The following is a 55,214-nucleotide window of genomic DNA, read 5'->3' as shown; positions in this document are numbered from 1 at the left end:
CCTCGTGGTTCCGCCCCTGCCGATGGCGGCCGCACCGGCCGAGGCGAGCCTGGACGAGCTCCGGGAGCAGGCGGAGGCGGCCTCGCAGGAGCTGGAGGAGGCCACCGAGGCCTACACCGAGCGCGAGGAGGCGCTGGAGGAGGCCCAGGAGGAGCTCGTCGACACCATCCACGAACTCCAGCAGACGGAGCTGGAGCTCAACGAGATGAGCGAGCCCCTCGCCCAGCTGGCCAACACCCTGTACCAGCAGCCCGACGGGGGCCTGCTGTCCCTCGTTCTGGGGTCCTTCGAGGACGATCTGCAGGTGCAGTCCTACGCCGCCAAGATCGCCGAGAACAACCAGGCGCTCATTCAGGACGCCACCGATCTACGCGAGGAGCAGATCGAGCTGGCGAGCCAGGCGCAGGAGCTCCAGACCGACACCCAGCTGGAGGAGGCCGAGCTGGCCGCCGAGGTCGAGCGGCTGCGCGAGCTGTCCGAGGCGAGCATGCAGGAGCTCACCACGGAGCTGGAGAACCGCGGCATCGACCCCGACGCCTACATGGCCGCCGCCAACTGCGACCCGAGCAAGGCCTCCCTCGCCCAGGGCTACCCCAACGGCCTGCTGCCGTCCGAGGCCCTGTGCCTGCTCTACGACGACAAGTTCCTGCGGGCCGACGCCGCCGTCGACTTCCTCGAACTGAACATGAAGTACGTCGAGCGGTTCGGCGAGAACATCTGCATCACCAGCGCCTACCGCGACCTGCCCAACCAGCACCGCGTCTACGGCGAGTCCGCACCGGGCTTCGCGGCCGTGCCCGGCACCAGCAACCACGGTCTGGGACAGGCCATCGACCTCGGCTGCGGTATCCAGAACTACAGGTCCGAGCGGTGGAACTGGATGGAGGCCAACGGTGCCGAACACGGGTGGCACCACCCGGCATGGGCCAAGTCCAGCCCGTTCGAACCCTGGCACTGGGAGTACTCGGGCTGAATGCGCGAAGGGGCGGACCGCACGGTCCGCCCCTTCACGCATTCCCCGGGGCGCCGGTCAGGCGGAGGCCTCGGGGGCGGTCTCGGGGACGACCTCGCCGGTGCAGCAGGGGCAGCGGACGGCCTTCTTGTTGATCTCCGAGAAGCAGTGCGGGCACTCGCGGGTGGTGGCCTCCTCCACCTTGACGAAGCGCTCCATGAGCTTGCTCATGGGCATCACGACCACGAAGTACAGCACCGTGGCGGTGATGAGGAACGAGACCAGGGCGTCGATGAACATGCCGTACATGAACCGGCTGCCGTTGATCTCGAAGTAGAGCTCCCCGAAGGTGGGGATCCCGCCGAAGATGCCGATGAGCGGGGTGATGAAGCCCTCGGTGAACGAGGTGACCAGATTGGCGAAGACCGTGCCGATCACGACCGCTACCGCCAGCTGCACCAGGTTTCCCTGGAGCAGGAACTTCTTGAAGCCTTCCATGGGGGACAGCCCTCGATGACTCGGAGTGTGTACAGGGGGCACCGGCACGAAGGGAGCGCGCGGCTGCTGACGGCGGGTGCCGGTCCAGCTTTTCCCACCTCCGGGTACCGGTCAACCGCGGATGGCGACGGACAGCCGGGAGAAGGCCGCGTGCCCGGCCAGGGCGCGGGCCTCGTCGGGGGTGGCGGCGATGACGACCAGGGCCTCGTCCCCGCTGCCCGAGGTGCCGGGCAGGGCGAGCACGGGCCGGTCGCGCACCACCTCCACGGCCGGTCCGGCCCGGACGGGCGCGAACTCGTCCCCGCCGTGCGCCGCGAGGACGTCGACCCTGCTGCCGGGGGAGAGCAGGGCGACGGTGCCCGGGTCGGCGACCGGTACCGGTACGGCGACCAGGTCCTCCCCGTAGGCCAGGGCGGGCGGATCGGAGAGGCGGGCGTCGGTGATCACCTCGCCCCGGCGCACCGGCGCGTTGAGGAAGCGCCCCGCCGTCGCGGTGTCGGGCGGCAGGGCCCCGTGCGGTACCGCGGAGGAGGGCAGGGAGAGGGGCGCGAGGTCGTGCGCGGTGAGCGGTTCCGAGGCGTCGAGGTCGTGTGCGGCCGTGAGCACGACGGTGACGGGCGCCGGCGGCGGACGCAGGGTCAGGAGGGCCGCGGCGAGCGCGGCGGCGGCCAGCAGGGCCGCGGCCGTGCGGCGGTGCCGGTCCAGGAACCGGGTGAGCGCGCGGCGGTGGCGGTAGGGCAGGGTCGGGCGGGGGGAGGGCATGTTCCGACGGTAGGACGCGAAAGGGGCCCGGGACGGTCTGTCCACAGGCCCTTTTCGGAAAGCTTCTCCCCTGTGCGCGATGCGCTGCCGGGTTCTCGGCGGAGCGGGGGAGCGGTCAACGGCGGGGCGGCTCAGCTGCCGGTCGCCGCGGGGGCGGTCCCGGTCTTGGCGGTGCTGCCCGAGTCCGCGCTCTTGGTGTCGGACGCCTTGGTGTCGGACGCCTTGGTCCCGGAGGCGGCGGTGCCGCTCTCGGGGGAAGAGGTGCCGGCGCTGGGCAGCGAGGAGCTGCTGGAGGTCTTGCCGCTGTCGGTGCGGTAGAAGCCGGAGCCCTTGAAGACGATGCCCACGGCGGAGTAGACCTTGCGCAGGCGCCCGTCGCACTCGGAGCAGACGGTCAACGCGTCGTCGGTGAAGCTCTGCACGACCTCCGACTGGGCGCCGCACTCGGTGCACGCGTACTGATACGTAGGCACTGTTCGGGTCCTCCTTGCTGGCACTCTCACCCGTTGACTGCTAAATAGTACGCGCTCGCCCGCACGGCCGTGACGGTGCCTCGCGCGGACGGCGGGAGCCGGTGGCGCGGCGGTCGGCTCCGGAGGGGCGCGTCCGAGGGCGACAACGTTGTGGAAAGTCCGGTTAATCCCCGGGTGAACTGCGGAAAGGCGGCTGCTCCCCGTCGCCGAGCACGTGCAGTCCGCCGCCCGGGGTGACGACCGCGTCGACCGGGACGTCGTGCGGCTCCGCGGGGAGCGACCCCACGAACTCCTCGTCGTGGACCACGGCCACCGCGGCCGTGTCCGGCCCCCGCAGGGAGAGCGCGCGGTCGTAGCAGCCCGCGCCGCGCCCCAGGCGGACCCCGCGGCGGTCCACCGCCAGCGCCGGGCACACCACGGCCGCGGCGGCGGCCACCGCGCCGGTGCCCAGCCGGGGGCCGACGGGCTCCACCAGGCCGTGCCCGGCCGGGGCCAGGCCTCCGGGGCCCTCGTGGGCGACCCAGTCCAGGTCCCCGCCGGGCAGGAACACCGGCAGCAGGACGCGCGTGCCCCGCGCCCGCAGTGCCTCCACCAGTTCCCGGGTCCCCGGCTCGCCTCCGACGGAGTAGTAGCAGGCCACCGTCCCCGCCCCCGCCAGGTGCTCCAGAAGGATGTCGCGGACCGCCGCGGCCACCCGCTCCCTCTCCTGCCTCCCCCGGGCCCGCCGCGCGGCCAGGATTCGTGCCCGCAGTTCCCGTTTGCCCTCCACGGTGTCCATGGGGCCCAGTGTGGCACCGGGCACGGCCCTTCCGGGAGCGGTGAACGCCCGGTGTCCACTGCCGGGCCTTCCGCGGAAGCCCGTCGGACTTCTCGACGCGCGGGAGGGTGTGGAACCGCTTCTCCTGTACGACTCTGTCCTAGAGTGCCGACATGAACGCCACCGACCAGACGCGTCCGCACCCCGCCGTCACGAAGGCGGTCGTGCCCGCGGCCGGCCTCGGAACCCGCTTCCTCCCCGCGACCAAGGCCACGCCCAAGGAAATGCTGCCGATCGTGGACAAACCCGCGATCCAGTACGTCGTGGAGGAGGCCGTCGCCGCCGACCTGCGTGACGTCCTGCTGATCACGGGCCGCAACAAGCGCTCCATCGAGGACCATTTCGACCGTGCCTACGAGCTTGAGGAGGCCCTGGAGGCCAAGGGTGACGACGACCGCCTGCGGGCGGTGCTCGAGCCCAGCGACCTGGCCCAGGTCCACTACGTGCGCCAGGGAGAGCCCCGCGGCCTCGGCCACGCCGTGCTGTGCGCCGAGGCGCACGTCGGTGACAACCCGTTCGCCGTCATGCTCGGCGACGACCTCATCGAGTCCGCCGACCTCCTGTGCCGCATGATCGAGGTGCGCGAGAGGCACGGCGGCAGTGTCGTCGCGCTCATGGAGGTCGAGCCCGAGCAGGTCTCCCTCTACGGGTGCGCGGCCATCGAGCCCACCGACGAGGAGGACGTCGTCACCGTCACCGACCTGGTCGAGAAGCCCTCCCCGGAACAGGCGCCCAGCCGCTGGGCGGTCATCGGCCGCTACGTCTGCGACCCGGCGATCTTCCCGGTGCTGCACGAGACCCCGCCCGGCCGGGGCGGTGAGATCCAGCTCACCGACGCCCTGCTGGAACTGGCCCGCAAGGGACCCGAGGAGGGCGGCACGGTCCACGGGGTCCTGTTCCGCGGCAACCGCTACGACACCGGCAACAAGGCCGACTACATCCGCACCGTCGTCGACTTCGCCTGCCGCCGCCAGGACCTGGCCGAGGAGCTGCTGCCCTGGCTGAAGGACTTCGTCGCCAGGTACGAGCCCCTCTAGGGAGCGCCGGCCCGGGGCGGTCCTGCCCCGGCGGCACGGGACGGGCCCCTTCGATCGCAGCACCGGGCCTCCGGCAGGCCTGCGGGAGGGGGAGGTCCGGTGCGCCGCCGGGGACGGACGCGGTGAGAATGGGCCTGGACCGCCTCCCGGGGCCGCGCGGGGCGGGTCCGCCCAGCCACGACCGGAGGGACCCCGTGAAGAGCGTCGAACAGCACATCGCCGACATCCTGGCCGTGGTCGGGGATCCCCGGCAGGTCGAGCTCGACCTGCTCCAGGCGCACGGCACCGTGCTCGCGGAACCCGTCGCCTCGCCCGTGTCCCTTCCCGGCTTCGACAACTCGTCCATGGACGGCTACGCCGTGTGCGCCGCCGACCTGGCCGCCGCTTCGGACGACGACCCCGTCGTCCTCCCCGTGGCCGACGACATCCCGGCGGGGTCCACGGCCCCGGCCGGGATCCGGCCCGGGCTGTGCGCCCGCATCATGACCGGCGCCCCCCTGCCGGAGGGGGCGGACGCCGTCGTCCCCGTCGAGTGGACCGACGGGGGCACCGGCAGGGCCGCGTTCCGCCGCCCGGTCGAGAAGGGCAACGCGATCCGCAGGGCGGGCGGCGACGTAGCGGCGGGCACCGTCGTGCTCCGGCCGGGCGTGCGCATCGGAGCGGGGGAGATGGGCGTCCTGGCCGCGGTCGGCCGCCGCACGGTCCCCGTCCACCCCCGCCCCCGCGTGGTGGTGCTCTCCACGGGGGAGGAACTGGTGGAGCCGGGGCGGCCGCTCGGTCCCGGACAGATCTGGGAGTCCAACAGCTACATGGTCGCGGCCGCGGCCCGTGACGCCGGCTGCGAGGTCCACCGGCACGGTTTCGTGGGCGACGACCCCGACCGGCTCCTGGAGGTGCTGGAGGGACTGCTGGAGCGCGCCGACCTGATCGTCACCACCGGCGGTGTGAGCATGGGCGCCCGCGACGTGGTCAAGGAGCTGCTGACCCGCGAGGGCGCGGCCGAGTTCGCGCAGGTGGCCATGCAGCCGGGCAAGCCGCAGGGTGTGGGCAGGATCGGCGGTGTCCCCGTCGTCACCCTTCCGGGCAACCCGGTGAGCGCGTTCGTCTCCTTCCAGGTCCTGGTCCGGCCGGCCCTGAACCGGCTGCGCGGCCTGCCTCCCCACCCGCTGCGGAGCGTCCGCGCCCTCCTCACCGCTCCGGTCTCCTCACCCAGGGGCCGGCGCTCCTACCTGCGCGGAGTCCTCGGGGAGGGGGACGGGGGCGCCGCCGTCACCCCGCTGGGCCGCCAGCAGTCGCACCAGCTGACGGCGCTGGCCGTCGCCGACTGCCTGGTGGTGGTCCCCGAGGACGTCGCGGAACTTCCCGAGGGCAGCCCGGTGGAGGTCCTCCTGCTGCCCGGGAGGGCCTGAGCGGGACCGGGAGCGGGGCGTCCCCGGGGTGCCGTACGGTCGTGGTGGGGTGCGGCCGCACCCGGCAGTGACGAGCGTGAAGGGCAGCGCAGATGAGCGACACCCCCCGGCGGGACGTGCACCCCGCCGGCCTCACCCACCTGGACGGGTCCGGCGCGGCGCGCATGGTCGACGTCTCGGCGAAGGCGGTGAGCACGCGTACCGCCACGGCGACCGGCCGGGTGCTGCTCGGCGCCGAGGCCGTGGCCGCCCTGCGCGGGGGAGAGGTGCCCAAGGGCGACGCCCTGGCCGTCGCCCGCATCGCGGGGATCCAGGGGGCCAAGCGCACCCCCGACCTCGTTCCCCTGTGCCACCCCATCGCGGTGCACGGCGTGGACGTCGAGCTGGAGGTCGTGGACGAGGGCGTGGACATCCGGGCCACCGTGCGCACCGCCGACCGCACCGGCGTCGAGATGGAGGCGCTCACCTGCGTCATGACCGCCGCCCTCGGCCTGGTCGACATGGTCAAGGCGGTCGACCCCGAGGCCGAGATCACCCGCGTCCGGGTCGAGGAGAAGACCGGTGGCAAGAAGGGCCACTGGAGGCGCGGTGAGTGAGGACAGGGTTCCGAGGACCGTGGTCGTGACGGCCTCGGACCGGGCCTCGGAGGGCGTCTACACCGACCGCTCGGGGCCGGTGGTCGCCGAGCGGCTGCGTGCCCTGGGCTGTGCCGTGGTGGGCCCCTGGGTCGTTCCTGACGGGCCTCCTGTGGCCGAGGCCCTCGAACGGGCGCTGGAGGAGCGCGCCGACGCGGTGCTCACCACCGGCGGTACCGGGATCGCCCCGCACGACCGGACCCCGGAGGTGACGCGTCCGCTGCTGGTGTGCGAGGTCCCCGGGATCGCCGAGGCGCTGCGTGCGGCGGGGCGGGACAAGGGTGTGCCCACCGCGATGCTCTCGCGGGGGCTGGCGGGGATCGCCGAGCGGGACGGGCACCGGATGCTCGTGGTCAACCTCCCCGGTTCGCGGGGCGGGGCGAGCGACGGGATGGACGTCCTGGAGCCGGTGCTGCTCCACGCACTGGCCCAGCTCCGTGGCGGAGATCACTCCCGCGCCGAATGAGGGGTCGGCCAATGACCAGAATCACATGACGGACATTCCGATCGGCGTGATTTACCCACCCTTGGTCCTCTTTTCGGTGCAAAAATACCTGCTTTAGGAATGAACCGATTCCTTGTAGGGAGTCCCGACGCCGTGCGCGGGGAGTGGAATACTGGAAGCCGTCACCGGCCCGTCCCGGCGGGCCGGGACCCGCGGTATCGAAGGGACGTTCGTGAATCGCAGACAGGTGTGGCCCGTCACCCTTCAGGAAGGGCCCGTCGTGCTCCGTCCGCTGCGGCTCCGCGACGCCGCCGCGCTGCGTGACACCCGGGCCCGCAACGCCGACTGGCTCCGGCCCTGGGAGCCCACCCACCCTGAGATGCCTCTGCGCGCCAACGGGATCGCTCCCTACGTCACGATGATCCGCTCCATCCGCAGGGAGGCCCGCCAGGGCCTGTCCATGCCGTGGTCGGTCCTCTACGAGGGCCGTTTCGTGGGGCAGCTCACCGTCGGCGCCATCACCTGGGGATCGGCCAGGTCCGCCCAGGTCGGCTACTGGATCGACAGTGCCTACGCGGGCCGCGGGATCACCCCGACCGCGGTCGCCCTCGCCGTCGACCACTCCTTCTCGGCGGCGGGCCTGCACAGGATCGAGGCCAGCGTCCGACCGGAGAACCGGGCCAGCCGGCGCGTGGTCACCAAGCTGGGCTTCCGGGACGAGGGCGTGCGCAGGCGCCAGCTGCACATCGACGGCGACTGGAGGGACCACATCTGCTACGCGATCACCGCGGAGGAGGTGCCCGAGGGCATGCTGCGCAGGTGGCGGGGAGGGCGTTCCCCGGGGATGCCACCGGAGTCCGGTTCCGACCCCGGTTCCGCTTCGGGGCCCCAGGGCTCCCGCGGCGGGGACCCCCGCGATCCGGCGGGCCCGTTCCCCGGCCCGAACCGTCCGTGACACGATCACGGTTGCGGCGAGAACTTAAACCCTCTTTAGTGACATTGCTTCATTACTTTGCGTTGAATTGCTGATGCGCTGCGCAATCAACCATTGACCTGCGCTAACAGTCGCCCGATCGATCCCGTCGAAACTGAAGGTCCACAATCTTGCGACACTCCGGCCAGAATGTGGCGCATTTATGGACACGGGGTCGTACCGTGCGGAACATAGGCGCATTGACGATGCGGGCAGCGTGCGGATATGGCTCCGGGGAATCACCCGGCCCCCGGCAGAGGCCGGGAACCGGCTTCTCCGGGCGGATGCCTTCCTTCGGGAAGGTGCCGCGCGAGGCGGTGTCGACGAAGTGTCGGACAACGTTCAGTGGCCGTCATCGTGAGGAGGGGTGATGAGCAGCTCTCCTCTGTACCTGGCCATCGTGGTGGTGTGGCTCATCGTCCTCGTGCCGATGCTGCTGCGGAGGGACCCCGTGGAGCCGGTCCACGAGGAACCGCGCCGCGAGGCCGAGGAGGCTCCCGAGCAGTCCGCCGGCGAGGCCGAGAGCGCTCCTGAGGAGGGCTCTCCGGAGGAGCACGACGAAGGCGAGGAGGACCGGGGCGCACCGCTCCCCGCCCGGGAGCCGCGCGCCCGCGTGATCGCCCGCAGGCGCCGCCGCACCTCGACGCTGGTCCTGCTCACCGTCGGCACGGTCGCCGCCGTGGCACTCGGTCTGGGGCCCTGGTGGGTGATCGCCCCGCCGGTCCTGCTGCTGTCGGGCCACCTGATCCTCCTGCGCGAGGCGGCCAAGGCCGACGCCGAGCGCCGTGAGGCGGCGCTGCGGGCCCGGCGCCGGGCGGCGCTCAAGGCGCGCAGGGAGGCCGAGGAGCGGCGGCGCGACGCCGAGCGCGAGGCCGAGGTGATCGCGCTCCGGGAACGGCGCAGTCAGGTGTACGACCAGTACGCGGACGCCCGGCTCCGGGCGGCGGGGGACTGACCCGGGCGCGGGCCCGTTCGGAGCACTCCCGGTTTCCTGATAATGTTGTTCTCGTCTTCGGGGCTATGGCGCAGTCCGGTAGCGCACCTCGTTCGCATCGAGGGGGTCTGGGGTTCAAATCCCCATAGCTCCACAGAAGAAGAGAGGGCCCGTGTCCACTGGACACGGGCCCTCCGCCGTGTCCGGGGCGCGGACACGAGGAGTCGGGGCCGCGCCGGAGCGCGGCCCCGGGCCCGTCCGGGAGGTGTCCTATCCCCTGCGGCGGGGTCGTCGTGTCCGGACCGGAGCCTCGAGTGTCACCGGCGAAGCGGCTATTCCCTGTCGCGGGAGGGCCGGCCCGCCTAGGATACTCCTCCCGAGGGGCGGATAAGTTATTCCTTTTCGAGGCTGACCGAAAAGCGTCCCCAGAGGCAGGAAAAGAGCCGGGGAGAACACTTTTCGCGTGCGTTCCGGTGTTGCGGAGAGTGACGGCGCTGCGGGACGTTGCACAAGGGTGCGGTGGTGTGCGAACCATTCGCCTCCGCCTTCCGATCATGTCGTTGCCGGTATCAGGACATGCGTCTTCCTGATTTCCGGCCCGCGCCTTTCCCGGGTCCGCCACCGCTCCGTCGGGGCAATGGCGGGCCGGTCACCCTCCGTCGCGGGAGGGGCTCGGTTTTTGCCGGGAGCTTCGCATGTCTTTGCAGGTCAGCAAGTTCCATGTGTTTCGGTTTGAAAAAAGGGAACTTCTCTGAACTGCGGCAATGCCCTCCCCTGGCATCGCCTGGACAGACCCGTGGACTCCCTTGCCGGTACCGCGGCCCGGAGACTGCCGTTTTCGGGTTCGGGGTCTTGTGGCGGTGTACCCGCTGGGTCATCGTTGTCCGGGAATGGGCCGAAAGCGACATGAAAGGTTGATCTGCCATGACCGAGCACACCTCGCCTGCCCGTGACAACGGGTGGAGCTGGCTGTAGCAGCCTGCTCCGCAGGAGCCCGCCCGGACAGGCCCGGCGTCCGCTTTCCCGGCCGCCGCGGTCCGGGTGGGCCCCTGCGCACGGACCGGTTGCCGCGGGTTGGACCCCGGCGCGCGGGGGGTAGGGAACCTACACCAGTTCTCCGGCCCGTCCGGGCCGGGCCGTGCCGACCGTGAAGGGGCGGGCGTGACCGACACCCCCCAGCACCCCGGCGGATACCAGTACCCCGAGGAACCCGAGCCGGTCGGAGGGTACGAGCCGCCGCCGTCAGACCCCCGACCCCGCTTCGATCCCCCGCCGGAGGGCGGGGCGGAGGCGGCCGAGAAGACTCCGCCGGCGGTGGCGGACCGCTTCCGGCGCACCACGCCGGCCCGCCTGCGCGTCGTCCGGGCCGAACGCGGCCGCGGCGGCCCCTGGCGCCTGGCCTGCGTGGCCGTCCTGCACGTGATGGTGGTCGGCGGTATGGCCGACTACGTCGAACCCTCCGTGAGAGCCCTCGCCCATCTGGTGTTCTGGCTGCTGACCGCGCTCGCGTTCGCGGTCGCCGTGCGGCGGGAAAAGAGCAACGGCTGGAGTCCGGCACCGCGCTGGCCGTGGGCGGCCGCGGCCCTGGGCGGCGCCGCGGCGGCGGAGATCCTCATCCTGTGGGTCGGTTCTCCGGCGATCATCACCGCGGCGGTGGTCCTGCTCGGCCTCGCCCTGTTCGTCCTGGCGCTGGCCGGGTGACCCCGTCCATCGGCAGCGGTGCGGTCAGGTGGCCTCGTCGTCGAAGGGCGGACGCTTGCCGTTCAGCCTGACCGCCGGCCGCTGATCCGGCTCCGGTTCCTCCCAGAAGTGCTTCTGCACGAACCGCTTCGGGTTGAGGTCCTGGACGTCGAAGTCCTTGAACTCGGGGCCGAGTCCCTGCTTGATGTCGTTGGAGGCGGAGTTGGCCATGGTCCGCAGCTGCCGCAGGACACGGCCGATCTGCTGAGCCGCCTTGGGCAGTTGGTCCGGACCGAAGATCAGGAGCGCGAGCAGGAGGAGTACAACGAACTCTCCTCCGCTGATGTTGAACATGCGCGACCTCGTTCTTCGTGGACCGACCGGCTCCCAGCAGGTTAACCGGTATCGGCACGCTTGTGTAACCGTGTCCGGATCACACCCCGGTATCACACGCGGCCAGCCCCCCACCCGGAGGCGGAGGGCTGGGAAACGCACGTGGCGACGGTGTGCGCGATGCCCCGCTGACCGTCCCCGGCGGCTCGGTACCGCACGGGAGGACGGGTCAGGAGGCGATCAGATGGTGCGGACGTCCGCCGCCTGCGGGCCCTTGGGGCCCTGGATGATGTCGAACTCGACGCGCTGGTCCTCTTCCAGGTTCCGGAAGCCGGTGCCCGTGATCGCCGAGTAGTGGACGAACACGTCGGGCTGGCCGCCCTCGACGGCGATGAACCCGAAACCCTTTTCAGAGTTGAACCACTTCACGGTGCCCTGAGCCATGTGCTCTCCCTTGGGGACTACGGCGGGGCCGCACCCTGCTGGCCCCGGGTCGCCGGGCGCCGAGTCGATGAGTCATCCCCCCGTCAAGCGCCCACGTGAAGTTCCGCGAGGCGCCTGGGGCATCCATGGAAACTACAACAGCAACCAGTTGCAGACAGTACCAGGGAGGGCAGTCCCCTGCCGAGGCTTCGGGAAGGGAAATCCTCCGTTTCCGCCTGTCCTGTTTCGGCTACTCGAAACGGTTGATTTCCGGCTGCTGTACCACTAATGGGAAATCGCGGAAAACAGGAGTCACCCCGCGTCCCGGCCGTAGATCCACACGTCGAACCACAGCTGATGCCCCCAGCTCTCCCGGTCCACCGGATACGCGGAGATCACCGGGTACAGATAGGCGAAATGCGCGATGACCAGCAGGAGGACGACCCCGAAGACGACACCGCCCGTGGCCCGGCGGTACGGGGCGAAGCGGGGACCCTCCTCGTTCGAACCCATCACCAGGCCCAGCATCAGCACGATCGCCAGGACCAGGAAGGGCAGGAAGGGCAGCGCGTAGAAGAGGAACATCGGCCGGTCGGGGAAGGCGAACCAGGGGAGCCACCCGGCGGCCACACCCAGCAGCACCGCCCCGGCCCTCCAGTCGCGGAAGGTCGCCCACCAGCCGGTCAGCACGACCAGGGCGAGGATCGACAGCCACCACACCACCGGCGTGCCGATGGACACGATCGAGGTGACGCAGTTGCCGCTCCCGCACCCCACGGCCTGCCCGTCGTAGTGGAACATCACGGGGGTGCGCATGATGATCCACTCCCACGGCTGCGAGATGTAGGTGTGGTCGCTGGTGAGCCCGTCGTGGAAGTCCATCATCTTGCGGTGGTAGTCCCACAGGCCCGCCAGCGCCTCGGCCGGCCCGCTCAGGAACTCCGGCACCCACGCGGGCAGCGCCCCCTCGAACCGGTCGCGGTTGTAGCCGCCGCCGGTGAACAGCCATCCCGACCACGAGGCCAGGTAGACGATCGCGCCGACCACCACCGTCTGCACGAACGCCGGGATCGCGTCGAGGCCCAGCCAGCGCCAGAAGGGGCGGTGCTGACCCGCGCTGGTCCGGGCGCCGTAGTCCCACGCCACGGTGAGAAGGCCGAACGCCGCGACGAAGAAGAGGGCCGACCACTTGGTGCCCGCCGCCAGGCCGAAGCACAGGCCCGCGGCCAGGCGCCACCAGCGCATGCCCAGCCAGCCGACGGAGGCCATGTCCCGGCCGGCCTCGGCCAGCCGCACCAGCCGCTCCCGGTTCCTGTCCCGGTCGACCACCAGGCACGCGAACCCGGCGAGGACCCACAGGGTGAGGAAGATGTCCAGCATCGCGATGCGGCTCAGCGTGAAGTGCAGGCCGTCCAGGGCCAGGATCACACCGGCCGTGCAGCCCAGCAGCACCGAGCGGGTCATCCTCGTGGCCACCCGCACCAGGATGAACACGGAGGCGATCCCGGCCAGGACCGAGGCGAACCGCCACGCCTCCGGGGTCATCGTCGTGCCCAGCGACAGCGCCGACCACAGCCAGTCGCCCAGGGCGATCATCCACTTGCCCACCGGTGGATGGACGACGAAGTCACCCGCCCCGGGGGAGCTGAAGATGTCCTGGCCGCCCTGCTGCAGCAGCTGGTCCGCCTCGACCGGCTCCTCGACGGGCTCGCGCTCGTGGCCGAAGTTCCAGAGGCCGTACGCGTCCTTGGCGTAGTAGGTCTCGTCGAAGTAGATCCGCGCGGGCAGCCCGAGATTGACGAACCGCAGGGCGCCGGCGAACGCGGCGACGAGGGCCGCGCCCAGCCAGCCCAGCCACCGGGGCGGGGGGTCGGAGGGCAGGAAGCGGGACCTGAGCGTGGAGGGTCGGTGCTGGGGCGGGGTCTCGGCCTCCGCCTCGGAGGAAAGTGCGGTGCTGGTCATCTCGACTCGTAGGTTGGGATCGGAGATGGTGTGTCCCTCTGCGGACGGGCCACGAGAACGTCGGGGGTGGTGTGTGACTGGAGCCACCGTAGCGCGAAGGAGCGGGGATCACATTGGTTGCGGGCAACGGCACGGTACAGGGGACGCTGACACTCGCCGGCTTGCCCATCGGCAACGTCGAGGACGCGCCGCCCCGGCTCCTGCGCGCTCTGGAGGAGGCCCGGATCATCGCGGCGGAGGACACCCGCAGGCTACGCCAGTTCGCCACCCGCGCGGGAGTCCGGCTCGGAGGCGCGCAGGGCGCCCGCGTCGTCTCCTACTACGACGCCAACGAGAGCCGCCGCACCGACGAACTGCTGGAGGACCTCCGGGAGGGCCGCGACGTCGTCGTCGTGACCGACGCCGGCATGCCCGGCGTCTCCGACCCCGGCTACCGCCTGGCCGCGGCCTGTGCGGACGAGGGCATCCGGGTGACCGCGATCCCCGGCCCGTCGGCGGTGACGACCGCGCTGGTGGTCTCGGGGCTGCCCACCGACCGGTTCTGCTTCGAGGGCTTCCCCCCGCGCAAGGGCCTGGCGTCCCACCTCGCCGAACTCGCCGGCGAGCGCCGCACGATGGTGTTCTTCGAGAGCCCGCACCGGATCGCCGCCACCCTCGCCGCGATGGCGGAGGCCTTCGGCGCCGACCGCCGGGCCGCGGTGTGCCGCGAGCTCACCAAGACCTACGAGGAGGTGCGCCGGGGCGGGCTCGGCGAGCTGGCCGCCTGGGCGGCCGAGGGCGTCAAGGGAGAGGTCTCCGTCGTGGTCGAGGGGATGCGCCCGGCCGCCGCCGCGGCCTCCGACGAGGACCTGGCCGCCGCCGTCGCGGCCCTGGAGGAGGAGGGTGTGCGGCGCAAGGAGGCCATCGGCCGCGTGGCCCGGGAGGCCGGTGTGCCCAAGCGGCGTGTCTACGACCTGGTGCACGGGATCTCCGGGGCACAGTGACAGCGGGTCCGGGACACGGGACGTCCCGGAGGCGGAACCTCCGCCCCCGCACCGCGTCCAAGAGGACGACCGCACCACCTCCACCGACGGGAAGAACCCCATGCGCAGCGAACTCTTCGAACAGGCACGCGAGAGCAGCCGGCCGGGCATGCACCTGCAGAACTCCAAGATGCTTCGCGTGGGACTCGACGGGGAGTTCTACGCCCGCCAGGGCTCCATGATCGCCTACCAGGGGAACGTGGACTTCTCCTACCAGGGCAGCGGCGGCATCGGCAAGTTCTTCAAGAAGGCCCTGACCGGTGAGGGCCTTCCGCTGATGAAGGTCAGCGGCCGCGGCGACGTGTTCCTGGCCCGCGACGCGTGGGACGTCCACGTCATCGACCTGGAGAACGACCGGATCACCGTCAGCGGGGAGAACGTGCTCGCCTTCGAGTCGGGCCTGTCCTGGGACATCAACCGCGTCGAGGGCGCCGGGATCATGACCGGGGGCCTGTTCAACACCGTGTTCAGCGGGACCGGGCGGATCGCCGTCGCCTGCCACGGAGCCCCCGTCCTGCTCGACATCGACCAGCCGACCTTCGTCGACACCGACTCCGCGGTCGCCTGGTCCAGCTCCCTGAGGACCGGGGTGCGCCGCACCGCGAAGGCGGGCGCACTCATCGGGCGCGGCAGCGGCGAGGCGATCCAGCTCTCCTTCGAGGGACAGGGGTTCGTCCTGGTGCAGGCCTCCGAGGGCGCGCCCCAGCCCGCTCCGAGCACCTGAGACGGGGAAGGGCCCCGGAGAGCGTGAACCGCTCCCCGGAGCCCTTCGCACCGCACGGAAACCGCTGCCGCGGAGACCGCCCGGGTCAGACGACGGCGCCGTCGTCGGCCTCGCGCGCCGCCTTCGCGGCGATCCTCTGCTTGGCCTTGCGCTCCTTGACCACGTGCGGAGGCGGGGTCTTGTCCCACTTCTGCAGGACGATCGCCAGCGGAGCGGCCACGAACACCGTCGACACCATGCCGGTGGTCAGACCGATCAGCATGGCGATGGAGAAGTCCTGGAGCGAGGACCCGCCGAGGAAGGTCAGGAAGCCCAGGATGATCAGTGCGCCGACGGCGGTGTTGACCGTACGCGGCAGCGTGTGGAGGATCGCCTGGTTGGTGATCTCCTGGAACGGGGACTTCTCGTCCCGTGCCCACTCGTCGCGGACGCGGTCGAGCACGACCACCGTGTCGTTGACGCTGAAGCCGATCACACTCAGGATCGCGGCGAGGAACACGCCGTCGATCGGCTTGCCCAGCCAGACGAACAGGCCGATCACCAGCAGGACGTTGAACGCCAGCGAGGCCATGGTGGCGACACCGAACGACCAGCGGAAGCGCCACGCCAGGTAGAGCAGCTGCAGGAGCAGCGCCGCGCCCAGCGCGATGAGTGCGCGGTTGCGCAGCTCGTCGCCCATGCTCGGGCCGATCAGCTCGTCGCTGACCACCTCCGCGCCGCCGGTGGCCTCGCCGAGGGCCTCGGTGACGGCGGCCGCGTCGGCGTCGGAGAGCTCACCGGTGCGGACGGACAGGTCGCCGTCGCCGGACTCCTGCACGACCGCGGTGTCGGAGCCGGGGAAGCCCACCTGCGAGACGATCTCGCGGGCCTCGTCGACCGACAGGCTCTCGTCGCCGGTGATCTCGTACTCCAGCACGCGGCCGCCGGTGAACTCCACGCCCAGGTTGACGTTCTGGACCAGCGGGGCGGCCAGGGCCGCGGCGGCGATCACACCGGCGGCGATCAGGCTCACCTTGCGGAAGCGCATCAGGTCGGGGTTCTTGCGCACCAGCCAGGTGCGGACGGCACCGATCCGGTCCAGGCCGCTGACGGCCGGGTGCTTGCGGATCACCGCGCGCCGGACCGCCCACTCGACGAACACGCGCGCGATCACCAGCGCGGAGAACATCGAGACGAGGGTACCGATGCTCAGCGTCACACCGAAGCCCTGGACGGTGCCCGAGGCCAGGAAGAACAGCAGGGCCGCGGCGATGAGCGTGGTGACGTTGGTGTCGAGCACCGCGCTCCACGCCTTGCTGCCGCCCTCGACGAAGGCCTTCTCCAGGCTCGGCGGGATCGCCCTGCGGCGCCGGCGGGCCAGGGCGCCACCGGTCTTCTCGCCCTCGGCGGCGTCCTTCATGCCCGCCGACTTGTTGGCCTCGTAGACGGTCTTCTGGCGCTGGTACTCCTCGCGGGCGCGCTCGAAGATCAGCACGTTGGCGTCGATGGCCATGCCGATGGCGAGCACGAAGCCGGCCAGACCGGGCAGGGTGAGCGTCGCCCCCAGGGCCACCAGGGCGCCGTAGGAGATCAGCGTGTAGAAGGCCAGCGCGAGGGAGGCCAGGAGGCCGACCAGGCGGTAGACCAGGGTGATGTACAGGGCCGTGAACGCGATGCCCAGCAGGGCGGCGACGGCACTGGCCTGGATGGCCTCGGCACCCAGGGTCGGGCCGACCGTCTGGCGCTGGACCTCGGTGACCGGCAGCGGGAGCGAACCGCCCTCGATCAGGACGGCCAGCTCGTTGGCGCTCTCGTTGGTGAAGGTGGAGCTGGTGATGGTGGTCTGGCCGCCCGCCATGCCGGTCTCACAGGCGACGTCCTGGTTGACCTCGGGAGCGGAGATGATCTGGTTGTCGAGCACGATGGCCACGCGGCGGCGCGGGTCCCCGAGCTCGTAGCAGGCCGCCTGGCCGGTCAGGTCGGCCCACTGGTCGCGGCCCTCGCCGCGGAAGGAGACGTTGACCGTCCACTGGGCGCGGTTGACGCTGTCGAGCACGGCCTCGGCACCCGAGACCTGGTCGCCCTCGATGGCGGTCTCGCCGAGCTGCAGGTAGGTGCCGTCGGCGTCGGGGAGCGTCATGACGACGTCCTCGGGGTTCTCCGCGGTCACGCCCCCGCCCTGGCCCTGGGGCTGGCCGCCGCCCATGTTGTCGAGGAGCGCCTGGAGCTCCTCGTCGCTCATCTCGGCCCCGCCCTCCTCGGCGGCGTCGGCCGGGGCCCGCGCCTCGTCGGCGGGTGTGCCGGAGTAGTCGGCCGGGGCCTGGACGCCCTGGCCGGTGCCCTGGCCCTGGCCGAGGACCGGGTGGAAGGACAGCTGCGCGGTCTGGCCGATGATCTCCGCGATCTCGGCCGGGTCCTGCACGCCGGGCAGCTCGACGATGATGCGGTTCTCGCCCGAGCGCGACATGGTCGCCTCGGACACGCCGAAGCGGTCGATGCGCTGGCGCAGCACCTCGACGACCTTGTCGGTGTTCTCGGCGTCGGCCGGGGTGCCGTCGTCGCCGTCCCGGGTCTCCAGGACGATCTGGGTGCCGCCGCTGAGGTCGAGACCCAGGCGCGGTGGCAAGAACCATGCCGCGCCGAACGCGACGAGGATGACGAGCAGGGATATCAGCGCGCGTGTCCAGCGCGCTCCCGCTCCTGTTTGACTGGACAAGGGGTGGTACCTCTCACTGCGAAGGATGACGGATGGGCCCGGACGTGCCCGTTCCACGGGGCGGGGGGTGTCCGGGGTGCTCTCAGATGCCTGTCCTCGCAGTGGACGGCGGCGCGCGGGTCGGCGGCAGCTCCTCCGCCGCGGCCTGTTCGGGGACCGGTTCGGGAACCGGGTCCGGCAGGGGCCACCACGGCTGGTCCCAGGAGGCCAGGCGCAGGGCGCAGACGGGCACCGCGTCGGGCATGTCCCGCAGGGTCCAGCGCTGGTCGCAGGTGGCGGGCGGCGGGCCGACGGACATCCGGACGGCGCCGGCGGGGCCGGCGCGCTCGCTTCCGTCCCCGGGATCGGCGGAGGCGTCCCGCGGGGCGCTGGCCACACCGTAGGAGGGCAGCACGGGCAGGTCCGGCTCGCTGCGCGTGGTGACCGGGAAGGACAGGACGACCAGCAGGGCCACGCCGGTGACCAGGGCCCTGGTGTGCTTCCGGGCAGGCCGGGTCAGGACACGGAGAACCGTGGTGACCACCGCCTCAGGTCGGAAAGCGAGGATGCCGCTGTCCCGTGCGTCACTGTGCGCACGGCTTGTCCAGCAGAGCATACGGGCACCGGGAACCCCGGGGGAATGTCCCCTTACCGTCCGGAAACGGCCGCGGGCGCGCGGGGCATCGGAAAGCAGGTTCTCCACAGGCGGCGGGACGAGTTCCGGCCCGGGCCTCCGCACCTTTAGGCTTGAGGCATGTCGTCGAATCGTCACATCCTGACCGCGGTCGCCTGGCCCTACGCCAACGGACCGCGCCACATCGGTCACGTGTCCGGCTTCGGAGTGCCCTCCGACGTCTTCTCCCGGTTCCAGCGAATGTCGGGCAACCACGTGCTGATGGTCAGCGGCACCGACGAGCACGGCACCCCGATCCAGGTCCTGGCGGACCAGGAGGGCGTGAGCGCCCGCGAACTGGCCGACCGCTACAACCGGATCATCGCCGAGGACCTCGTCGCCCTCGGCCTGTCCTACGACCTGTTCACCCGCACCACGACGGGCAACCACTACGCCGTGGTGCAGCAGCTGTTCACCGCGCTGTACGAGAACGGCTACGTCTTCACCCGCACCACCAAGGGCGCGGTCTCTCCCTCCACCGGCCGCACGCTGCCCGACCGCTACATCGAGGGCATCTGCCCGATCTGCGCCTACGACGGCGCCCGCGGCGACCAGTGCGACAACTGCGGCAACCAGCTCGACCCGATCGACCTCGTCTCGCCCCGGTCGCGGATCAACGGCGAGACCCCCGAGTTCGTGGACAGCGAGCACTTCATGCTCGACCTGCCCGCGTTCGCCGGGGTCCTCGGCGAGTGGCTCAAGGACAAGGAGGGCGACTGGCGCCCCAACGTCCTCAAGTTCTCGCTCAACCTGCTGGACGACCTCCAGCCGCGCGCGGTCACCCGCGACCTGGACTGGGGCGTGCCCATTCCGCTGGAGGGGTGGAGCGACAACGCCAACAAGCGCCTGTACGTGTGGTTCGACGCGGTCATCGGCTACCTGTCGGCGTCCATCGAGTGGGCCCGCCGCACCGGCGACCCGGAGGCCTGGCGCCGCTGGTGGCAGGGCGAGGGGACGAGCTCGTTCTACTTCATGGGCAAGGACAACATCGTCTTCCACTCGGTGATCTGGCCGGCCATCCTGCTGGGCGCCTCCGGCAGGGGCGAGCGCGGCGGCGACCCGGGCCCGCTCGGCGAGCTGCACGTGCCCAGCGAGGTCGTCTCCAGCGAGTTCCTCACCATGGAGGGGCGCAAGTTCTCCTCCTCGCGGCGCGTGGTGATCTACGTGCGCGACTTCCTGGAGCGCTACTCCGCCGACGCGCTGCGGTACTACATCATGGCCGCCGGCCCCGAGACCCAGGACACCGACTTCACCTGGGCCGAGTTCGTGCGCCGCAACAACGACGAGCTGGTCGCGGCCTGGGGCAACCTGGTCAACCGCTCCATCTCCATGGCGGCCAAGAACATCGGCAGCATCCCCGAGGCGGGGGAGCTCACGGAGGAGGACCGCCGGGTCCTGGAGGGCTCCCGGGCCGCCTTCGGCACGGTGGGCGCCCGCCTGGAGCGGTCCCAGTTCAAGGCCGCCCTCCAGGAGGCGATGCGCACCGTCGCCGAGGCCAACAAGTACATCTCCGACCAGGCACCGTGGGCGCTCAAGAAGACCGACCCCGAGCGGATGGCCACCGTGCTGCACGTGGCGCTCCAGCTGGTCCAGGACGCCAACACCCTGCTCACCCCGTTCCTGCCCGAGTCGGCCAACAAGGTGTACGCGATGCTCGGCGGCACGGGGACCTGGACCGGCATGCCCCGCCTGGAGACCGGCCGCGACACCATCGGCGGCTCCGAGGAGGAGGTCGACTACCCGGTCATCACCGGGGACTACGCCGGCGACGAGGCGCGCTGGGAGTCGGTGCCCGTTGCCGTGGGCACCCCGCTCGGCCGCCCCGAGCCCCTGTTCGCCAAGCTCGACCCGTCCGTGGTCGACGAGGAGCTGGCCCGCCTGGAGGCCGACGCCGGATAAGGCACGGCGGGTACGACCGCGCCGCCGGCCTCCGGGCCGGCGGCGCTTCTCTCGATGGAGGAAGACCCATGGGCAAGCGCAGCGGTGCGGCGGTCAGGGAGCGCAACAAGGAGACCCCTCCTCCGGCTCCCCGGCCGCTGCGCGTCGCGGTGGCCGACAGCCACACCCACATGGACATGCAGACACCGGAGGTGGCCGAGGTCATCGCGGCGGCCGAGGCGGTGGGGGTGACCCCGCTGGTCCAGGTGGGTGTGGACCTGCCGTCGTCGCGGTGGGCGGCCGAGGTCGCCGCCGAGCACCCGGGCAAGGTGTGGGCGGCGGTCGCGCTGCACCCCAACGAGGCACCGCGCATCGTGCACGGCGACGGCGCACAGGGTGTGGAGGTCGACGACACCGACTGGGCGGGCAAGGCCCGCGAGGCGGGCGGGACCGAGGCACTGGCACGGGCACTGGAGGGCATCGACGAGCTGGCCGCCCTGCCACAGGTCGTGGCGGTCGGCGAGACCGGGATGGACACGTTCCGCACCGGGCCCGGGGGCGCGCTCGCGCAGGAGCACTCCTTCCGGGGCCACATCGCCATCGCCAAGCGCCACGGCAAGGCCGTCATGATCCACGACCGGGACGCGCACGAGGACGTGTTCCGGATCCTGGCCGACGAGGGTGCGCCGGAGCGCGTGGTGTTCCACTGCTTCTCCGGCGACGCCGACATGGCCCGCCGGTGCGCGGAACTCGGCTACTACATGAGCTTCGCGGGGAACGTGACGTTCGCCAGCGCCGAGTCGCTGCGCGAGGCGGCCGCGGCGGCTCCTCCGGAGCTGATCCTGGTTGAGACCGACGCGCCCTTCCTCACGCCCAAGCCGTACCGGGGCCGTCCCAACGCGCCCTACCTGATCCCGCACACGCTCCGCCTCCTCGCGGAGGTCAAGGGCATGGACGAGGACGAGCTGGCCGCGATCGTCGCGGCCAACGCGGGCAGGGCCTTCGGCTTCGACCGCTGACGGGCAGCGCGGGTCCGTCCGCGCCACCGGCCGGTCAGCGCCGGCGCGTCCACACGTCGTCGGCGGGGCTCCTGCGGGGCGGCGGGGTGTTCGTGGTGAGCGGGGCGGCCGAGTGCCGGGGCACGTAGTGGTCCTGCTCCTCCTGCGCGGTGTCCGGTGCGACGGGGGCGGCGTGCCCGGGGCGCCGGGCGTAGTCGGGCCGCTTCTCCTCCACCCCCAGCAGGAGGAAGAGGCTGCAGATGAGCAGGAAGACGAACAGCGTGACCATCAGGGGAAGCAGGAGGTCGGTGATCGCCGCGCCCTCGGGCGCGCCCCGGCGCGCGTACTCGGGCGTGACGACGGTGACGCCCGCCATGTCGGTGTAGTGCATGGCGCTCACGGCGAACGCCAGGAGCAGCGAGGCGCACGCGGTGGCGAGATGGCCGTGGCGGTGGGCGGCGATCCAGAGGGCGGCGGTGACGGCCACCAGCGCGACGGCGAACGAGGCGGCGGTGGCCGCCATGTCGTGCTGGAGCTCGCCGTGGACGGCGACGGCGGCCGTACCCGTGTGGTGCGCGGCCGCGATCCCGCCGCCGCCGACCACCCCGCCGAGCAGCAGCCACGGCGCGCTCCTCCGGTGGACCGTGAGGGTGAGCGCGATCCCGAGGGACACCAGTGCGACGGCGCCGACGGCGAAGGTCGTCACCTCGTCGTAGCGGACGGCGACGCCCGTCGGCGACCAGCTCATCATGGCCATGAAGTGCGTCGACCAGACGGAGACGCCGCCGAGGGAGAGGGTGGCCAGGGCCAGCCACTGCCAGCGGAAGAACCCCTTGGGCGCCTTTCTGGCCCGGAAGGCGAAGGAGAGGCCGAGAAAGGCACCCAGGGCGGAGACGGCGAAGGCGATGGCGGGGGTGGGCCACTCCTGGCCGAGGAGATCGAGAAGCACGGGATCCACTTTCCATGGCCTGAGTCACAATGTGCGCGGGTCATGGATATTAGGGAGGAAAAGGGCACAGGGACCAGGGGTTCTCCTGAAAACGATGGCGGTTTGTGGCCGTCCTTCAGGAGTTTTGTGGTCTTTTGCTGCTTTCCGTGCTCCGTGTCGGATCCGGAGTCGCTAGGGGCGCTTCCAGTTGTCGACCGAACCGTGCCTGGCGGTGTACCCGTCGTCGCCGGCGGAGGAGGCGGCCGCGGACGCGCCGGCGGTCCTGCGGTCGGCCCCGCGCCCCGACCCCTTCCGCGCCCGGTCGGCGTTGTCGTCCACGCCCAGCATGAGGAAGAGGCTGGCGACGAGGAGGAAGACGAACAGGCCCACCACGAGCGGCAGCAGCAGGTCGGAGGAGGCCGAACCGGGAGGCATCTGCGCGTGGTTGTGCCCCTCCAGCTCGACACTGACGCCCATCATGCCGACGTAGTGCATGGCGGAGACGGCCACGCCCATGAGCAGGGACGCGGCGAGGATGGCGACGGCGCCGTTCAGCCGCCAGGCGAACCACAGGGCCACGGTGGCCGCCGCCAGCGCGATCGCGATCGCGGCCGCGACGAACAGGGGGTTGTGCTGCATCTCGCCGTGCATGTTCATGGAGGCCATGCCCATGTAGTGCATGGACACGATGCCGATGCCCGCGATGCCGCCGCTGACCAGTAGCCACATGTTGGTCTGGCGCCGGATGGTCAGGTACAGGGCCACGCCCATGACCCCGATGGCGAGCAGCCCGCTGGCGATGGTGAGGCCGGCGTCGTAGCGGATGGGCGTGCCCGAGACGCGGAAACCCATCATGGCGATGAAGTGCATGGACCACACGGCGGTGCCGCCCAGGCAGACGGCGCTGAGGACGAGCCACATCCAGCGCGAGGCGCTCGTGGTCGCCGCACGGGCCCGGGTGGCGGCGGTGAGGCCGATGAAGGAGCCGATGACCGAGACCGCGTACGCGATCACCGGGGTCATGAGGCCGTGGCTGAAGTGGTCGATCATGGTCCCGTCCGCAGGGCTGAAGCTGGTGTGCTGGCAGGGGGATTCTAGAAAGAGCCCTGTGTTCCGAATAGGGGGGTAAAACCTTGGAAAAAGATGCGGACGGGAGGGAAAAAGTGCGGTAAGCCCGATGCCGTAAGCGCTCCTACCCGCTGTGACCAGGGGAAACGTGTCGCTTCTCACGGCATGCGCCATTGGTGGCAAAGGTCCCTGACCGTTGTGTCGGAGGTCGCTCCACCGTGGAGGAAATCCTGTTTCAGCGGGGTTTCGGGCCGGTCCTGATGCCCTCGAACGCGATGAGGGCCAGGGTGTCGGCGACGGCCTCGCCACCGAGCCCGCGGTCGGGCTTGTACCACTCGATGATCGAGTTGACCATGCCGAACAGGAGCCTCGACGCCACCGCCGGATCGACGTCGCCCCGGATGTCGCCGTCCGCGATGCCCTCGCGCACCAGGGCGGCGACCAGGTGGTCGAACTCGCGGCGGCGCGCCAGGGCGCGCTTCTCCACCTCGGTGTTGCCGCGTACGCGCAGCAGCAGGGTCACGTGCGGCAGCTGTTCCACCAGCACTCGCACACTGCCGCGCAGGACGTGCTCCAGCCGGTCGACGGCCGGCCCCGTGGTCGATCCCTCCTCGCGGGTGACCTCGAACAGGGCGTCCATGGCCAGGTCCAGCGAGCGGCTCAGCAGCTCGGTCTTGCTGGAGACGTGGTGGTAGATGGCGGACTTTGTCACGCCCAGGGCGCGGGCGAGGTCCTCCATGCTCGTGCCGTCGTAACCGCGTTCGTTGAACACGCGGGCGGCCACGTGCAGAACGGAGTCGGCGTCGTGCCCGGGGCGGCCGGAGCGGCGCCTGCCCGGGGTCGGGGACGTCGGGGAGGTGGGGGTGGATCGGGGCACGGCGGTCGAATCTACCTCTGGGTCAGGGACGGGGTTGCTCAACGAACGGTCGGTCGGTACCGCATTCTACGTGTTCGGGGAGGGGGTGCCCCGGCCGCGGTGGGGCGGGCCGGGGCAGGGGGCCGGGAAGGTTCGTCGTGTCCGCTGTTCCCCGGGTGGTGCGAGGGGCGGAGACAGAACACCGTTTCGGAAATCCTTTCGAAGGCCAAGGTCCCCTTTCGGGCGCAGGAGTCCTTTCCCCTTGTGCGGCCCCGCTTTTCCTCCCCCTTCTTCTCCGGGCGCCGAGGGGGTGCTTGTGCGCCCGAGTCGTTGACCTGGGGAGGAAGCACCTTCCGAGAGGGGGGCCTTAGGGCCCGAAGATCCCATATGGCAAGGGAAGTGGCCGTACATCCGATTCGAGACGATCGGGGATATTTTTCTTTCTTTCCCTGGAAGTTTTTTCTCTGTGGCCTTTCTCTGCGCCTTGCCGGCCAGGCAATACACAACAAATTTCCGAAAAGCCTGCGAAGCATCACCAGGGGTTCTATTCTCGGTCTGTCCGCATAAGGACGTTGTCCGTCTGATTCGCCGCGGGCCGGTGGAAATCGGCCCTGTCTTCGCAAAGGACCGCCGTGCGCACCATCGACCAGCAGATGCGGGAGATGCTCCAGACGCCCGGGGTGCGCAGTGTCTGCCTCGTCGACTGGCGCGGCGGCCGCACCCTGGCCCACCTGGTCAAGGACGGCGCGTCCGGGGAGGACGACGGCGGTGCGGACGCGACAGCGCTCCTCCGAGCCGTCCACGGAGGACCCCTGGGCGCCGTGCCGGACGAGGACGTGGAGGACGTGGTCGTCACCGGTCCCGACCACCACGTGCTGCTGGCCGTCCTCGCCGGATCCGACCTCTGTATGGGGGTGCGGATGATGCGGGACGAGGGCAACCTCGGCTTCGCCCTGGTCCGCCTGCGCGGACTGGCGCGTACCGCGCAGGTACCGCAGCCCCGGCGCGGGCTCCCCCGGAGCCGGCCCGGGCCCCGGGGGAGAGCGGGGGGCGTGGACCGGAGAGTGCTGGAGCGCGTCCTCACCGCGCTGCACGCCCTGCCCGACCGCCCCGGAACAGCCGGAGCGGTGGTCGCGTGAGCGGCGGAACGCCCCCGCGCCGCCGCGTACGCGAGCTCCGCCGCTGGATGGCCGACCGGGGGATGCTGCGCCGTTCCACCCAATGGAGAGAGAAGGACATGCCGAACATCGAGACCGGCCTCAAGGAAATGATGGAGATCGAGGGTGCCATCGGCGCCGCGGTCGTCGACTACAGCAGCGGGATGGCCCTGGGCACCCTCGCCTCCACCAACAGCCTCGACCTCACCGTCGCGGCGGCGGGGAACACCGAGGTGGTCCGGGCCAAGATGCGCACGATGGACCAGCTCGGGCTCAACGACGCGATCGAGGACATCCTCATCACGCTGTCGGGGCAGTACCACATCATCCGGCCCCTCACCAGCCGCAAGGGCCAGGGACTCTTCCTCTACCTCGCCCTGGACCGCAACCGGGGCAACCTCGCCCTGGCCCGGCACCGCCTCAAGAACATCGAGTCCGGCCTGGAGGTCTGACGTTCGGTGCGGGGAGCGAGAGGCGCCGGGACACCTCGCGGGAGTGGTTCCCAGCGGTGGAGGGATGGGGGACAATGGCGGGTACCCCGCCTCCCCCGAACTCCCCTCGCTCCCCTCAAGGAGAAGCCGGTATGTTCCGGATCGCCATCAGCCGCCTCACGGACGACGGACTGCGCATCACCCCGGAGCACAGGGCCACCGCCATGTCCGTCGACGAGGCCGTGCGCACCGTCCTGGAACGTCTGCCCGCGGCCGACGCGGGGGCCTTCAGCGGCAGACGGGTGCAGAGCTCGGTCAACCGGATCAACGACTTCCGCCACGACGTGCACACCCCCGGCGGCCGCTACCGAGTGGTCATCGCCCCCATGATGTGACCGGCCTCAGTGCCCGCTGTGCCCGCCTCCGGTGCTGTCCGGCTCCTCGCCGCCGGCGGTGCCGACCGCGGCGCCGCCGGGCAGGTGCAGGCCCGGCCGCCCGGCCCCGGTGTCGAGCAGGTCGAGCTGGGTGGCCCCCAGCGACCACGACCGGACCGCCTGGTCGCGCAGGTCCATGGCCAGGTGCAGCGTGTCCATGCGCGCGTCGGGGTCCTCGAGCGCCGCGGCTCCGGCATAGGTCTCCACGCACAGTGCGAGCAGGTCCACCGCCCCGGCGAGCCCCTCGCGGGCGACCGCGTACCCGGCTCCGCCCTCCGGGGCCCGGCCGAGGTGGCCGCCCGCGTCCTGGACGGCCGTCCGCCACCCGTGCACACGCGACGGCTCGGTCATGTCCAGCGGGGGATGCGAGCCGTCCGGGGGCAGGAACTCCTCCATGTCCTCCAGGACGGGGGCGAGCTCCTCGTGGGCGGCCTGCGCATGTTGCGCCAGCGCACCCACCTCTCCGTGGGCGGAGACCTCGGCGGGGGCCGCCCGGACCTGGACGAGGACGATCGCCGCGGCGGTCACCACGACCGACGCGAGGGTGATCCACCAGGTGGCGGGGCCGGCGGTCTCGGGCACGGCGGAGCGGCCCGCGTCCCGGGGGGACGCGGGGGGCCGGTTCTCGGGCATCGTGACGTCTCCTAGCGGTGGGAGTCGTCCCGACCCGTGTCGACGCTTACCCGGCGAGCACGGCACAGAGCGGGTACGGAAGGGTGCTGCGGGTATTGTCGGCGGCTGCCGCCCCGTTGGCCAGAGGGCCTTCCGGAAACAGTGTGTGTTTGTCATGCTTTGTGCTTCACTGTCCCCCATGACGGAAGACCCACTCACCGGCGCGGGGGCACGGCCGTGACCGAGCAGCGCAGCGTTCCCGGTGCGGGCGACCTCCTGCGGATCCTGCGCGACGGACGTCCGCGGACCCGCTCGGAGCTGGCCGCCGTCACCGGGATGTCCCGGACGACCGTCACCCACCGGGTGGACGCCCTGCTGGCCGGCGGCCTCGTCGGGCCGTCGGGCGAGGCCGCCCCCGCCGGAGGCAGGCCGCCCACGGTGTTCTCCTTCCGCCCCGGATCGCGGGTCGCCCTCGGCGCCGCCCTGGGGGCCACCCACGTCCGCCTCGCCCTCACCGACATGTCCGCGCGGATCCTGGCGGAGGAGCGCGCCGACCTCGACATCGCGCTCGGTGCCGAGAAGGTGCTCGACTGGGTGACCGAACGCGGTCTGGAACTGCTGCGCGGCGCCGGCCGCGACCGCGGCGAACTGCTCGGCATGGGCATCGGCCTGCCCGGACCGGTGCAGCACAGCACCGGGCGCGCGGTGAGTCCGGCGATCATGCCCGGCTGGGACGGGTTCGACGTCTCCACCCGCGTCCGCGACCGCCTCGGCGTCCCCGTGCTGGTGGACAACGACGTCAACGTCATGGCGCTCGGCGAGCACCGCACCGCCTGGCCCTCCGCCAGCCACCTGATGTTCGTCAAGGCCGCCACCGGTATCGGCTGCGGCATCGTCAGCGAAGGCCGGGTCTACCGCGGCGCCCAGGGCGCCGCGGGCGACATGGGGCACATCCGCGTCTCCGCGGCCGCGGGCCTCCCGTGCCGGTGCGGGCAGACCGGATGCCTGGAGGCGGTGGCCGGAGGAACGGCGCTGGCCGCGGCGCTCACCGCCCGGGGCGTTCCGGCCTCGGGTGTGCGCGACGTGGCCGACCTGGCCCGGAGCGGCTCGGCCCCCGCGCTGCACGCGCTGCGCCAGGCCGGACGCGACATCGGAGAGGTCCTGGCGGGAGCGGTCAACATGTTCAACCCCTCGGTCCTCGTCCTCGGAGGCGCCCTCGCCCTGGCCGGGGACCACCTCCTCGCGGGCGTGCGCGAGATGGTCTACCAGCGCGCCGTGCCCCTGGCCACCGAGCGCCTGGGCATCGCCCGCTCCTCGGCGGGGGAGAACGCGGGGGCCGTCGGGGCGGCCGTCATGGTCGTGGAGCACCGCCTGAGCCCCGAGCACGCCGACAGCCTGGTCGCGGGTCCGCCATGACGCACGAGGAGGCGGGACCCCGCGGTCCCGCCCCCTCCGCGACCGCCCAAGGACCGCCCCCGGCGCCGCCGCGCCGTCACAGCCCGGGCCGCTCGTCGCGGAACTCGGTCCGGCTCACCTCGGGCAGGATGCCCTCCGAGCGCAGAGCGGGGCGCTCGCCCTCGCGGACGGCCGGTTCGCCGGAGCCGCCGACGGCCGTGGCCGACACGCTGCGCAGAAGCAGTCCGATGGCCGCACCCGCGGCGAGGTTGACGAAGGCCGTGGCGAACTGGCTCGCGACCTCGGCCCCCTGCGTGAACGGGGTCACCACCGCGACCGCGGTGACAAGTCCGATCATCCATCCGAAGAAGGTGCGCGCCCTGGGGGTGGTGAGCAGCAGCAGGTGCATCAGACCCGTGGCCAGCAGCGCCGCCACCGCTGCCATCAGCGCGTACACGACGGTTCCGGCGTCGCCGAGGTAGCCCGCCTCCTCGGGGGCGAGCACCGGGATGCCCAGGGCGCCCCTCATGAGGAGGGTGCCGACCAGGATCACCAGCGCCGCCACCACCGCGGTCGCCAGGCCTCCCGACCACAGACGTACCGCGTTGACAGGACGTTCTCTACCGATCTCGTTCATGCCGATACCTCCAGATATGACTCGAGAACAGTCGCTGTACGTAAACGTACGGATACGTCTGGACTCGGTCGTAGGCCACATACCCGAAGCCCCGGGACGGTAACCAGCACGTGAAACACTGGAGCCATGCCACACTTCGCGCACGCCCGCGTCGACCTGGACGCGATCACCGACAACGCCCGTCTGCTCCGTGAGCACGCGGACGGCACCCCCCTCATGGGGGTGGTCAAGGCCGACGGCTACGGGCACGGCATGGTTCCCGCCGCGCGCGCCCTGGCCGCGGGCGGCGCCTCGTGGCTCGGGACCGCGCTGATCAAAGAGGCCCTCGGACTGCGCGCGGCCGGCATCGACCTGCCGCTCCTGGCCTGGATCGTCCCGCCGGGCGAGCCCGTGGGATCGGCGATCGCCGCCGGGATCGATCTGGGGGTGAGCGACCCCGCGCTGCTGGAGGTGATCGCCGGCGAGGCCCGCCGCCTGGGCCGGACCGCGCGCGTGCACCTCAAGACCGACACCGGCCTCAACCGCGGTGGCGTGGCCTTCTCCGCGTGGCCCGCGCTGGTGGAGGAGGCCGCCCGGCTGCAGGACGCCGGCGTCCTGCGGGTGATCGGGGTCTTCTCGCACTTCGCCTGCGCGGACGAGCCCGGGCACCCCTCCATCGGATCCCAGCTCTCGGTGTTCCACGAAGCACTGGAGCTCGCCGACAAGGCGGGCCTGGACCCCGAGGTGCGCCACATCAGCAATTCCGCGGCGCTCCTCACACTCCCCGAGGCGAGATTCGATCTGGTCCGGGCCGGAATCGCCACTTACGGAATCAACCCGATTCCCGGTTACAGCGTGTCCGGATTGCGGCCCGCGATGACCCTGCGGTCGCGTGTGGCACTCACCAAGCGCGTCCCCGAGGGCAGCGGCGTCTCCTACGGGCACCGGTACCGCACCGACCGGGAGACCACGCTGGCCCTGATCCCGCTCGGATACGCCGACGGCGTCCCCCGGGCCGCCACCAACAAGGGCCCCGTGCTCCTCGGCGGCCGGCGGCGCACCATCGCGGGAACGGTCTGCATGGACCAGTTCGTCGTGGACGTCGGCGACGACGCGGTGGAGGCCGGAGAGTACGCGGTGTTGTTCGGCGACCCGGGCGAGTACCCGGGCGCCGCCACGGCCGAGGACTGGGCCGAGGTCCTGGACACCATCCCGTACGAGATCGTCACCCGCGTGGGCGTACGCGTCCCGCGCGAGTACGTCGGCGGCGCCCCGGCGGGCCGGCCGGAGACGCCGCCGATGTGACGGCGGGACCCGGCCCGCGGCCGCTGCGGACGCCGCCCCCGGCGTTTTCCACAACCGGTCCCGCCGGTCCTCCGGCCGACCTAACCTGGATCGAGAGGCGGGGCACGTACACCGCGAACCGGCACCCGGCACCGCCCGACCCACCCACGACCGACACGAGCAGCGAGTCCGATGACAGACGCGACAGCCACCACCGAAGCTGCGTCCACCGTCCGTGCGGAGACCGACAGGGCCATGCGCTCTCTCGGCCGCGACATCGCGGCCCTCACCAGGGCCGGCGACGTGCTGATCCTCTCCGGCCCCCTCGGAGCGGGCAAGACCACCTTCACCCAGGGGCTCGGCGCGGGACTGGGCGTGCGCGGCTCCATCACCTCCCCGACCTTCGTCATCTCCCGCATCCACCCCTCCCTGGTGGGCGGACCCGCCCTCGTGCACGTGGACGCCTACCGCCTCGGCGGTCCCGACGAGATCGACGACATCGACCTCGACATGACCCTGCCCGAGTCCGTCACCGTCGTCGAGTGGGGGGAGGACGTCGCCGAGGGGTTGTCCGACGACCGGCTGGAGATCCGGATCGAACGCCACCCCGACGACACCCGCACCGTCCACCTGCGCCCCGTCGGCGCCCGGTGGGACGGAGTGGAACTGCCCGGCGGCGCCGACCGGACCGCCGGGAACGGAGAGGGATAGCCCCAGTGCTGCTTCTGGCCTTCGACACCGCCACCCCGGCGGTCACCGCCGCCATCGGAGAGAGCTCCGGCGACGGCGTCTTCACCATGAGGGCGAACGCCTCCCTCGTCGACGCCCGCCGCCACGGGGAGCTGCTCAGCCCCACCATCCGCACCCTCACCCGGGTGGCGGGGATCGACCTGTCCGACCTCGACGCCGTGGCCGTCGGCATCGGCCCCGGTCCCTACACCGGCCTGCGCGTGGGGCTGTCCACCGCCCACGCCCTCGCCGACGCGCTCGGCATCCCCTGCCACGGCGTCACGACCCTGGACGCGCTCGCCTTCGGCACCCGGCGCACGCAGCCGTTCGTGGCCATGACCGACGCCCGCCGCAAGGAGGTGTTCTGGGCCCGCTACGACGACCACCTCACCCGCGTGGGCGAGATCGCCGTCGACCGCCCCGCCGAGATCGACACCGGGGGCCTGCCGCTGATCGGTGACGGTGCGCGCATGTACGCCGAGGTGCTCGGCGACACCGCCTCCGCGCCCCAACCGCTGTACCCCGACGCCGCCGCCCTGGCCGAGCTCGCCCTGCTGCGGCTGCACCGCGGGGAGAAGCTGCCCGAACCGAGCCCCCTCTACCTGCGCCGCCCCGACGCCGTGGTCCCGGGCGCGCCCAAGAAGGTCCGCCAATGGGTGAGGTGAGGCCGGGGAGCGGAGTCGGTTTCGGCTTCGGGGACGACCGCGCGCCGAGGACCGAGCCCGACCTCGAACGGGTCCGCGTGTCCCCGCCCCCGGGCGTGCGCCTGCGCGAGATGACCGACGGCGACACCGACGCCGTCCTGGCCCTCGAACGCGTCCTGTTCCCGCACGACGCCTGGACCGAGGGCATGCTCCGCGGCGAGCTCGCCGAGCCCACCCGCCACTACGTCGTCGCCGAGGCGGACGGCGCGGTCGTGGGATACGCCGGGCTGCGGTTCGTCCCGCCCGAGGGAGACGTGCAGACCATGGCCGTCTCCGAACAGGTGTGGGGCCGGGGCGTGGGCGGCGCCCTGCTCACCGAACTCCTCGACCAGGCCGCGCTCCGGGGCGTCACCGACATGTTCCTCGAAGTGCGCGCGGACAACCCCCGCGCCCAGAAGCTCTACGACCGGTTCGGCTTCGAGCAGATCGGCGTCCGGCGCGGCTACTACAACGGGGCGGACGCCATCGTGATGCGTCGTGTCGCCCGGCAGGAAGGAAACCGGAAGCCATGAGCGACCTGCCGCTGATCCTGGGGATCGAGACGTCCTGCGACGAGACCGGTGTCGGTCTCGTCCGGGGCTGCGAACTGCTCGGCGAGTCCGTGGCCTCCAGCGTCGACCAGCACGTCCGCTTCGGCGGGGTCGTGCCCGAGGTGGCCAGCCGCGCCCACCTGGAGGCGATGACCCCGACCGTGCGCAGGGCCCTGGACGCCGCAGGGGTGAAGCTGTCCGACGTCGACGCGATCGCCGTCACCGCCGGCCCCGGCCTGGCGGGCGCCCTGCTCGTCGGCGTGTCCGCGGCCAAGGCCTACGCGATGGCGCTGGACAAGCCGCTGTACGGCGTCAACCACCTCGTGGGGCACGTGGCCGTCGACCAGCTCGAGCACGGACCGCTGCCCAAACCGGCCATCGCGCTGCTGGTCTCGGGCGGACACACGTCGCTGCTGCTGGTCAACGACCTGGCCACCGACGTGGTCTCGCTCGGCGACACGGTGGACGACGCCGCGGGCGAGGCCTACGACAAGGTGGCCCGCCTGCTCGACCTGCCCTACCCGGGCGGCCCGCCCATCGACCGGGAGGCGCAGAAGGGCGACCCGAAGTCGGTCCGCTTCCCGCGCGGCAAGTGGGGGGACGGCACCTACGACTTCTCGTTCTCGGGCCTGAAGACCGCCGTGGCCCGCCACGTGGAGGACGCCGACCGCCGCGGCGAACCGCTGGTGGTCGCCGACATCGCCGCCGCCTTCCAGGACTCGGTGGTGGACGTGCTCACCCGCAAGGCGGTCGACGCCTGCGTGGAGCACGGCGTGGGCACGCTCGTGATCAGCGGGGGCGTGGCGGCCAACTCGGCGCTGCGCGCCCGGGCCGAGCAGCGCTGCCGCGAGGCGGGTGTGGAGCTGCGGGTGCCCCGGCCCAAGCTGTGCACCGACAACGGCGCCATGATCGCCGCCCTGGGTGCCGAGGTCGTGGCCGCGGGCCTGCCCCCGTCGTCCCTGGACCTGGCCACCGACACCTCCCTCCCGGTGGAGTCCCCCCTGGCGAGGTAGTGCCCGGAGGATGCCGGAGGCCCTGCGGCCGTGCACGCGCACGACCGCAGGGCCTCTCCGCGGGAGGGGCTCGGCCCTCCGGGGCGAACCGGCGGGGGAAGACGCAGCCGGCGATCCCGACGTCGTACCGGGGCAGTCCCGCCTCTGCGGATGCCGGGGGCGGCGGGAGGAGTGTTCCCGGGGTTCGGTGCAGCCCTGGGTTCGATCATGGCTGGTCCTCGGAGGCTGGAGCGCCGGTGTTCCCCGGGACCGGGGACGGAGACGCAGAACGCGGGGAAAGAGGAGGAAACGGGTGGTCGGAGCCGCCTCGGTGATCCTCGGACCCGATGCGGGGGAGTCCTCGGTGCGGGAGAAGGTCGGCCTGGTCGGGGGTCCGGCCCGATTCCCATGCCGTGGCGAAGATCCGCAGGGCGAAGTCGTACAGCCGACTGGATCGGTGCGCGACGATACACGGGGAGTGGCGCCCGTGTGCGCCGTTTCGGTAGAGCGTGAGGAAAACGGTGTTGTCGGTGGCGATGATCCGGTACAGGTTCGGCAGGTCGTAGAACCTGATCTCGGTGCCGCTGCTGCCCTTCGTCGCCTCGGCGAGGTAGTGGAAGTTGGCGAGCACCTGCTCGCGCAGCAGCCCCCTGTGGAAGCCGGGGTCCGCCGCCAGGAGCTCGCGTTCGCGCCGCTCCAGCCAGGACCTGCCCTCCTCGGAGGTGCGGGGGTCGGGCAGCAGGATCCGGACGGAGTCCGGAGACCGCCCTTCTCCGGACCACACCGGCACGAAGCCGTCCCGGGTGAGCTCGTTCCCCCGCCCGACCATGACGCGCAGCCAGCGCGCTCGCTTCAGCTCCTCGGCGAGATCGCCTCGCGCGTCGTCCTGGTGCCGGTGGATCCGCAGGACTCCGAGTCCGGTGAGCCGTGACAGCGCGACGAGGAGCCGCCGGCGGATCCGCCAGGAGGTCAGCCACCCCAGCCCGACGGTGGCAGCGGTGGCCGCGAGCGAGCTGGTCACCCCGAGCATGAATTCCGTCAACGTGTACTCCCCGTGCGCGCCGCTTGCGACCTGGCATCCAGGAGGCTTTCAAGTCACTGTGACCATAAGTGGCGCTCCGGGTTTTGGTCAAGGGGACTTTTAGTAGATTGGTGGGATGATCGAGAGCGCTCCGCCCACCATTCCCCGGTTTCCGGTCTCCGCGACGGTCGACCTGGTGATCCTCACCGTGCGTGAAGGCGCTCTGCGAGTGCTCCTCATCCGGAGGGGCAAGGAGCCCCACCTCGGTGCCTATGCGCTCCCGGGCGGATACGTGCGGCCCGAGGAGGGCCTCGATGCGGCCGCGCTGCGCGAGCTGCGAGAGGAGACCGGTCTGGACGGGCGCGCCCTGCACCTGGCCCAGCTGCGCGCCTACGGGACCCCCGGGCGCGATCCGCGCGGAAGGGTGGTCACGGTCGCCTACCTGGCACTGGGCCCCGACCTGCCGACCCCGGTCGCGGGCACCGACGCCGCCCACGCCGAATGGGTACCGGTGGACGAGGCCCTGGACGCGGAACTGGCCTTCGACCACGCCGAGATCCTGCGCGACGCGGTGGAGGAGGCCCGCACGAAACTGGAGTACACGACGGTGGCGACGAGCTTCTGCCGTGAACCCTTCACCGTCAGTGACCTGCGGCGGGTCTACGAGGTGATCTGGGGAACCACACTCGATCCCAGCAACTTCCGCCGCAAGGTCACCCGTACGGAGGGGTTCGTGGAACCCACGGGGGAGCGCCGCACGGCGGAGGCAGGCCGGCCGGCGGCGCTGTACCGGGCGGGCCGGGCCCAGGTGCTGTACCCGCCCCTGCTGCGCTCGGGAGAGCCGGAGAGGCGGTAGGGATGGAAGCGGATCCGGAACGGCTGTGCCGCCTGGCGGCCGACTACCGGGACATCGGCTGCAGTGACGCGGAGGTCGCGGAACTCATGGCCGACCGGTACCCCGCCCTGCGGGAGTCGCCCCTGGCGCTCGCGAGGGTTCTGCGTCCGGTCTTCGGTACCTCGGTCCGCGACATGCACGCCCTCCACGCCCGGCTGCGGGGCGTCTGCTCCCCGACCGGCCCGGGGAAGGGCGTCCCGAGAGGCTGATCCGGTCAGCCGAGGTGGACCCGGCCTGCCTCGTCGATGCGCCAGCCCGGGTTGTGGGCGATCTCCCAGGTGACGCCGTTGGGGTCCTGGACGTGGGCGTGGAAGACACCGCCGAACTCGCCGGGCTGCGGCTCCTTGAGGACGGTGCCGCCCGCCGACTCCATGCGGGAGACCAGGTCGCGCACCTCGTCGGGCCCGCCGACGTTGTGGGCGAGCGTCACCCCCGAGACCGAGGAGAGGTCGGTGCCGGTGGCCAGGTCGCGGTTGAACTTCTCCGCGTCGAACAGGCTCAGCACCAGCCCTGGAGCGACCTGGAAGAAGACGATCTCCCCGGGGACGTCCATGAGCGGGTCCCAGCCGAGGCCGTCGCGGTAGAACCGCCGCGCCGCGTCGAGGTCGCGGGTGGCCAGTGTCATGAAGTGGACCTGCTGCTCCATCGCCTTCTCCTTCGGGGTGTCGGTCCCGGAGGGGCGGTGGCCCTCCCGGGGGCTGCACCGGTCCTTTCCCGGGACCGGTGAACTCAGGGCGCATTCCGTGAGTCCTTGAACAGCGGTGATCTTGTTCCCGGGGGTGACCTCGGCGGGAGTCCCGCCCAGCGGGAGCAGGATCACCGACGGCCGGCCGGCGTGTGCCGGGGGCTGGGTCGGTCGAAGAGGTCCTCGGGAGCCTGGACGGTGACGGCCTTGGGTACCCAGGCCTCCAGCACGCCCAGGTCGGTACAGGAGCGGATGCGGGAGCGGACCTGGTCGGAGACGGTGAACCCGCGGGCCTCCAGAACCCCGATCACACTACGGGCCACAGCCTCACGGCCTTCTTCGCGGCCGATGCCGACGTACTTGCGGGCGAAGTCGCTCTGCCATTCGTAGGTTTTCACGGACATCAGACCCTCCAGTTCCCGGCGAGCCGCCTCGTTGAGACCGCTCAGCACCGAGTCATGGTAGAACGCACGGTTGCGGCCAGCAGTGGCATCGAGCGCCTCCACCAGCACCTTCAACGTGCGCACATCACCACTGCCGTGGGCACGGGCCGACAAAACCACCAACTCCGCCAAATCCCGCGCCCGCTCCACATCGGCCAGCCACTTTCCTTCCCGTGATCTTGTACTTGCGGTCACTTTCGCTGGATATGGGAGTGCAGGAAAACGGGGTGAGGTTGTCTCTAGGTACAAGATCACGGGGGATAAGGTGCAGCTGAGAGAGGGAGTGTGGGTTTCCGGCTCGGGTTGAGGTTCCAGGGGTCTCAAGGGTCTCAGGTCTGTTCCCTGGTTGGTTCGGTTCGAGCCCTTACCCACCTCGGACAGAATTCGGCCTTCCCCTCTGGCCAGCGACTTTTCTTGCCGTGATCGTGTACTTGCGGTCACTTTCGCTGCATGCGGGAGGGCAGGGAAAAGGGGTGAGGTTGTCTCTAGGTACAAGATCACGGGGAATAAGACATAGCTGAGAAAAGGGGCGCGGGTTTTTGGGTGCGGAGAAAGGGGTGTGGTGGGGGCTCCTCGGTCTTCTGAGGAGTCCCCACCGTTGGGAGAGGTCGAGGAGTCCCCGACGTGTCAGCGGGTGAAGATGTAGGGCTTCAGCCCCGGTGGGGGCGCGGTGCCCTCGGGCAGCGGGATGAGGGCCCAGGTGTGGGTGCCGGTGTCGGTCCAGGGGCAGGTGCGGTCATACCCCCAGGCGACGGAGAGCTCCTGGACCATGAGGAGTCCGCGCTGGCCCTCGGCCCAGTTCCACTCGTCATCGCTGCGCTCGGTAGGGATCTGCGGAGCACTGCCGCTGCCACCGTCGTCGGTGAAACCCAGCCGCAGCAGGCGTCCCCGGCGCAGGCACAGGGTGCGTATGACTTGGCCGTTTTCCTGCCCGGAGGCGGTGTACTTGCACGCGTTGGCGAACAACTCACTGGCACACAGCACCAGGGTTTCGACTGCCTCCTCGGGGAACCCGGCCAGGTCGGTGGCCAGATCTTTCCGGACCTGCCTGAGCTGAGCCAGATCGCCGGGGTAGGTGCGGTGCTCCCAGAAGACACGGTGCAGGCTCATGCGGGCACCCCCATCTGGAGGTTCTGCCGCTGGACCTGCCACATCCGGGTGAGCCGGGCCAACTCCCGGTCCAGCTCGGCCTCGTCCACACGGTGATGACGCCCCCGCGCAGGAACGGGCGCAGGGACAGGCACCGACACCGGCAGAGATGCAGGCTCGGGAAGGAGCTCGGTTTCGCCGGCGAGCAGGTCACCTTCCGGGACGCGCGGCTCGGGCAGCTGGGGAGGCTGGGGCACCTGGGGCTGTTGGGGTGACTGAGGCTGCTGGGACGGCTGGGTCGCCTGCGAGGACTTCTGCTCGGATCCGGCGTCTTCCTGGAAGGCGGCACGCATGCGGGCCACGTGCTTTTCGTGGGCCTCGTAGTAGGGCCGGACCAGAGCCACGTCGTCGGCGCTCAGCACCTGGCGGGGCTCGGCCAAACGGGGCTCGACCAGGCGAGGCCGGGGCCGGGAAGGCGCGGGGGTGTGTCGCGACGCGGCCGCCGGGACGGGGTCGGCCACGTAGCGGCGGACCCGCGTCGACCTGCGGCGACGGGAGAAGCGAGCGGAGCCGCCGTGGCGGCCGCGGGACGGGAGGATCAGCGCCAGGAGCGTACCGAGGGTACGGCTCACAAGCGCAGCACTAAACTGGTGCACGCTGGCAATCCTGTTCTTAAAGGGTTGAGTTGCTGGCCACGACCCCGGGCGCTGGTTGGCGTCGCGGGGTCACGATGTTCGGTTGTGGTTTTGGGTTAGATGATAGGGGGGGCCGTGAAGCGTTAGGGAACGTTGCGGGAAAAAATTCGGAGATCTGATTTCTTCGCAGGTCAGGGGTGGCGAAGATATCCTCTTCCAAATATCCACATGGGTTATTTATTCGGACATTTACGAACCGACTTCCGGATCCTGGGACTGAGGGGAGAGGCACCAGGTTCACAGGAACAGCCGACCCCCTGACGGAGGAACCCGCTCATGCCGCCCTACACCAGCGTTGTCGACGTCCACGTCATCCTGTATCGAGACGGCCGGATCGCCCTGTTGGAGCGGCGGAACACCGGGTACTGCGACGGGATGCTGCATCTGCCTTCCGGCCATCTGGAAGAAGGGGAAGCACTGCACACGGCAGCCGCCCGTGAGGCCGAGGAGGAGGTCGGGGTCACCATCGATCCCGGACACCTCGCCCTGGCCGCGCTCGTCCACTTCCGGCAAGGGCCCGGCCATGCCCGTGTAGGGGCCTTCTTCCTGGCCACGCAGTGGGAGGGCGAACCCTGCAACGCCGAACCGCACAAGGCCGGCAGGCTCGTGTGGGCCGACCCGAACATGCTCGGGCCCGACGTCATCCCCTACCCAGCAGAAGGGGTCCGCGCCTGGTTGGAGGGGTCCGGGTTCGTTCCGTACGGGTGGTGCGCGTAGCGGTCCGCTTCCTGCCGGCACCGGCGGAGGCTCCGGAACCGAGCGCTTCGCCGTCCCGGTCCTCTCCGGCGAGTCCGGGACGCTGCCTGTCTCACCCGTTCCAGGGCTTTTGCCTGGGTTCTGCCCGGATGTCGAGAGCAATGAGTTCGTCCGGTCCGCCGGAGCCCGTGGCTGTCGGTGCGACCGAACGCAGGTCGTCGATCCACGCGTCGGCGGGCAGCTCGCCGCGTGCGGCAGTGGTGAGCAGGGCGATCACGCGGGCGCCGGCCGCAGTGCCCGCGGCCACACCGCTGGGTGCGTCCTCGAAGACGAGGCAGTCCGCGGGGTCGGCACCGAGGGCGCGGGCGGCCTTCAGGTAACCCTCCGGGCTCGGTTTGCCCTCGCGCACGTCGTCGGCCGAGACTAGGACCTCGGGCTCGGGAAACCCGGCGGCATCCAGCCGGCGCCGCACCAGTTCCCCGCTTCCCGAGGTGACCACCGCCCAGCGGCCGCCGGGGAGGCGCTCCAGCAGCTCCCGCGCCCCGGGAAGCGCGCGGACCCCTTCCATATCGGCCAGTTCGCGCTCCTCGATCCAACGCGCCTCGGCCTCGGCATCCAGGTGTGGAGCGGCCAGGCCGACGAGCTCGATGTCACGGCGTCCCCGCGACAGTTCGACCACCCGGTCGGTGTCGAGCCCGTGTCGGGCGGACCAGGCACGCAGAACGCGGTCGATGGCGGAGTGCGAGTCCACCAGGACCCCGTCGGAGTCGAAGAGCAGCGCGGCGCACTGCAGACGCAGCAACATGCGGCCTACCGGTTGCTCTTGAGCGTGGTGAGGAGGGCGGTCCAGGCAGGGTTGGTGAGGGCGAGGTGGCCGTGGTCGCGGTGCCGGGTGTCGCGGACCAGGGTGTGGGTCGCGCCTTCGGCGACCTCGACACAGTCCTGGTGCGAACCGCCGCTGTAACTGCTCTTGTGCCACTGGACGTCGCTCATTGCGGGAACCCCTCAATCGTCTCTTCGATCAGGCACAGCGACTGCTCCGGTGCCAGTGCTGCCGCTTGCAGACGGTGGAACCTCAGCTTGAACTCTGCCACAGCGGCCGGATCGTCTACGAACTGGCCTTTGTAGGCGGACTCCGCGTAGACGATCTCCGGCTCGGGCTGCGGGTCGAGGATCTTGAACGGTCCGATCAGCCCCGGGTGGGTGTTCGTCCCGGTGAACTGGAGGGTGATCCGCTCGCGGGCGGCCAGGGAGTGGATGTGTTCGAGCTGCTCGCGCATGATCGTGCTGCCGCCCACGGGATCCAGCAGGACCGCCCGGCCGATCACCGCCATCATCACCGGCTTGTCGGCACCCTGGAACCGCTCGCCACGTGTGATGCGCTCGGCCACACTCGCCTCCGCCTGAGCAAGGGACTCCCACGGCGTGACCGCCCGGACGACCGCCGTGGCGTAGGCCTGCGTCTGGAGCAGGGAGGGGACCAGGAACGGGTGGAACTCCAGGATGGAGACCGCCTTGCGCTCCAGTTCGTCCATCTGGCCCAGCCACGGGATCTTGCCCTCCTTCGTCAGGGCGGTCCACAGGCGGGTCAGCTCGTCGCCGGTGCCCAGGGTCTCGTCCAGGATCGCCAGAACCTCCTCGGTGGGGTTCGTACGGCCGCGCTCGAGGTTGGACACGGCGCTGCCCTTCACCCCCAGGGCCCTGCCGAGTCTGGCCTGCGTCATTCCTGTGGCCACACGCCGCTTCTGCAACACGCAGCCCCACCGCTCCCTGATGTCCGTGCTCACCTTGGGCATATTTCGATGTTGACACACGGGAAAAGGGCATGCCGGAACCACCCTTTTATGTCCACGTGATGGATTTTCGCGGGAATGACATCGGCGCGGATGGACTTTCGCAGGAACTCCATCGGAGCGAGCGGAATCCGGTTCCCCTTGCCAAGCTGAACGGATGCCTGGCGAAGGGAGAGCTGTGCGATGACGACGGGCGAAGGCGCGGCGCGGTTGCCGAGGCGTGTGGCGACCGGTGAGGACGGGGTGCGGATGGTCAGCTGGGGCTCGGCGCCCCAGCAGGTGGCGTCGGCGCGGCAGTGGTGCCTCAACGGCACCCGGCTCGGCCGCGGGCGTGCCTATCCGCTGCTGGCCGTGGCCTCTGAGCTGCACACGAACGCGCTGCGGCACACCGCTTCGGGCAGCATCTTCGGGCGGGTGCGGATGCGGCTGGCGAGGGACGGCCACCGGTTCCGGATCGCCGTCACCGACGAGGGCACGCTGGGCGTCTTCCCCCGGCCGGTGCCCGAGGTGGGGGAGGGGTTCGGGTTGCGGCTGGTTTCCGGGTTGGCCGAATCCTGGGGGTGGCTGGGGGAGCCGGGCTTCCCGATCACCGTGTGGGCGGTGGTGGACCTGGGACCCCGGAGCGTGTTCGCCGTTCCTGCCCAGCGGAAATCGGGGTGAGCGCCCGCGGGCCGGGCGGTACGGCCCGGCCCGCAGGCACGCGGGTCAGGCCGGGCCGTAGTCCAGGTTGTACAGGGCGTCGTCCTCGTTGAAGACCAGAGTTCCGCGCGAGCCCTCGATGATGTCGGAACCCAGGAAGTCGTCCCCGTCCGGGGAGTCCGCGTCGTACAGGTACACCGTGTCGCCGGTCTTCGCCTTCCGGTTGACGGCCACCCGGCGGGGCGTGTCGTGGTCGCAGTCCACGGAGTCGGCGGAGGACCACACCTTCGTCCGGTTGACGATGAGGTAGAGCTCGTCGCCGTCCGCGCCCCAGTCCTCAGTCTCGTAGCAGATCAGCGTGTGCAGGTTGACGGTCGACTGGGCCGCCGCGGGAACGGCGGCGGTGGTGCCGCCCGCCAGGACGGCGGCGGCGAGTACGGGGACGGCGGTCCGGTAGGCGAGGACTTTCACTCTGACCCTCCTCGGTCTTCGGGTGTCGCGGCAGGGGTGTGCGCATCCCGGCCAGGCCGAGGATTTCCCGGCCACCGTTCCTGGAAACGACAAACGTTGTAAATATCGAATACGCTGACCAGAGTCTCCGGATTTGCCGCTTATGGAATGGTGAGCTGGAATTCCAGGTGGCCGACAAGGTCCGCGCGTGGTCGCCCTTCCACCGGGGATGTGGCTCTCGGACCGACGGACGCAGAGCAGCGACTGACGGCTGCGGCCGCGCTGTTCCGCCTCGCGTGTTCCGGCGCCGTGGCTCCGTCTCGCGGCCGACCAGCGGAAATTCCCCGCATCACCGCACGGCGTCTGGGTAGGCGCCCCGCATGGGCACCACACCACAGGACGACCTGCCGACCGTCGCCGGGCTGGACGAGCTCGCCGGTCTGGTCCGCGAGGGCGGCAGGTTCTACCTGCGCTATTCGAAGGGTCCCCGGCAGGACCGCGCAGCCGTCAGCAGGGACTACGAGAGCGGCCTCGACCTGCCGGGCCTCTCCGTCACCGTGCTCACCCCCGAGTCCTGGTGGACACGGCCGCTGGAGGACTGGCTGGCCCGCCAGGTCCGCAAGTACGCCTCGCTGGTCGATGAGGACCCGGAGCGCTGCGGCTGGGTGCTGCGGGGCCGCACCGTCGCGCACGGGCCCGACCACGAGCCGCTCCTGGACGACGTGGAACCGGTCGCCTACCTGTCCGAGAAGGTCATGGAGGAGGCGCTGGAACGCTACAAGGAGCACTTCGAGGCCGGCCGCGGCCCCAACGACTGAGGGCCGGCCGGAAACGTTGCCGGGGTGGTGCGAGGGGCTCTGACCTCGGTGATCTTGTACTTGTAGCTCACCTGGAACGTCGAACCGAGCTATAGGTACAAGATCACGGCGCGTATGGCTCCCGCTGCCCTCTGCGGTTACGCTCGCAGCACGCCCCCCGCGATCGGAGTCCCCGTGATCTCTCCAGGCCCTGCCCTGTCCCCTCTCCGCCCCGCCCTCCTCGTCTGTGTCCTCGTGCTGTCCGCGTGCGGCAGGGAGCCGTCCCTGCCCGACGAGGCGTCGAGCGGGGACGGCCCCGAGGAGGTCCGCGAGTACGACGAGGTGCCCGTTCCCGAGAGCGAGGGCAGCGGCGTCCCCGACGACGTCAACGGCGACGGCTTCGCCGACCTCCTCTTCATGAGCAGGTACGACCCCGACGCCGAGGACGGCGAGGGCGCACCGCGGCTCGTGATCGTCTACGGCTCGTCGGACGGGCCCGACCCCGCCACCCGTACCGTGTGGCCCCCGGACTCGGTGCGGCCGGCCTCCGTCTCGCCCACCGGAGGAGGCGCGGGCACCGCCGACCTGGACGGGGACGGCTTCGCCGACATCCCCGTCGGCGGTTCCCCGCCGGGGATCCTCTGGGGCGGTCCCACGGGCCCCGACCCCGGCGCCGATCCCACCCTGCTGGACCTTCCCGCGCAGGCGGAAGGGGAGTACGAGCCCGCCGCGTCGGAGGTCGGGGACTTCGACGGCGACGGAGCCGCAGACGTGGTTCTCGCCGAGGTCGACGAGTGGGGGGTGGAGCAGGGTACGCGCCTCACCGTCCTGCACGGGCCCTTCGACCGCGACGGCACCCCGCAGCGCAGCGCCCGGCGCACGCTGGAAACCCCCGTCAGAGAGCTCGTCCCCGAACCCCCGCGCGCGGACGGCGGCCCCTCCGCGCTGCTGGTGCGCCATCCCGACGACGGGGAGCAGCCCCGGAACACACTGCTGGTGACCGGCCCGGGGGACCCGCAGGGGTGGGGCGTGGTGGAACTGCTCGGGGGTGCGCTGGCCGCCTTCGGCGACGTGGACGGCGACGGGGAGACCGACCTGGCCCTGGCGGACAGCGGCACGCGCAACAACGAGCCGGGGTTCGAGACCGAGCCCCCCGAGGTCGACCAGCGGGTGAACGTCTACGCCGGTCCCTTCACCGAGGCGACCGACCCCGTCTCGGTCGCCCTGCCCGGGACGGAGACCTCCGCCAGCTTCGCGCTGCGCACCATGGCCGCCTGCGACCTGGACGGGGACGGCCCCGCCGAACTCTGGATCGGCCTGGCCGGCCGCGGCGTCGACACCGTGGCGGACCTCGGAGACGGACCGCAGGTGCAGGACACCGGCCCTCTGGTCCGACAGGGCCCCGAGACCGGCCCCCTGGGCAGCGAGGGCCGGTGGGAGCGGACGGCCCGGGTCCACGCCTGCGGCGACTACGACGCGGACGGCTCCGGCGAGCTCGCCCTGGCCTACGACCACGGATACGCCAGCCCCGTGCGGTGGTGGATCGTCGGCAGCGGGGGCGAGGACGAGACGTCCTTCGACAGCGCCGGCTTCACCGAATAGCGGGCCGACCGGAAGCGGTGCCGATGGAACGAGAAGGGGCCTGACCTGGATGATCTTGTACTTATAGCTCGGTTCGCGCATCGAGCTGAGCTATAAGTACAAGATCATCGCGGTGCCGCGGCGGGCCCGGATTCGGTCGCCGTGGTTGGCTGTGGGGCATGTTCGCGATCACAGCTGCACGCATCTCGCCCGACGACCCGCTCTCCGGACTCGAGGCCGGTGAGCGGCCCGACCCCGAGCCGCGCGACGGCTGGGCGGTGGTCGACGTCCGGGCCGCCTCGCTCAACCACCACGACCTGTGGAGCCTGCGCGGCGTCGGCCTGCCCGAGGAACGGCTGCCCATGGTCCTGGGCTGCGACGCGGCGGGCGTGGACGAGGACGGCAACGAGGTCGTCGTCCACGCCGTCGTGGGCGACCCGGCGGCCGGAGGCGGCGACGAGACCAAGGACCCCGGGCGGACCCTGCTCTCGGAGAGGTACGACGGCACGTTCGCCGAGAAGCTCCTGGTACCGCGGCGCAACCTGCTGCCCAAACCGCCCGAGCTGACCTTCGAGGAGGCGGCCTGCCTGCCCACCGCCTGGCTGACCGCCTACAGCATGCTCTTCGGCAAGGCCGACCTGCGTCCCGGCTCCACCGTGCTGGTGCAGGGCGCGGGCGGCGGCGTGTCCGTGGCCCTCGTCCGCCTGGCCGTGCAGGCCGGGCACCGCGTCTACGTCACCAGCCGCAGCGAGGCCAAGCGCGCCAAGGCCCTCGAACTGGGCGCCTACGCGGCGCTGCCCACCGGGGAGCGGCTGCCCGAGCGGGTGGACGCCGTGTTCGAATCGGTCGGCCAGGCCACCTGGGCGCACTCGGTGCGCTCGCTCAAACCCGGCGGCGCCGTCGTCGTCTGCGGTGCCACCAGCGGTGACGCCCCGCCGGCCGAGCTGACCCGGGTGTTCTTCCTCCAGCTGCGGGTCATCGGTTCGACGATGGGCACCCGCGACGAGCTGGGCGCCCTCGCGGAGATGTGCGCACGCACCGGTGTGCGCCCCGTGATCGACCGGGTGCTGCCGCTGTCGGAGGCGAGGGAGGGCTTCCGCGCGATGGCCGAGGGCGAGCAGTTCGGCAAGATCGTCTTCACCGTCTGAGGACCCGGCGGCGAAAGCGGAGGGGGCGGGAGGCAGCTGCCTCCCGCCCCCTCCGCACAGGGACTACTCGTCGTCGTCCTCGTCGCGGCGGCGCTTGCGCGGCTTGCCGTCGCGGCTCGGGCGCAGGAGCGCCTCGGCGAGGGCGAGCACGGTCTCCTCCAGGGAGGCGAACCGCTTGGTGATGTCGTCGTGGGAGTTCTCGACCGCCTCGGTGACGGTCTCCTCCAGCTCGTGGCGGTCGGGGCGCTGCTTGAGCTCGCGCAGCACCGGGTCGGCCGCCGAGGTGACGTGTGCGTCGATCTCGTCGAGCTTGTCGGTGTAGTCCTTCTGCGGCCGGTCGACCAGCTCGGTCAGGCGGCGGTGCAGCTCGCTGACCTCCAGGCTCTGCGGCAGCTGGTGGAGGCGCTGGTTGAGGGCCTCCAGGCGGTCGTCGATGGCCTCCATACGGCCGTCCACCCCCTCGAAGTGCCCGTTGACGCCCTCGAACTTGCCCTCGACACCGCTGACCCGGCCGTCGATGCCGTCCAGGCGTCCGTTGATGCCGTCCAGGCGTCCGCCGACACTCTCGAAGCTGCCCTCGAAGTGTCCCTCGAAGGTGTCGAACCGGTCGGTGAGGCGGCCCAGCTCGTGGTCGACCTTGCCGGTGATCTGCGTCAGGTGGCTGTCGATCTTGCCGGTGAGCGTCTCGCGCTGGCGCTCCAGCCGCTCGTCGAGCGCGGTCCGGTGGGCCTCGGACTGCTCGGTGAGGGACTCGGTGAGCTCCCGGGTGCGCTTCTCGGAGTCGGCGGCGAGCTTGGCGGAGTTCTCCTCGACGAACGTCCTGAGCTCGGTGAACCCGGCGGCGGCCCGCTCGCTGTCCTCGGTGATCCGGGTGCCGAGGGCCTCGGTGCGCTCGGTGAGGAGCTCGCGCATCCGCTCGGCGGCGGACTCGGTCTGCTCACGGGCCTCGGTGCGGCCCAGCTCGACCTGCTCGCCGATCTCGGACAGGCGCTGGCGCAGGTGGGCGCGGATCTCGGTGAGCGAGGACGCGTGGTCCTCGCGCAGCTTGGCGAGCGAACCGGTGACGTCGGCGACGGCGGCGGTGACCTCGGCGTTGTTCTCCTCGGCCTGGGTGCTCAGGTATCCCACGTTCTCGGTGAGCTTGGCGGCCAGGGCCCGGTCCTGCTCCTCGACCAGGGCGCGCAGTTCGGTGTCCCGGGTCTCGGCGGAGGTGCTCAGGGCCTCGGTGCGCTCCTCGACCAGGGTGCGCAGCTCGGCGGCGGTGTCGCCGACCTTGGCGGTGAGGTCCTCGTGGCGCTCCCCGGAGGCGGCGGCCAGGGCGGAGAGCTCCTCGGCGAGGGCGCGGGTGCGCTCGCCGAGCTCGCCGGTGTTCTCCTGGAGGCGGGCCAGGAGCGTCCGGTCCTGCTCCTCGACGAAGGCGCGCAGTTCGGTGTCCCGGGTCTCGGCGGAGGTGCCCAGGGCCTCGGTGCGCTCCTCGACCAGGGTGCGCAGCTCGGCGGCGGCCTCGGCGACCTTCGCGGTGACGGTCTCGCCCAGGGCGGAGTCGGCCGCGGTGAGGGCCTCGCGGCTCTCGCCGATCGCGCCGGCCAGCTCCTTGCGGGCCGCCGAGACGGCCTCGGCGATCTGGGAGCGGCCCTCGGCGAGGGCGTCGGAGAGCTCTCCGTGGCGGGTGCCGGAGGTCTCGGCGAGGGAGGTGAGGGAGGACTCGATCGCCTCGGCGCGCTCGGTGAGCGAGGCGAGTGCGCCGTCCAGGGCGTCCAGGCGGGCCGACACGGCCGCGTCGATCCCGTTCAGGCGCTCGGCGATCTCGCCGACCTGCTCGGCGGTGCGGTTGCCGGTCTCGGCCAGCCGCTGCATGCGGGTGAGGACCGTGTCCAGGTGGCCGGCGATGCGCTGGGTGTCGGCGCGCAGGGCGGGCATGTCCGACAGCGGCTTGACCTGGCGTCCGACGAGCTCGATGTGCTCGGCCAGGGTCTCGGCCCATTCCGGCGGGCGGGCGAGGAAGTCGTCGATCCGGCCGTTGACCACGGTGATCGACTCCGCCAGGGAGACGAGCTCGCGCTCGCGCAGCTCACGCAGGAGCCACTCCATGCCCTCCAGGCGCTGGCGCATCTCCTCGTTGACCGCTCCCTGCGACTTCTGCTCGGCGTCGTGCTCGTTGGCCGCCTGGGAGAGCAGGTCGCGCATGCGGTCGGAGATCCCTGCCTGGCCTCCCCCGTTGAGGAAGTTGTGATTCTGTTCCACCGAGCTGCTCCTTGCTTTCTCTGGCGCTCCCGATCCCTGCTCCCCGGGGGGACGAACGGTGGATTCCGGGAAGGTCGGGTTCTCGATGGTCCCCGGCCGGGAGGTGCTCCCGCACGGCGCGTCCCTTTTTGTGATGACAATGTGACTGCGTGTGCACAAAAGAGGCAGGGGCCGTGTTCGCCGCGCACCGCAGGAGCGGTCCCACGCAATCACGGCCTTCCGGGTGAACCCATGAGAAGGAGGAATAAGCGGGATCAGTCTAACGACACGTTCGCCGCCCTCCCCAGGGGAAACCCGAAGATCTCGCTCCCCGAGATAACGATCCGGTCCCCGTCAGTCCTGTGCCGGGGCCGCGACCTCGCGGCACAGCAGGGAGAAGGGCCTTGTGCCGATCCGGGTGAGGACCACCGTCGCCGTTTCCGGGCCCGAGGTCCGCAGGTCCCGGCGGAGCTTCTCGGTGTCCACGGCCGATCCCCGCTTCTTGAGCACCACCGTCCCCACACCGCGCTCGCGCAGCGCCGACCTCAGGCGCTTCAGGGAGAACGGCATCACCTCGGTGATCTCCAGGACCCGCCACAGCGGCGAGGCCACCGCGCGGTCGGCCGTGAAGTAGGCGATCTGCCCGTCCAGCAGGGTGCCGTCCACGCGGGCGGCGGCCTCCGCCACCAGGTGCGAGCGCACCACGGCGGGGTCGGGGTCGTACAGGTAGCGGCGGGCCGGCGCCACGGGTGCCGGCCCCAGATCGGGGTCCTCGTCCAGGAAGGCGGGCGCGCGCCCGCGCTCGCTCAGCGCGGTCGCCCTCCGGCGCGGCCCCCCGGCCAGGGCCCCGAACCACAGCGCCGCCTCCTTGAGCTCGCCGTCCACCGAGATCCACTCGGCGGACGCGCCCGCGGGCAGGGCCTCGTGGGGGATGCCCGGGGCCGCCTTCAGACATGCCGCCTCCGACCCCCGGGCCAGTGCCACCGCGTCGTCCCACGGCGGTGAGTAGGCGGCGGGGTCGAACACCCGCCCTCGCCCGCCGCGCCGCGCCGGGTCGCAGAACAGGAGGGGGTAGCGGCCGGGGGAGACCTCCGCGGCGTCCCCCACGCGCACCCGCGCCGTGTCCTCCAGACCCAGCGCCGCGATGTTGGCCCGCGCCACCGCCGCCGTCAGCGGGTCCAGCTCCACCCCCTCCACCGCGACGCCGCGGCGGGCCAGCGCCAGCAGGTCGGCTCCGATTCCGCAGCACACGTCGCCGGCGGCGGCGCCGGCCGCCACCGCGCCGGTCCGATCCGCGCGGTACTCGGCGACGGACCGGCGGGTGGACTGCTCCAGGCCGTCGGGCGTGAAGTACATCCGCTCGGCCAGGTCGCCGAACTTGGCCCGGCCGCGCTCGCGCAGCGACACCTGGGTGAGGACCGCGTTCACCAGCTCGGCGACGGGCAGGTCGGGGGCGAGGGCGGCCACGCGCGGGTCCTCGCGCAGGCGGGAGGCGGCGGCGAGCCCGTCGCGGACGGCCAGGTCGCGGTCCACCCCCGCCAGCACCTCCCGGCCCGCGTCGGTCAGGAGCGCCTCGAAGGCGGGAACGCGCATGGGGATCTCCCTCGGTGGGAAAGAAGTGGCTGGTGCGTCCTGCCCGATCCGACGCGCGGGCCATGTCCCGGACACGTCCGGACAGAGCGGGAGGTTCCGTCGGCCCCACCGGCCAGGGGTCACGGACACATTTCCATTCTGGCACTCTCAGGGGTAGAGTGCTAACCACGACGAGGCCGGTCTGGCACCCGCGACGACAGGCCGCCGTGGTCGTCCCTTTTTCGTAACCGGTCCGTGCCACCGTGCGGGCCGAAGTACAGGACACCCAAACCTTGAAGGGGGAGGTCACTACAGTGTCGACCGCCACCAAGACCGTGCTGAAGCCGCTCGAGGACCGCGTCGTGGTCAAGACGCTCGAGGCCGAGCAGACCACCGCTTCCGGTCTGGTCATCCCGGACACCGCCAAGGAGAAGCCCCAGGAGGGCGAGATCCTGGCCGTGGGTCCGGGCCGCTGGGACGACGAGGGCGAGAACCGCATTCCGCTGGACGTGAAGGTCGGCGACATCGTCCTCTACAGCAAGTACGGCGGCACCGAGGTCAAGTACGACGGCGAGGAGTACCTGGTCCTCTCCGCCCGCGACATCCTCGCGGTCGTCGAGAAGTAGCCATCGGCGCGGCCCGTCCGCACGGGCACCGAGCCACTTCGCGCATCCCGCACCGGTCGGCACCACGCCGGGCGGGGCGGGATGCTCGCTTTCGACCAGCCTCAAGAGGAAGTACCCCGAATGCCGAAGATCCTGGAGTTCGAGGACGACGCCCGCCGCGCCCTCGAGCGGGGCGTGGACCGCCTCGCCGACGCAGTCAAGGTGACGCTGGGCCCGCGCGGCCGCAACGTCGTCATCGACAAGAAGTTCGGCGCCCCCACCATCACCAACGACGGTGTCACCGTCGCCCGTGAGATCGAGCTGGACGAGCCCTACGAGAACCTGGGCGCCCAGCTGGTCAAGGAGGTCGCCACCAAGACCAACGACGCCGCAGGTGACGGCACCACCACCGCCACCGTGCTCGCCCAGGCGCTCGTGCGCGAGGGCCTGCGCAGCGTCGCCGCCGGCGCCTCGCCGATGTCCCTGAAGAAGGGCATCGACGCCGCCGCCGCCGAGGTGTCCAAGATCCTGCTCGACCGCGCCCGCCCGGTCGAGGAGCGCGAGGACATCGCCTACGTCGCCACCAACTCCGCCCAGGACGCCCAGATCGGCGACCTGATCGCCGAGGCGTTCGACAAGGTCGGCAAGGACGGCGTCATCACCGTCGAGGAGGCACCGACCTTCGGCCTGGACCTGGAGTTCACCGAGGGCCTCCAGTTCGACAAGGGCTACGTCTCGCCCTACTTCGTGACCGACGGCGACCGCCAGGAGGCGGTGCTGGAGGACGCGCAGATCCTCATCCACCAGGGCAAGATCAGCAGCCTCAACGAGCTGCTCCCCCTGCTGGAGAAGGTCGTCCAGAACAAGAAGCCGCTGCTGATCATCGCCGAGGACATCGAGGGCGACGCCCTGGGTGCCCTGGTGCTGAACAAGATGCGCGGCACCCTCAACGTCGCCGCGGTCAAGGCCCCCGGCTTCGGCGACCGCCGCAAGGCCATGCTCCAGGACATCGCGATCCTCACCGGCGGCCAGGTCATCGCCGAGGAGGTCGGCCTGACCCTGGAGAACGCCGACCTGGACACGCTGGGCAGCGCCCGCCGCGTCACCATCACCAAGGACACCACCACCATCGTGGACGGTGCCGGTGAGCAGACCGAGGTCAACGACCGGATCCAGCAGATTCGCAAGGAGATCGAGGCCAGCGACTCCGACTGGGACCGCGAGAAGCTCCAGGAGCGCCTGGCCAAGCTCGCGGGCGGCGTCTCGGTGCTGCGCGTGGGCGCGGCCACCGAGGTCGAGCTCAAGGAGAGGAAGCACCGCCTCGAGGACGCCATCTCGGCGACCCGCGCGGCCATCGAGGAGGGCATCGTCGCCGGCGGCGGCGCCTCCCTGGTGCACGCCTCCACCGCCCTGGGCGACCTGGGCCTGACCGGCGACGAGGCCACCGGTGTGGGCATCGTCCGCCGCGCGCTGGTCCAGCCCGCCCGCTGGATCGCCGAGAACGCCGGCGCCGAGGGCCTCGTGGTGGTCCACCGCATCTCCGAGATGGAGGTCGGCCAGGGCTACAACGCGGCCACGGGTACCTACGGCGACCTGACCTCCGAGGGCATCCTCGACCCGGTCAAGGTCTCCCGCTCCGCCGTCCAGAACGCCGCGTCCATCGCGGGCATGCTGCTGACCACCGAGGTGCTGGTCGCGGACAAGCCCGAGGAGGACGAGGACGACGGCCACGGCCACGGCCACTGATCCGCCGGATGTGCGCGGGCCGGTCCGGGGACGCCCCGGGCCGGCCCGTTTCCGATGGAGGCCTTTATCACGCTGACGGTTACTTATCGTGCGATCTGCGTGGTGTTTTGGGGCGTTTTCTCCAAAATGTAACCATTCCGTAGCTGGCGATTGGAGCAGACAGGTCTGCCGGCCGGGGCATGATTCGATACGTGACGGATGCAGGCGCACGGGGGGGCGCTACCGCGCAGCGGCCAGGAACGCACGGGGACTCCGATTCCGCCGCGCGCGACACGGGGCTGAACCGCCTGGGGTCGCGCGCCGTCCGGGGGGAGGACGGGGCGCTGGACTCGCTCCTGCGCGAGGTCCGGCCGATGGTGGTCCGGTACTGCCGGTCCCGCCTGGCCAGGGTCTCGGGCCTGTCCCACTACTCCGACGACGTGGCACAGGAAGTGTGCATCGCCCTGCTCACGGCACTGCCGCGCTACCAGGACAGGGGACGGCCCTTCGCGTCCTTCGTCTTCGGGATCGCGGCCCACAAGGTGGCCGACACCCTCCGCGTCGCGGGGAGGGTGGAGACGGTCCCGACCGACTCCGTGCCCGAGCACCCCGACGAGGGACCGGGGCCGGAGGAGGCGGCGGTACGGGTCATCGAGGCCCAGCACGCACGGGAGCTCCTCGACGAGCTGCCCGAGCAGCAGCGCAAACTGCTGATCATGAGGGTGGTCGCAGGACTGACAGCGGATGAGACGGGACATGTACTTGGGATGTCGGCGGGGGCGGTACGGGTTGCCCAGCACCGAGCTATTGCTCGGCTTCGGCAGGTGGCCGTGGCGAACCGCCTCGTCCCCTGAGCGGGGAGGACGCCCCCGCGAGGGGCGCCGCCCGTGCCCCGACCGGCCGCGCCCGCACGCCGCATGCCGCGCCCTGGGCCCCATCCGCCTCCCCGGCCGCTGAGTTCCTTCCCGCTCCCGGGAAGAAGGCGCGGGGGTGCGCGTGTTGACGCCTGCACGAACACGTCGCGCGGGCGTCCTCCCTCCCACTGCTCTCACGGTGCCAAACCGTGATACTGCTCACTTCGGCCTCCGAGGGGGGTCCGAGTGCCCCGTTCCACCCGGGGCGTACGGACCGGAGACCTAGGATGAGACGACACGCGGAGGCGAAGAACGCGCAGGCGGCGCCGGAGAGCGGCGGACGTGCCGGAACAGCGGAGGTTGTGTCATGGGCCAGGACTACAGCGGCGACTACGGGGACAAGCTGCTCGCACCCGGGTTGACCTACGACGACGTACTGCTCGTGCCGGCCTACTCCGACATGCAGCCCGGTGAGGCCCGCACCGGCACCCGCCTGTCCCGCAACATCCGCCTGAGCATCCCGCTGCTGTCCGCGGCCATGGACACCGTCACCGAGTCCCGGATGGCCGTCGCCATGGCCCGCCAGGGCGGTGCGGGCGTCCTGCACCGCAACCTCTCGATCGAGGACCAGGCCGCCCAGGTCGACCTGGTCAAGCGCTCCGAGGCCGGGATGGTCACCGACCCGGTCACCTGTACGCCCGAGAACACCCTCGCCGACGTCGAGCGGCTGTGCGCCCACTACCGGATCTCCGGTGTGCCGGTCACCGACGCCCAGGGGCGCCTCGTGGGCATCGTCACCAACCGCGACATGCGCTTCGAGGACGACCCGACCCGCCTGGTGCGCGACGTCATGACCACCGAGAACCTGGTCACCGCCCCGGTCGGCGTCAGCCGCGACGACGCCTTCGACCTGCTGCGCCGCAACAAGGTCGAGAAACTGCCGCTGATCGACGCCGACAACCGCCTGCGCGGCCTCATCACCGTCAAGGACTTCACCAAGAGCGAGCAGTACCCCGACGCCACCAAGGACGCCGACGGCCGCCTCGTGGTCGGCGCCGCGGTGGGCGTGGGCGCCGAGGCGGAGGAGCGGGCCAAGGCCCTCGTCGAGGCCGGGGTCGACTTCATCGTGGTGGACACCGCCCACGGCCACTCCGCCGGGATGGCCGAGATGGTCGCCAAGCTCAAGGCCAACTCCCGCGCCGACATCGTCGCCGGCAACGTCGCCACGCGGGCCGGGGCCCAGATGCTCATCGACGCCGGCGCCGACGCCGTCAAGGTCGGCGTGGGCCCGGGCTCGATCTGCACCACCCGCGTGGTCGCGGGCGTGGGTGCCCCGCAGGTCACCGCCATCTTCGAGGCGGCGCGGGCCTGCGGTCCGGCCGACGTCCCGCTCATCGCCGACGGCGGCCTCCAGTACTCCGGCGAGATCGCCAAGGCCGTGGTGGCCGGCGCCAGCACCGTGATGCTCGGCAGCCTCCTGGCCGGCGTCGAGGAGAGCCCGGGAGAGCTCATCTTCATCAACGGCAAGCAGTTCAAGGCCTACCGGGGCATGGGGTCGCTCGGCGCGATGCGCGGCCGCTCCTTCTCCAAGGACCGCTACGCCCAGGCCGACGTCTCCGCCGAGGACAAGCTCGTCCCCGAGGGCATCGAGGGCCAGGTGCCCTTCCGCGGCCCGCTGCAGGCCGTCGCCCACCAGCTCGTCGGCGGTCTCCACCAGTCCATGTGGTACGCGGGCACCCGCACCCTGGACGAGCTGCGCGAGAAGGGCCAGCTGATGCGCATCACCAGCGCGGGCCTGCGCGAGAGCCACCCGCACGACATCAAGATGACGGTCGAGGCGCCCAACTACAACGCGCGCTGACACCGGCGACGGTCGGGCCGCCCGGGACTCCCGGGCGGCCCGACCGGCTGCGGGGCCGTGTGCCGATAGACTTCCGGCGGCAGGAGAAGGGCCGGTCGGTCGTCCGGCACAGCACGTCAGAGGGGATCGAAGCGTTGTCTCAGGTGGAGATCGGGCTGGGCAAGAACGGACGCCGGGCCTACGAGCTCGATGAGATCGGCATCGTGCCCGCCCGGCGGACGCGGGATCCCGAGGAGGTGTCGATCGCCTGGCAGATCGACGCCTACCGGTTCGAGACGCCGCTGATGGTCAGTCCCATGGACAGCGTCGCCTCCCCGAAGACGGTCATGGCCATCGGTGAGCTGGGCGGCCTGGGCGTGCTCGACCTCGAAGGCCTGTGGACCCGCTACGAGGACCCCGAGCCGCTGCTGGAGGAGATCCGCGAGCTCGACGACGCCTCGGCCACCCGCAGGCTCCAGGAGATCTACGCCGCGCCCATCCAGGAGGAGCTGATCGGCCGCCGGATCGAGCAGATCCGCGACGCCGGCCTGGTCACCGCGGCCCGCCTGTCCCCGCAGCGCACCGCCCAGTACCACAAGGCGGTCGTCGACGCGGGCGTGGACATCTTCGTCATCCGCGGCACCACGGTGTCGGCCGAGCACGTGTCCGGGCGTGCCGAGCCGCTCAACCTCAAGCAGTTCATCTACGACCTCGACGTGCCGGTGGTCGTCGGCGGCTGCGCCACCTACACGGCCGCCCTGCACCTGATGCGCACCGGCGCCGCGGGTGTCCTGGTCGGCTTCGGCGGCGGTTCGGGCCACACCACCCGCCCCGTCCTGGGCGTGGCCGTGCCGATGGCCAGCGCGCTCGGGGACGTGGCCGCCGCCCGCCGCGACTACCTCGACGAGTCGGGCGGCCGCTACGTGCACGTCATCGCCGACGGCGGCATGACCACCAGCGGCGACATCGCCAAGGCCCTGGCCTGCGGTGCCGACGCGGTCATGGTGGGCTCGCCGCTGGCCCGCGCCACCGAGGCGCCCGGCGGCGGCTACCACTGGGGCAGTGAGGCGCACCACCACGAGCTGCCGCGCGGCGAGCGCGTGCGGGTGGGCACCATCGGCGACCTGAGGTCGATCCTGCACGGCCCCGCCGCCACCAGCGACGGCTCCATGAACCTCATGGGCGCGCTGCGCCGCACGATGGCCACCTCCGGCTACACCGACCTCAAGGAGTTCCAGCGGGTGGAGGTCGTGGTCAACCCGCACCACTGATCCGACATCCGAGGGAGGGGTGGCCCCCAACAGCGGGGCCCCCCACCCACACGTCCCCCGGGGGGGGGGTGCGATGGGGTTGTGGAACAATGTACCCAGGTTGGGTGTCAAAATATACGACACGGTACCGCGGGGAGGAGGAACAACAAGGGTG

General features: G+C 71.4%; 58 protein-coding genes and 1 tRNA gene (1 of these 59 running past the window's edge). 34 read left to right on the top strand and 25 right to left on the bottom strand.

From position 1 onward, the window contains the following. On the top strand, positions 1-973 hold the 3' portion of the coding sequence (locus FHS13_RS00295; protein WP_184285600.1) for a D-alanyl-D-alanine carboxypeptidase family protein. It extends 122 nt beyond the left edge of the window; the window shows 973 of its 1,095 coding nt (coding positions 123-1,095); its start codon lies off the left edge, out of view; the stop codon is at positions 971-973. Positions 974-1,030: 57 nt separating this feature from the next. Here FHS13_RS00295 and mscL read toward each other — a convergent pair whose 3' ends face one another. From mscL to FHS13_RS00275, 4 genes are all read right to left on the bottom strand, one after another. After that, the gene (gene mscL, locus FHS13_RS00290; protein WP_184285598.1) at positions 1,031-1,450 is read right to left on the bottom strand and encodes a large conductance mechanosensitive channel protein MscL; all 420 of its coding nucleotides are present in this window, start codon (positions 1,448-1,450) and stop codon (positions 1,031-1,033) included. 111 nt (positions 1,451-1,561) lie between these two features. After that, the gene (locus tag FHS13_RS00285; protein ID WP_184285596.1) at positions 1,562-2,212 is read right to left on the bottom strand and encodes an SAF domain-containing protein; all 651 of its coding nucleotides are present in this window, start codon (positions 2,210-2,212) and stop codon (positions 1,562-1,564) included. Between the two features lie 131 nt (positions 2,213-2,343). Then, positions 2,344-2,685, bottom strand: a complete 342-nt coding sequence (locus tag FHS13_RS00280) for an FmdB family zinc ribbon protein (protein ID WP_184285594.1) — start codon at positions 2,683-2,685, stop codon at positions 2,344-2,346. Between the two features lie 163 nt (positions 2,686-2,848). Beyond that, positions 2,849-3,463, bottom strand: coding sequence for a 5-formyltetrahydrofolate cyclo-ligase (locus FHS13_RS00275; protein WP_184285592.1), 615 nt, complete (start codon positions 3,461-3,463; stop codon positions 2,849-2,851). Between the two features lie 152 nt (positions 3,464-3,615). Between FHS13_RS00275 and galU the strand changes: the two genes are divergently transcribed. The 8 genes from galU to FHS13_RS00235 all read left to right on the top strand — a co-directional run bounded on the left by galU (position 3,616) and on the right by FHS13_RS00235 (position 10,636). Beyond that, positions 3,616-4,539: a UTP--glucose-1-phosphate uridylyltransferase GalU gene (gene galU / locus FHS13_RS00270; protein ID WP_184285590.1), complete on the top strand. Its 924-nt coding sequence runs from the start codon at positions 3,616-3,618 to the stop codon at positions 4,537-4,539. A gap of 194 nt (positions 4,540-4,733) precedes the next feature. Continuing rightward, entirely contained in the window at positions 4,734-5,948 is a 1,215-nt protein-coding gene (gene glp, locus FHS13_RS00265; RefSeq protein WP_184285588.1) for a molybdotransferase-like divisome protein Glp, read from the top strand. 92 nt (positions 5,949-6,040) lie between these two features. Then, positions 6,041-6,544: a cyclic pyranopterin monophosphate synthase MoaC gene (gene moaC / locus FHS13_RS00260; RefSeq protein WP_184285586.1), complete on the top strand. Its 504-nt coding sequence runs from the start codon at positions 6,041-6,043 to the stop codon at positions 6,542-6,544. After that, entirely contained in the window at positions 6,537-7,049 is a 513-nt protein-coding gene (locus FHS13_RS00255; protein WP_184285584.1) for a molybdenum cofactor synthesis domain-containing protein, read from the top strand. The genes moaC and FHS13_RS00255 overlap by 8 nt, the downstream gene beginning before the upstream one ends. A 211-nt stretch (positions 7,050-7,260) precedes the next feature. After that, the gene (locus FHS13_RS00250) at positions 7,261-7,983 is read left to right on the top strand and encodes a GNAT family N-acetyltransferase (RefSeq protein WP_184285582.1); all 723 of its coding nucleotides are present in this window, start codon (positions 7,261-7,263) and stop codon (positions 7,981-7,983) included. Positions 7,984-8,371: 388 nt separating this feature from the next. Next, positions 8,372-8,956 (top strand): divisome protein SepX/GlpR, encoded by a 585-nt coding sequence (gene sepX, locus FHS13_RS00245; RefSeq protein WP_184285580.1) that lies wholly within the window; start codon positions 8,372-8,374, stop codon positions 8,954-8,956. Between the two features lie 59 nt (positions 8,957-9,015). Beyond that, a tRNA-Ala gene (locus FHS13_RS00240) sits at positions 9,016-9,089 on the top strand. Between the two features lie 1,007 nt (positions 9,090-10,096). Then, positions 10,097-10,636 carry a hypothetical protein gene (locus FHS13_RS00235; protein ID WP_184285578.1) on the top strand — a complete coding sequence of 180 codons (540 nt, stop codon included), beginning with the start codon at positions 10,097-10,099 and terminating at the stop codon, positions 10,634-10,636. Positions 10,637-10,660: 24 nt separating this feature from the next. Here FHS13_RS00235 and FHS13_RS00230 read toward each other — a convergent pair whose 3' ends face one another. The 3 genes from FHS13_RS00230 to FHS13_RS00220 all read right to left on the bottom strand — a co-directional run bounded on the left by FHS13_RS00230 (position 10,661) and on the right by FHS13_RS00220 (position 13,333). Continuing rightward, positions 10,661-10,969: a sec-independent translocase gene (locus tag FHS13_RS00230; RefSeq protein ID WP_184285576.1), complete on the bottom strand. Its 309-nt coding sequence runs from the start codon at positions 10,967-10,969 to the stop codon at positions 10,661-10,663. A gap of 219 nt (positions 10,970-11,188) precedes the next feature. Then, complete coding sequence (locus FHS13_RS00225; RefSeq protein WP_184285574.1) at positions 11,189-11,392, bottom strand: cold-shock protein; 204 nt, start codon at positions 11,390-11,392, stop codon at positions 11,189-11,191. A 291-nt stretch (positions 11,393-11,683) separates the two neighbouring features. Beyond that, complete coding sequence (locus FHS13_RS00220) at positions 11,684-13,333, bottom strand: dolichyl-phosphate-mannose--protein mannosyltransferase (protein WP_184285572.1); 1,650 nt, start codon at positions 13,331-13,333, stop codon at positions 11,684-11,686. A gap of 113 nt (positions 13,334-13,446) precedes the next feature. On the opposite strand from FHS13_RS00220, the gene rsmI reads away from it, so the two are divergent. Next, positions 13,447-14,316: a 16S rRNA (cytidine(1402)-2'-O)-methyltransferase gene (rsmI, locus tag FHS13_RS00215; RefSeq protein ID WP_184285570.1), complete on the top strand. Its 870-nt coding sequence runs from the start codon at positions 13,447-13,449 to the stop codon at positions 14,314-14,316. 100 nt (positions 14,317-14,416) lie between these two features. Then, complete coding sequence (locus FHS13_RS00210) at positions 14,417-15,079, top strand: AIM24 family protein (protein ID WP_184285568.1); 663 nt, start codon at positions 14,417-14,419, stop codon at positions 15,077-15,079. Positions 15,080-15,164: 85 nt separating this feature from the next. On the opposite strand, the gene secD is transcribed toward FHS13_RS00210, so the two are convergent. After that, entirely contained in the window at positions 15,165-17,774 is a 2,610-nt protein-coding gene (gene secD / locus FHS13_RS00205) for a protein translocase subunit SecD (RefSeq protein ID WP_184285566.1), read from the bottom strand. An 82-nt stretch (positions 17,775-17,856) separates the two neighbouring features. After that, positions 17,857-18,297 carry a hypothetical protein gene (locus FHS13_RS00200; protein ID WP_184285564.1) on the bottom strand — a complete coding sequence of 147 codons (441 nt, stop codon included), beginning with the start codon at positions 18,295-18,297 and terminating at the stop codon, positions 17,857-17,859. 210 nt (positions 18,298-18,507) lie between these two features. Between FHS13_RS00200 and metG the strand changes: the two genes are divergently transcribed. Then, positions 18,508-20,325 (top strand): methionine--tRNA ligase, encoded by a 1,818-nt coding sequence (metG, locus tag FHS13_RS00195; protein WP_184285562.1) that lies wholly within the window; start codon positions 18,508-18,510, stop codon positions 20,323-20,325. 68 nt (positions 20,326-20,393) lie between these two features. Beyond that, on the top strand, positions 20,394-21,323 hold the full coding sequence (locus FHS13_RS00190) for a TatD family hydrolase (protein ID WP_184285560.1): 930 nt from the start codon (positions 20,394-20,396) through the stop codon (positions 21,321-21,323). 34 nt (positions 21,324-21,357) lie between these two features. Here the strand turns inward: FHS13_RS00190 and FHS13_RS00185 are convergent, their stop codons facing one another. The 3 genes from FHS13_RS00185 to FHS13_RS00175 form a co-directional block, all read right to left on the bottom strand. After that, the gene (locus tag FHS13_RS00185) at positions 21,358-22,251 is read right to left on the bottom strand and encodes an MHYT domain-containing protein (protein ID WP_184285558.1); all 894 of its coding nucleotides are present in this window, start codon (positions 22,249-22,251) and stop codon (positions 21,358-21,360) included. Between the two features lie 171 nt (positions 22,252-22,422). Further along, the gene (locus FHS13_RS00180; protein WP_184285556.1) at positions 22,423-23,280 is read right to left on the bottom strand and encodes an MHYT domain-containing protein; all 858 of its coding nucleotides are present in this window, start codon (positions 23,278-23,280) and stop codon (positions 22,423-22,425) included. Between the two features lie 253 nt (positions 23,281-23,533). Beyond that, positions 23,534-24,175: a TetR/AcrR family transcriptional regulator gene (locus FHS13_RS00175; protein WP_484549402.1), complete on the bottom strand. Its 642-nt coding sequence runs from the start codon at positions 24,173-24,175 to the stop codon at positions 23,534-23,536. Positions 24,176-24,807: 632 nt separating this feature from the next. Between FHS13_RS00175 and FHS13_RS00170 the strand changes: the two genes are divergently transcribed. The 3 genes from FHS13_RS00170 to FHS13_RS00160 all read left to right on the top strand — a co-directional run bounded on the left by FHS13_RS00170 (position 24,808) and on the right by FHS13_RS00160 (position 26,137). Further along, positions 24,808-25,293 carry a roadblock/LC7 domain-containing protein gene (locus FHS13_RS00170; protein WP_221442202.1) on the top strand — a complete coding sequence of 162 codons (486 nt, stop codon included), beginning with the start codon at positions 24,808-24,810 and terminating at the stop codon, positions 25,291-25,293. 98 nt (positions 25,294-25,391) lie between these two features. Next, positions 25,392-25,763 (top strand): hypothetical protein, encoded by a 372-nt coding sequence (locus tag FHS13_RS00165; RefSeq protein ID WP_184286588.1) that lies wholly within the window; start codon positions 25,392-25,394, stop codon positions 25,761-25,763. A 131-nt stretch (positions 25,764-25,894) separates the two neighbouring features. Then, positions 25,895-26,137 carry a hypothetical protein gene (locus FHS13_RS00160; protein WP_184285552.1) on the top strand — a complete coding sequence of 81 codons (243 nt, stop codon included), beginning with the start codon at positions 25,895-25,897 and terminating at the stop codon, positions 26,135-26,137. 6 nt (positions 26,138-26,143) lie between these two features. Here the strand turns inward: FHS13_RS00160 and FHS13_RS00155 are convergent, their stop codons facing one another. Then, positions 26,144-26,809 (bottom strand): hypothetical protein, encoded by a 666-nt coding sequence (locus FHS13_RS00155; RefSeq protein WP_184285550.1) that lies wholly within the window; start codon positions 26,807-26,809, stop codon positions 26,144-26,146. Positions 26,810-27,025: 216 nt separating this feature from the next. Between FHS13_RS00155 and FHS13_RS00150 the strand changes: the two genes are divergently transcribed. Then, positions 27,026-28,204 (top strand): ROK family transcriptional regulator, encoded by a 1,179-nt coding sequence (locus tag FHS13_RS00150; RefSeq protein WP_420220808.1) that lies wholly within the window; start codon positions 27,026-27,028, stop codon positions 28,202-28,204. 76 nt (positions 28,205-28,280) lie between these two features. Here FHS13_RS00150 and FHS13_RS00145 read toward each other — a convergent pair whose 3' ends face one another. After that, positions 28,281-28,820, bottom strand: a complete 540-nt coding sequence (locus FHS13_RS00145; protein ID WP_184285548.1) for a DUF6069 family protein — start codon at positions 28,818-28,820, stop codon at positions 28,281-28,283. 126 nt (positions 28,821-28,946) lie between these two features. Between FHS13_RS00145 and alr the strand changes: the two genes are divergently transcribed. The 5 genes from alr to tsaD all read left to right on the top strand — a co-directional run bounded on the left by alr (position 28,947) and on the right by tsaD (position 33,059). Next, complete coding sequence (gene alr / locus FHS13_RS00140) at positions 28,947-30,104, top strand: alanine racemase (protein WP_184285547.1); 1,158 nt, start codon at positions 28,947-28,949, stop codon at positions 30,102-30,104. Between the two features lie 171 nt (positions 30,105-30,275). Then, a complete protein-coding gene (gene tsaE, locus FHS13_RS00135) occupies positions 30,276-30,794 on the top strand; it encodes a tRNA (adenosine(37)-N6)-threonylcarbamoyltransferase complex ATPase subunit type 1 TsaE (protein WP_184285545.1) in 519 nt (172 codons plus the stop codon). A 5-nt stretch (positions 30,795-30,799) separates the two neighbouring features. Further along, positions 30,800-31,477: a tRNA (adenosine(37)-N6)-threonylcarbamoyltransferase complex dimerization subunit type 1 TsaB gene (tsaB, locus tag FHS13_RS00130; protein ID WP_184285543.1), complete on the top strand. Its 678-nt coding sequence runs from the start codon at positions 30,800-30,802 to the stop codon at positions 31,475-31,477. Between the two features lie 110 nt (positions 31,478-31,587). After that, entirely contained in the window at positions 31,588-32,028 is a 441-nt protein-coding gene (gene rimI, locus FHS13_RS00125; RefSeq protein ID WP_246404314.1) for a ribosomal protein S18-alanine N-acetyltransferase, read from the top strand. Continuing rightward, complete coding sequence (gene tsaD / locus FHS13_RS00120) at positions 32,025-33,059, top strand: tRNA (adenosine(37)-N6)-threonylcarbamoyltransferase complex transferase subunit TsaD (protein ID WP_184285539.1); 1,035 nt, start codon at positions 32,025-32,027, stop codon at positions 33,057-33,059. The genes rimI and tsaD overlap by 4 nt, the downstream gene beginning before the upstream one ends. Positions 33,060-33,264: 205 nt before the next feature. Here tsaD and FHS13_RS00115 read toward each other — a convergent pair whose 3' ends face one another. Beyond that, positions 33,265-34,080 carry a hypothetical protein gene (locus tag FHS13_RS00115; RefSeq protein ID WP_246404247.1) on the bottom strand — a complete coding sequence of 272 codons (816 nt, stop codon included), beginning with the start codon at positions 34,078-34,080 and terminating at the stop codon, positions 33,265-33,267. A 115-nt stretch (positions 34,081-34,195) separates the two neighbouring features. Here FHS13_RS00115 and FHS13_RS00110 point away from each other — a divergent pair, with 115 nt between their 5' ends. Next, positions 34,196-34,915, top strand: a complete 720-nt coding sequence (locus FHS13_RS00110) for an NUDIX hydrolase (protein WP_184285537.1) — start codon at positions 34,196-34,198, stop codon at positions 34,913-34,915. Positions 34,916-34,917: 2 nt separating this feature from the next. Further along, positions 34,918-35,163, top strand: a complete 246-nt coding sequence (locus tag FHS13_RS00105; protein ID WP_184285535.1) for a hypothetical protein — start codon at positions 34,918-34,920, stop codon at positions 35,161-35,163. Between the two features lie 5 nt (positions 35,164-35,168). Here the strand turns inward: FHS13_RS00105 and FHS13_RS00100 are convergent, their stop codons facing one another. The 4 genes from FHS13_RS00100 to FHS13_RS00085 all read right to left on the bottom strand — a co-directional run bounded on the left by FHS13_RS00100 (position 35,169) and on the right by FHS13_RS00085 (position 37,803). Then, the gene (locus FHS13_RS00100; protein ID WP_184285533.1) at positions 35,169-35,600 is read right to left on the bottom strand and encodes a VOC family protein; all 432 of its coding nucleotides are present in this window, start codon (positions 35,598-35,600) and stop codon (positions 35,169-35,171) included. Between the two features lie 170 nt (positions 35,601-35,770). Beyond that, positions 35,771-36,166, bottom strand: coding sequence for a hypothetical protein (locus tag FHS13_RS00095; RefSeq protein ID WP_184285531.1), 396 nt, complete (start codon positions 36,164-36,166; stop codon positions 35,771-35,773). Positions 36,167-36,709: 543 nt separating this feature from the next. Next, positions 36,710-37,192, bottom strand: coding sequence for an ATP-binding protein (locus tag FHS13_RS00090; protein ID WP_184285529.1), 483 nt, complete (start codon positions 37,190-37,192; stop codon positions 36,710-36,712). Beyond that, entirely contained in the window at positions 37,189-37,803 is a 615-nt protein-coding gene (locus tag FHS13_RS00085) for a hypothetical protein (protein WP_184285527.1), read from the bottom strand. Before FHS13_RS00085 ends, FHS13_RS00090 begins: the two co-directional genes overlap by 4 nt. 339 nt (positions 37,804-38,142) lie before the next feature. Here FHS13_RS00085 and FHS13_RS00080 point away from each other — a divergent pair, with 339 nt between their 5' ends. Then, on the top strand, positions 38,143-38,583 hold the full coding sequence (locus FHS13_RS00080; RefSeq protein WP_184285525.1) for an NUDIX domain-containing protein: 441 nt from the start codon (positions 38,143-38,145) through the stop codon (positions 38,581-38,583). Between the two features lie 91 nt (positions 38,584-38,674). Here the strand turns inward: FHS13_RS00080 and FHS13_RS00075 are convergent, their stop codons facing one another. The 3 genes from FHS13_RS00075 to FHS13_RS00065 are packed head-to-tail and all read right to left on the bottom strand — an operon-like array spanning position 38,675 to position 40,358. Continuing rightward, entirely contained in the window at positions 38,675-39,367 is a 693-nt protein-coding gene (locus FHS13_RS00075) for an HAD-IA family hydrolase (RefSeq protein ID WP_221442177.1), read from the bottom strand. Positions 39,368-39,372: 5 nt separating this feature from the next. Then, positions 39,373-39,555, bottom strand: coding sequence for a DUF397 domain-containing protein (locus FHS13_RS00070; RefSeq protein WP_184285523.1), 183 nt, complete (start codon positions 39,553-39,555; stop codon positions 39,373-39,375). After that, a complete protein-coding gene (locus tag FHS13_RS00065; protein ID WP_184285521.1) occupies positions 39,552-40,358 on the bottom strand; it encodes a helix-turn-helix domain-containing protein in 807 nt (268 codons plus the stop codon). The genes FHS13_RS00070 and FHS13_RS00065 overlap by 4 nt, the downstream gene beginning before the upstream one ends. A 180-nt stretch (positions 40,359-40,538) precedes the next feature. On the opposite strand from FHS13_RS00065, the gene FHS13_RS00060 reads away from it, so the two are divergent. Beyond that, positions 40,539-41,015 (top strand): ATP-binding protein, encoded by a 477-nt coding sequence (locus FHS13_RS00060; protein ID WP_221442176.1) that lies wholly within the window; start codon positions 40,539-40,541, stop codon positions 41,013-41,015. A 45-nt stretch (positions 41,016-41,060) separates the two neighbouring features. Here the strand turns inward: FHS13_RS00060 and FHS13_RS00055 are convergent, their stop codons facing one another. Further along, positions 41,061-41,465: a hypothetical protein gene (locus FHS13_RS00055; protein ID WP_184285519.1), complete on the bottom strand. Its 405-nt coding sequence runs from the start codon at positions 41,463-41,465 to the stop codon at positions 41,061-41,063. Between the two features lie 359 nt (positions 41,466-41,824). Between FHS13_RS00055 and FHS13_RS00050 the strand changes: the two genes are divergently transcribed. From FHS13_RS00050 to FHS13_RS00040, 3 genes are all read left to right on the top strand, one after another. Then, positions 41,825-42,262 carry a DUF6098 family protein gene (locus FHS13_RS00050; RefSeq protein ID WP_184285518.1) on the top strand — a complete coding sequence of 146 codons (438 nt, stop codon included), beginning with the start codon at positions 41,825-41,827 and terminating at the stop codon, positions 42,260-42,262. A gap of 174 nt (positions 42,263-42,436) precedes the next feature. After that, positions 42,437-43,843, top strand: coding sequence for a VCBS repeat-containing protein (locus FHS13_RS00045; protein WP_343064845.1), 1,407 nt, complete (start codon positions 42,437-42,439; stop codon positions 43,841-43,843). A gap of 158 nt (positions 43,844-44,001) precedes the next feature. Beyond that, entirely contained in the window at positions 44,002-44,970 is a 969-nt protein-coding gene (locus FHS13_RS00040) for a zinc-binding dehydrogenase (RefSeq protein WP_184285516.1), read from the top strand. 63 nt (positions 44,971-45,033) lie between these two features. On the opposite strand, the gene FHS13_RS00035 is transcribed toward FHS13_RS00040, so the two are convergent. Then, on the bottom strand, positions 45,034-47,214 hold the full coding sequence (locus tag FHS13_RS00035; RefSeq protein WP_184285514.1) for a coiled-coil domain-containing protein: 2,181 nt from the start codon (positions 47,212-47,214) through the stop codon (positions 45,034-45,036). 333 nt (positions 47,215-47,547) lie between these two features. Then, complete coding sequence (locus FHS13_RS00030; RefSeq protein WP_184285511.1) at positions 47,548-48,786, bottom strand: class I SAM-dependent methyltransferase; 1,239 nt, start codon at positions 48,784-48,786, stop codon at positions 47,548-47,550. Positions 48,787-49,079: 293 nt separating this feature from the next. On the opposite strand from FHS13_RS00030, the gene groES reads away from it, so the two are divergent. The 5 genes from groES (at position 49,080) to FHS13_RS00005 (ending at position 55,060) form a co-directional block, all read left to right on the top strand. Beyond that, positions 49,080-49,391: a co-chaperone GroES gene (gene groES / locus FHS13_RS00025; RefSeq protein WP_184285509.1), complete on the top strand. Its 312-nt coding sequence runs from the start codon at positions 49,080-49,082 to the stop codon at positions 49,389-49,391. A 120-nt stretch (positions 49,392-49,511) separates the two neighbouring features. Next, positions 49,512-51,116, top strand: coding sequence for a chaperonin GroEL (gene groL, locus FHS13_RS00020; protein ID WP_184285507.1), 1,605 nt, complete (start codon positions 49,512-49,514; stop codon positions 51,114-51,116). A gap of 191 nt (positions 51,117-51,307) precedes the next feature. Continuing rightward, positions 51,308-51,949: a sigma-70 family RNA polymerase sigma factor gene (locus FHS13_RS00015; protein ID WP_343064844.1), complete on the top strand. Its 642-nt coding sequence runs from the start codon at positions 51,308-51,310 to the stop codon at positions 51,947-51,949. 367 nt (positions 51,950-52,316) lie between these two features. Continuing rightward, positions 52,317-53,810 (top strand): IMP dehydrogenase, encoded by a 1,494-nt coding sequence (guaB, locus tag FHS13_RS00010; protein ID WP_184285503.1) that lies wholly within the window; start codon positions 52,317-52,319, stop codon positions 53,808-53,810. Between the two features lie 143 nt (positions 53,811-53,953). After that, entirely contained in the window at positions 53,954-55,060 is a 1,107-nt protein-coding gene (locus FHS13_RS00005) for a GuaB3 family IMP dehydrogenase-related protein (RefSeq protein WP_184286576.1), read from the top strand. Positions 55,061-55,214 lie beyond the last annotated feature (154 nt).

The sequence above is a fragment of the Nocardiopsis algeriensis genome (assembly GCF_014203695.1).
Classification (GTDB): Bacteria; Actinomycetota; Actinomycetes; order Streptosporangiales; family Streptosporangiaceae; genus Nocardiopsis; species Nocardiopsis algeriensis.
This window is presented reverse-complemented; position numbering and strand designations above follow the sequence as displayed.

Bases quoted from the DNA above. Each gene is read 5' to 3' on its own strand.
- galU (WP_184285590.1), top strand. From the start codon at position 3,616: ATGAACGCCACCGACCAGACGCGTCCGCACCCCGCCGTCACGAAGGCG.
- FHS13_RS00225 (WP_184285574.1), bottom strand. From the start codon at position 11,392: ATGGCTCAGGGCACCGTGAAGTGGTTCAACTCTGAAAAGGGTTTCGGG.
- FHS13_RS00285 (WP_184285596.1), bottom strand. From the start codon at position 2,212: ATGCCCTCCCCCCGCCCGACCCTGCCCTACCGCCACCGCCGCGCGCTC.
- FHS13_RS00220 (WP_184285572.1), bottom strand. From the start codon at position 13,333: ATGACCAGCACCGCACTTTCCTCCGAGGCGGAGGCCGAGACCCCGCCC.
- FHS13_RS00110 (WP_184285537.1), top strand. From the start codon at position 34,196: ATGATCGAGAGCGCTCCGCCCACCATTCCCCGGTTTCCGGTCTCCGCG.
- FHS13_RS00100 (WP_184285533.1), bottom strand. From the start codon at position 35,600: ATGGAGCAGCAGGTCCACTTCATGACACTGGCCACCCGCGACCTCGAC.
- FHS13_RS00040 (WP_184285516.1), top strand. From the start codon at position 44,002: ATGTTCGCGATCACAGCTGCACGCATCTCGCCCGACGACCCGCTCTCC.
- rimI (WP_246404314.1), top strand. From the start codon at position 31,588: ATGACCGACGGCGACACCGACGCCGTCCTGGCCCTCGAACGCGTCCTG.
- FHS13_RS00180 (WP_184285556.1), bottom strand. From the start codon at position 23,280: ATGATCGACCACTTCAGCCACGGCCTCATGACCCCGGTGATCGCGTAC.
- FHS13_RS00090 (WP_184285529.1), bottom strand. From the start codon at position 37,192: ATGAGCCTGCACCGTGTCTTCTGGGAGCACCGCACCTACCCCGGCGAT.
- FHS13_RS00165 (WP_184286588.1), top strand. From the start codon at position 25,392: ATGCCGAACATCGAGACCGGCCTCAAGGAAATGATGGAGATCGAGGGT.
- mscL (WP_184285598.1), bottom strand. From the start codon at position 1,450: ATGGAAGGCTTCAAGAAGTTCCTGCTCCAGGGAAACCTGGTGCAGCTG.
- metG (WP_184285562.1), top strand. From the start codon at position 18,508: ATGTCGTCGAATCGTCACATCCTGACCGCGGTCGCCTGGCCCTACGCC.
- FHS13_RS00145 (WP_184285548.1), bottom strand. From the start codon at position 28,820: ATGAACGAGATCGGTAGAGAACGTCCTGTCAACGCGGTACGTCTGTGG.
- FHS13_RS00075 (WP_221442177.1), bottom strand. From the start codon at position 39,367: ATGTTGCTGCGTCTGCAGTGCGCCGCGCTGCTCTTCGACTCCGACGGG.
- FHS13_RS00065 (WP_184285521.1), bottom strand. From the start codon at position 40,358: ATGCCCAAGGTGAGCACGGACATCAGGGAGCGGTGGGGCTGCGTGTTG.
- sepX (WP_184285580.1), top strand. From the start codon at position 8,372: ATGAGCAGCTCTCCTCTGTACCTGGCCATCGTGGTGGTGTGGCTCATC.
- tsaD (WP_184285539.1), top strand. From the start codon at position 32,025: ATGAGCGACCTGCCGCTGATCCTGGGGATCGAGACGTCCTGCGACGAG.
- FHS13_RS00105 (WP_184285535.1), top strand. From the start codon at position 34,918: ATGGAAGCGGATCCGGAACGGCTGTGCCGCCTGGCGGCCGACTACCGG.
- FHS13_RS00060 (WP_221442176.1), top strand. From the start codon at position 40,539: ATGACGACGGGCGAAGGCGCGGCGCGGTTGCCGAGGCGTGTGGCGACC.
- FHS13_RS00050 (WP_184285518.1), top strand. From the start codon at position 41,825: ATGGGCACCACACCACAGGACGACCTGCCGACCGTCGCCGGGCTGGAC.
- FHS13_RS00155 (WP_184285550.1), bottom strand. From the start codon at position 26,809: ATGCCCGAGAACCGGCCCCCCGCGTCCCCCCGGGACGCGGGCCGCTCC.
- FHS13_RS00275 (WP_184285592.1), bottom strand. From the start codon at position 3,463: ATGGACACCGTGGAGGGCAAACGGGAACTGCGGGCACGAATCCTGGCC.
- guaB (WP_184285503.1), top strand. From the start codon at position 52,317: ATGGGCCAGGACTACAGCGGCGACTACGGGGACAAGCTGCTCGCACCC.
- FHS13_RS00160 (WP_184285552.1), top strand. From the start codon at position 25,895: ATGTTCCGGATCGCCATCAGCCGCCTCACGGACGACGGACTGCGCATC.
- FHS13_RS00070 (WP_184285523.1), bottom strand. From the start codon at position 39,555: ATGAGCGACGTCCAGTGGCACAAGAGCAGTTACAGCGGCGGTTCGCAC.
- FHS13_RS00030 (WP_184285511.1), bottom strand. From the start codon at position 48,786: ATGCGCGTTCCCGCCTTCGAGGCGCTCCTGACCGACGCGGGCCGGGAG.
- FHS13_RS00080 (WP_184285525.1), top strand. From the start codon at position 38,143: ATGCCGCCCTACACCAGCGTTGTCGACGTCCACGTCATCCTGTATCGA.
- moaC (WP_184285586.1), top strand. From the start codon at position 6,041: ATGAGCGACACCCCCCGGCGGGACGTGCACCCCGCCGGCCTCACCCAC.
- FHS13_RS00190 (WP_184285560.1), top strand. From the start codon at position 20,394: ATGGGCAAGCGCAGCGGTGCGGCGGTCAGGGAGCGCAACAAGGAGACC.
- FHS13_RS00170 (WP_221442202.1), top strand. From the start codon at position 24,808: ATGCGGGAGATGCTCCAGACGCCCGGGGTGCGCAGTGTCTGCCTCGTC.
- alr (WP_184285547.1), top strand. From the start codon at position 28,947: ATGCCACACTTCGCGCACGCCCGCGTCGACCTGGACGCGATCACCGAC.
- tsaE (WP_184285545.1), top strand. From the start codon at position 30,276: ATGACAGACGCGACAGCCACCACCGAAGCTGCGTCCACCGTCCGTGCG.
- FHS13_RS00210 (WP_184285568.1), top strand. From the start codon at position 14,417: ATGCGCAGCGAACTCTTCGAACAGGCACGCGAGAGCAGCCGGCCGGGC.
- groL (WP_184285507.1), top strand. From the start codon at position 49,512: ATGCCGAAGATCCTGGAGTTCGAGGACGACGCCCGCCGCGCCCTCGAG.
- FHS13_RS00230 (WP_184285576.1), bottom strand. From the start codon at position 10,969: ATGTTCAACATCAGCGGAGGAGAGTTCGTTGTACTCCTCCTGCTCGCG.